General features: G+C 53.2%; 38 protein-coding genes (1 of these 38 running past the window's edge). 15 read left to right on the top strand and 23 right to left on the bottom strand.

Annotated features, from left to right (window positions below):
• Positions 1-504, bottom strand: the 5' portion of a protein-coding gene (locus JS530_RS09200; protein WP_214376870.1) for a metallophosphoesterase family protein. The gene continues 765 nt to the left of window position 1, outside the view; only the first 504 of its 1,269 coding nucleotides appear in the window; its start codon is at positions 502-504; its stop codon lies off the left edge, out of view.
• Between the two features lie 1,074 nt (positions 505-1,578).
• Here JS530_RS09200 and JS530_RS09195 point away from each other — a divergent pair.
• From JS530_RS09195 to JS530_RS09185, 3 genes are all read left to right on the top strand, one after another.
• Positions 1,579-3,816 (top strand): RNA degradosome polyphosphate kinase, encoded by a 2,238-nt coding sequence (locus JS530_RS09195; protein ID WP_214376869.1) that lies wholly within the window; start codon positions 1,579-1,581, stop codon positions 3,814-3,816.
• A 296-nt stretch (positions 3,817-4,112) separates the two neighbouring features.
• On the top strand, positions 4,113-5,264 hold the full coding sequence (locus JS530_RS09190; RefSeq protein ID WP_214376868.1) for an NUDIX hydrolase: 1,152 nt from the start codon (positions 4,113-4,115) through the stop codon (positions 5,262-5,264).
• The gene (locus JS530_RS09185; RefSeq protein ID WP_214376867.1) at positions 5,254-6,111 is read left to right on the top strand and encodes a hypothetical protein; all 858 of its coding nucleotides are present in this window, start codon (positions 5,254-5,256) and stop codon (positions 6,109-6,111) included. The genes JS530_RS09190 and JS530_RS09185 overlap by 11 nt, the downstream gene beginning before the upstream one ends.
• A 335-nt stretch (positions 6,112-6,446) precedes the next feature.
• On the opposite strand, the gene JS530_RS09180 is transcribed toward JS530_RS09185, so the two are convergent.
• Positions 6,447-7,760: an ATP-binding protein gene (locus JS530_RS09180; RefSeq protein WP_214376866.1), complete on the bottom strand. Its 1,314-nt coding sequence runs from the start codon at positions 7,758-7,760 to the stop codon at positions 6,447-6,449.
• Positions 7,761-8,192: 432 nt separating this feature from the next.
• On the opposite strand from JS530_RS09180, the gene JS530_RS09175 reads away from it, so the two are divergent.
• The 5 genes from JS530_RS09175 (at position 8,193) to rlmH (ending at position 12,923) form a co-directional block, all read left to right on the top strand.
• On the top strand, positions 8,193-8,717 hold the full coding sequence (locus JS530_RS09175; RefSeq protein WP_214376865.1) for an FMN-binding protein: 525 nt from the start codon (positions 8,193-8,195) through the stop codon (positions 8,715-8,717).
• Positions 8,718-8,804: 87 nt separating this feature from the next.
• Complete coding sequence (locus JS530_RS09170; protein WP_214376864.1) at positions 8,805-9,797, top strand: FAD:protein FMN transferase; 993 nt, start codon at positions 8,805-8,807, stop codon at positions 9,795-9,797.
• Positions 9,798-9,933: 136 nt separating this feature from the next.
• Entirely contained in the window at positions 9,934-11,511 is a 1,578-nt protein-coding gene (locus tag JS530_RS09165) for a ferric reductase-like transmembrane domain-containing protein (RefSeq protein ID WP_214376863.1), read from the top strand.
• A 68-nt stretch (positions 11,512-11,579) separates the two neighbouring features.
• Entirely contained in the window at positions 11,580-12,221 is a 642-nt protein-coding gene (upp, locus tag JS530_RS09160) for a uracil phosphoribosyltransferase (RefSeq protein WP_214376862.1), read from the top strand.
• 222 nt (positions 12,222-12,443) lie between these two features.
• A complete protein-coding gene (gene rlmH / locus JS530_RS09155; protein WP_214376861.1) occupies positions 12,444-12,923 on the top strand; it encodes a 23S rRNA (pseudouridine(1915)-N(3))-methyltransferase RlmH in 480 nt (159 codons plus the stop codon).
• A 144-nt stretch (positions 12,924-13,067) separates the two neighbouring features.
• Here rlmH and JS530_RS09150 read toward each other — a convergent pair whose 3' ends face one another.
• The 3 genes from JS530_RS09150 to clpB all read right to left on the bottom strand — a co-directional run bounded on the left by JS530_RS09150 (position 13,068) and on the right by clpB (position 18,509).
• Positions 13,068-14,177 carry a glycerophosphodiester phosphodiesterase family protein gene (locus JS530_RS09150; protein WP_214376860.1) on the bottom strand — a complete coding sequence of 370 codons (1,110 nt, stop codon included), beginning with the start codon at positions 14,175-14,177 and terminating at the stop codon, positions 13,068-13,070.
• Between the two features lie 149 nt (positions 14,178-14,326).
• The gene (locus JS530_RS09145; protein ID WP_214376859.1) at positions 14,327-15,403 is read right to left on the bottom strand and encodes a glutamyl-Q tRNA(Asp) synthetase; all 1,077 of its coding nucleotides are present in this window, start codon (positions 15,401-15,403) and stop codon (positions 14,327-14,329) included.
• Between the two features lie 436 nt (positions 15,404-15,839).
• Positions 15,840-18,509, bottom strand: coding sequence for an ATP-dependent chaperone ClpB (gene clpB, locus JS530_RS09140; protein WP_214376858.1), 2,670 nt, complete (start codon positions 18,507-18,509; stop codon positions 15,840-15,842).
• A 608-nt stretch (positions 18,510-19,117) separates the two neighbouring features.
• Between clpB and JS530_RS09135 the strand changes: the two genes are divergently transcribed.
• Positions 19,118-20,440: a DUF2142 domain-containing protein gene (locus JS530_RS09135; protein ID WP_214376857.1), complete on the top strand. Its 1,323-nt coding sequence runs from the start codon at positions 19,118-19,120 to the stop codon at positions 20,438-20,440.
• A gap of 156 nt (positions 20,441-20,596) precedes the next feature.
• Here the strand turns inward: JS530_RS09135 and JS530_RS09130 are convergent, their stop codons facing one another.
• Complete coding sequence (locus JS530_RS09130) at positions 20,597-21,418, bottom strand: fumarylacetoacetate hydrolase family protein (protein WP_214376856.1); 822 nt, start codon at positions 21,416-21,418, stop codon at positions 20,597-20,599.
• A gap of 177 nt (positions 21,419-21,595) precedes the next feature.
• On the opposite strand from JS530_RS09130, the gene JS530_RS09125 reads away from it, so the two are divergent.
• Positions 21,596-22,960: an RNA-binding domain-containing protein gene (locus JS530_RS09125; protein WP_214376855.1), complete on the top strand. Its 1,365-nt coding sequence runs from the start codon at positions 21,596-21,598 to the stop codon at positions 22,958-22,960.
• Positions 22,961-23,169: 209 nt separating this feature from the next.
• Here the strand turns inward: JS530_RS09125 and glf are convergent, their stop codons facing one another.
• Positions 23,170-24,345, bottom strand: coding sequence for a UDP-galactopyranose mutase (gene glf, locus JS530_RS09120; protein ID WP_425350867.1), 1,176 nt, complete (start codon positions 24,343-24,345; stop codon positions 23,170-23,172).
• Between the two features lie 460 nt (positions 24,346-24,805).
• Here glf and JS530_RS09115 point away from each other — a divergent pair, with 460 nt between their 5' ends.
• Both JS530_RS09115 and JS530_RS09110 read left to right on the top strand, forming a co-directional pair.
• Positions 24,806-26,509 (top strand): RNA-binding domain-containing protein, encoded by a 1,704-nt coding sequence (locus tag JS530_RS09115; RefSeq protein WP_214376853.1) that lies wholly within the window; start codon positions 24,806-24,808, stop codon positions 26,507-26,509.
• Positions 26,510-27,046: 537 nt separating this feature from the next.
• A complete protein-coding gene (locus JS530_RS09110; RefSeq protein ID WP_214376852.1) occupies positions 27,047-28,129 on the top strand; it encodes a glycosyltransferase family 2 protein in 1,083 nt (360 codons plus the stop codon).
• A gap of 93 nt (positions 28,130-28,222) precedes the next feature.
• Here the strand turns inward: JS530_RS09110 and JS530_RS09105 are convergent, their stop codons facing one another.
• Entirely contained in the window at positions 28,223-29,230 is a 1,008-nt protein-coding gene (locus JS530_RS09105; RefSeq protein WP_214376851.1) for a hypothetical protein, read from the bottom strand.
• Between the two features lie 216 nt (positions 29,231-29,446).
• Here JS530_RS09105 and JS530_RS09100 point away from each other — a divergent pair, with 216 nt between their 5' ends.
• Positions 29,447-30,706, top strand: coding sequence for a nucleotide sugar dehydrogenase (locus JS530_RS09100; RefSeq protein WP_214376850.1), 1,260 nt, complete (start codon positions 29,447-29,449; stop codon positions 30,704-30,706).
• 82 nt (positions 30,707-30,788) lie between these two features.
• Here JS530_RS09100 and JS530_RS09095 read toward each other — a convergent pair whose 3' ends face one another.
• The 8 genes from JS530_RS09095 to JS530_RS09060 form a co-directional block, all read right to left on the bottom strand.
• Positions 30,789-32,771 (bottom strand): rhamnan synthesis F family protein, encoded by a 1,983-nt coding sequence (locus tag JS530_RS09095; RefSeq protein WP_214376849.1) that lies wholly within the window; start codon positions 32,769-32,771, stop codon positions 30,789-30,791.
• Positions 32,772-32,825: 54 nt separating this feature from the next.
• Positions 32,826-34,118, bottom strand: coding sequence for a glycosyltransferase family 2 protein (locus JS530_RS09090; protein ID WP_214376848.1), 1,293 nt, complete (start codon positions 34,116-34,118; stop codon positions 32,826-32,828).
• A 21-nt stretch (positions 34,119-34,139) separates the two neighbouring features.
• Positions 34,140-35,036, bottom strand: a complete 897-nt coding sequence (gene rfbA / locus JS530_RS09085; protein WP_214376847.1) for a glucose-1-phosphate thymidylyltransferase RfbA — start codon at positions 35,034-35,036, stop codon at positions 34,140-34,142.
• A gap of 117 nt (positions 35,037-35,153) precedes the next feature.
• Entirely contained in the window at positions 35,154-36,608 is a 1,455-nt protein-coding gene (locus tag JS530_RS09080; protein WP_214376846.1) for a sugar nucleotide-binding protein, read from the bottom strand.
• A 9-nt stretch (positions 36,609-36,617) separates the two neighbouring features.
• Positions 36,618-37,640: a dTDP-glucose 4,6-dehydratase gene (gene rfbB / locus JS530_RS09075; protein WP_214376905.1), complete on the bottom strand. Its 1,023-nt coding sequence runs from the start codon at positions 37,638-37,640 to the stop codon at positions 36,618-36,620.
• A 60-nt stretch (positions 37,641-37,700) separates the two neighbouring features.
• Positions 37,701-39,353: a hypothetical protein gene (locus JS530_RS09070; RefSeq protein ID WP_214376845.1), complete on the bottom strand. Its 1,653-nt coding sequence runs from the start codon at positions 39,351-39,353 to the stop codon at positions 37,701-37,703.
• Between the two features lie 190 nt (positions 39,354-39,543).
• Positions 39,544-41,703 carry a DUF7657 domain-containing protein gene (locus tag JS530_RS09065; protein ID WP_240541177.1) on the bottom strand — a complete coding sequence of 720 codons (2,160 nt, stop codon included), beginning with the start codon at positions 41,701-41,703 and terminating at the stop codon, positions 39,544-39,546.
• A gap of 269 nt (positions 41,704-41,972) precedes the next feature.
• Positions 41,973-43,322 carry a DUF6056 family protein gene (locus tag JS530_RS09060; protein WP_214376844.1) on the bottom strand — a complete coding sequence of 450 codons (1,350 nt, stop codon included), beginning with the start codon at positions 43,320-43,322 and terminating at the stop codon, positions 41,973-41,975.
• 121 nt (positions 43,323-43,443) lie between these two features.
• On the opposite strand from JS530_RS09060, the gene JS530_RS09055 reads away from it, so the two are divergent.
• Complete coding sequence (locus tag JS530_RS09055) at positions 43,444-45,054, top strand: glycosyltransferase family protein (RefSeq protein ID WP_214376843.1); 1,611 nt, start codon at positions 43,444-43,446, stop codon at positions 45,052-45,054.
• Here JS530_RS09055 and JS530_RS09050 read toward each other — a convergent pair.
• Together JS530_RS09050 and JS530_RS09045 are read right to left on the bottom strand one after the other, a co-directional pair.
• A complete protein-coding gene (locus JS530_RS09050; protein ID WP_214376842.1) occupies positions 44,996-47,164 on the bottom strand; it encodes a hypothetical protein in 2,169 nt (722 codons plus the stop codon). The genes JS530_RS09055 and JS530_RS09050 overlap by 59 nt on opposite strands.
• A gap of 44 nt (positions 47,165-47,208) precedes the next feature.
• Positions 47,209-49,941, bottom strand: a complete 2,733-nt coding sequence (locus JS530_RS09045; protein ID WP_214376841.1) for a YfhO family protein — start codon at positions 49,939-49,941, stop codon at positions 47,209-47,211.
• Between the two features lie 89 nt (positions 49,942-50,030).
• Here JS530_RS09045 and JS530_RS09040 point away from each other — a divergent pair, with 89 nt between their 5' ends.
• Positions 50,031-51,014 carry a glycosyltransferase family 2 protein gene (locus tag JS530_RS09040; protein ID WP_425350866.1) on the top strand — a complete coding sequence of 328 codons (984 nt, stop codon included), beginning with the start codon at positions 50,031-50,033 and terminating at the stop codon, positions 51,012-51,014.
• Positions 51,015-51,035: 21 nt separating this feature from the next.
• On the opposite strand, the gene JS530_RS09035 is transcribed toward JS530_RS09040, so the two are convergent.
• The 5 genes from JS530_RS09035 to JS530_RS09015 all read right to left on the bottom strand — a co-directional run bounded on the left by JS530_RS09035 (position 51,036) and on the right by JS530_RS09015 (position 57,405).
• Positions 51,036-52,736: a DUF6020 family protein gene (locus tag JS530_RS09035; protein WP_214376839.1), complete on the bottom strand. Its 1,701-nt coding sequence runs from the start codon at positions 52,734-52,736 to the stop codon at positions 51,036-51,038.
• Positions 52,726-53,694 carry a glycosyltransferase family 2 protein gene (locus tag JS530_RS09030; RefSeq protein WP_214376838.1) on the bottom strand — a complete coding sequence of 323 codons (969 nt, stop codon included), beginning with the start codon at positions 53,692-53,694 and terminating at the stop codon, positions 52,726-52,728. The genes JS530_RS09035 and JS530_RS09030 overlap by 11 nt, the downstream gene beginning before the upstream one ends.
• Before the next feature lie 583 nt (positions 53,695-54,277).
• A complete protein-coding gene (locus tag JS530_RS09025) occupies positions 54,278-55,549 on the bottom strand; it encodes an ABC transporter ATP-binding protein (RefSeq protein ID WP_214376837.1) in 1,272 nt (423 codons plus the stop codon).
• Positions 55,549-56,379, bottom strand: a complete 831-nt coding sequence (locus tag JS530_RS09020) for an ABC transporter permease (protein WP_214376836.1) — start codon at positions 56,377-56,379, stop codon at positions 55,549-55,551. The genes JS530_RS09025 and JS530_RS09020 overlap by 1 nt, the downstream gene beginning before the upstream one ends.
• 138 nt (positions 56,380-56,517) lie before the next feature.
• The gene (locus JS530_RS09015) at positions 56,518-57,405 is read right to left on the bottom strand and encodes a glycosyltransferase family A protein (protein ID WP_221339827.1); all 888 of its coding nucleotides are present in this window, start codon (positions 57,403-57,405) and stop codon (positions 56,518-56,520) included.
• Positions 57,406-57,671: the final 266 nt, after the last annotated feature.

Genomic DNA, 57,671 nt, shown 5'->3' with positions numbered 1-57,671 from the left:
CGCGGCGTTGATGCAGCCGGGAAATTCGCGGTAGATGGAGTCAAGCTCAGCATTGCTCAGGCCGCACTGGAAATCGTGATTGCCGTAAGTCACCGCCCACGGCACTTTGCGCGCCTCAAGTGGCGCCACAAACTGGCCGATCGCCTTGCGCACCAATTCCCGGGTCTTCTCAAGCGCGCTGGCACTAGCCGCCGTATCCTCACTCCACCGGCGTTTGCGGAAGGTATCAGCGAAAGCCGAATCAAACCCGGCGATCTGATTGCCGGAGAACACCACCAGATCCGGGCGCGTGGCATCAATGCTGGCCGCGATCAGCCGCACGGTGTCTTTGGAGACTTTCGGTCCGTCCTGAATATCGGCCACTTGCAGCACGCGGAATTTGCCGGACGCGTGGAATTGCAGCCGACCGAGTCGCGCGGAAATAGAAACCGGGCGGTCATCCCCGGCTTCCACCGGCTTGATACGGGGTCTGAAACCCTCAGGAGCTCGCTGTGTTTCCGTCATGCTTCCACTGTACACATGCAATCTTGGGACAGGCGGCAGGCGCGGGCAGGTTAGACTCGCAAAACAGGCGCGCAACATGGACGAAACCGGCGAGAACGGCGAAAACCGACAAAACCGGCTCGAACCCTCACTATGTATGCGTCCCAACGAACCCGCCGCATACATAGTGAGGAAAACACGGCCCAAAACCTCACTAAGTATGCGGGATCACGGTCGAGCCGCATACATAGTGAGGAAAACAGGTTCTGAACCCTCACTATGTATGCGCAGCCTTCGTTGCGCCGCGTACATAATGCCGATCGCACCCCAATACAGGCAATAACTGCGCGAGCCAACCATGACCAAGCGCAGCTACTACCTATTTACAGCCTGATACGGGCAGTAACTGCGCGTCGAAGCGCGTGCAAACGTGGACGCCGTGATGTAAAGGCCGGGTCATAAGGGGTTCATAAGGGTCTAGGAACCATAAGAGGGTTAAGTAAAGAAAAGTGTGTCTAAAATCGGTCGCGAGGCTTACTGGCGTCTTGCATGTCGGGGTGTGATTAACGGTTCGGGTGTTAATCCGGCCGGGTGCTTGACTTTTCGGGTTGGCTTGTTCCATGAGCAGGAACAGGCCACAGCGCCCCATCGCGCGCCTAGGCAAAAAGAAAAGGCCCACCGGAGTGGGCCTTTTCTACAAGTTCAACCTCACGAGCAGAATCTCTGCACAACATCATCGTTGCAACGGTAAGTCTTTCCAATGCCCGTCCAACGTAACAGTCCTCGTGACCATACACTATTTGTGGGCTCTGCTCTGTTCAGTTGTTCTTGTAGTTCATAATCTATTCATCTCCCTCCAATACCGCAAGCCGCACACCACGGTTGTTCGATTTTTATCGCAACTGTTCAATCGAACTCAATCAAACCAAGCAAACGTGGATTTGCGTGCAAATCGAACCCGTACGATGTTCTTTTCTGTTCACTTCCGCACTTTCCTCGGCGTGTTGCACACAACTTCAACACCAACATGAACGGAAGCTGAACTCTGGCGCGTAACCCCGGAATCCGGCCACACCAAAGCCTACGATGTAAGCTATGGCACAGATATTTGACGCACCCTCAAAGGCAATCCTGCGCAGCCAAATCGCAGAGCACATTGCCGAAACCGATAAGAACGACCGCCGCGTCGATAAGGAAGGCGAAGCCCCGCTTCCCAAGGATCGCTTCTTCGACCGCGAACTGAGCTGGCTCAAGTTCAACCAGCGCGTACTCGAGCTAGCAGAAGATGAAGATGTGCCGCTGCTTGAGCGCGCCAACTTCTCCGCAATCTTCGCCTCGAACCTTGATGAGTTCTTCATGGTCCGCGTAGCAGGCCTGAAGCGCCGCATCGATTCCGGCATCGCCGTGCCCTCCGCCGCAGGCCTGAGCCCGCGCCAGCTGCTGCGCGCCATCAGCGAAACCGCGCACCGACTGCAGGACGAGCACGCACACTACACCATCAACACCATTCTTCCCGAGCTGGAGAAGGAACATATCGTTCTGCTCACCTGGGATAAGCTCACCCCGGCCGAGCAGGAGCGCCTCTCCCGCTACTACCGCCAGCAGGTCTTCCCCGTGCTGACCCCGCTCGCCGTGGACCCGGCCCACCCGTTCCCCTACATTTCCGGCGGCTCCATCAACCTCGCCGTGATTGTGGAGAACCCGGCTTCCGGCAAGTCCCACTTCGCCCGCGTCAAGATCCCGGGCAACCTGCCGCGCCTCGTGCCGGTGGACGACATGACCGACGAAGAGTCCAAGGATGAGCGTTACGGCTTCATCACCATGGAGAAGCTCATCGCCGCGCACCTGGAATCCCTGTTCCCGGGCATGATCATCAAGGAAGCCCGCTCCTTCCGCGTGACTCGTAACGAAGACATCGACGTGGAAGAGGATGACGCTGAGAACCTGCTCAACGCCATGGAGAAGGAACTGCTGCGTCGCCGCTTCGGACCGCCGATTCGCCTTGAGATCACCGACACCACGAGCCCATTCCTCTCCCAGCTGCTCGCCGACCAGCTCGGCGTGAGCCAGGACGAGGTGTACCGTCTGCCCAGCCCGCTGGACTTGACCGTGCTCTTCGAGCTCGGCAGCGTGGACCGTCCGGACCTGAAGAACCGCCCGTTCGTGCCGACCACGAACCGTCAGATCGCAGAAGTCGAATCCTCCCGTGCACAGGACATCTTCGCCGCCATCCGCGAGCGCGATATCCTGCTGCATCACCCCTACGATTCCTTCTCCACTTCGGTGCAGGCTTTTCTGGCACAGGCTGCAGCGGATCCTAAGGTCCTGGCTATCAAGCAGACGCTCTACCGAACCAGCTCCAACTCCCCGATCATCGACGCACTGATTGATGCCGCCCATGCCGGCAAGCAGGTGCTCGCACTGGTGGAGATCAAGGCTCGCTTCGACGAGGACGCCAACATCGCTTGGGCTCGTAAGCTTGAACGTGCCGGCGTGCACGTGGTGTACGGCATCGTTGGCCTGAAGACCCACTGCAAGCTCATCGAAGTCGTGCGTCAGGAAGCCGATGGCCTGCGCCGCTACTGCCATGTGGGTACCGGTAACTACAACCCGAAGACCGCACGTCTGTACACCGATCTGGGTCTGCTGACTTGCGACCCGGTGGTCGGCCAAGATCTGACCCGCCTGTTCAACCAGCTGTCCGGCTACGCTCCGAAGTCCAGCTTCCACCGCCTGCTGGTCGCTCCGCGTACCGTGCGCACCGGTCTCATCCAGCGCATCCGCCGCGAGGAGGATGCTGCCCGCGCTGGTAAGGAAGCATGGATCAAGATCAAGGTCAACTCCATTGTGGACGAGAAGACCATCGATGCTCTGTACCGCGCCTCTCAGGCCGGCGTGAAGATCGACATTGTCGAGCGCGGCATCTGCGCCCTGAAGCCGGGCGTTCCGGGCCTCTCCGAGAACATCCGCGTGCGCTCGATCCTCGGCCGCTTCCTGGAGCACTCCCGCATCTACGCCTTCTGCAACGCCGACGGCCCGCAGATCGGCGAAGGCCCGGCCTCCGGCCCGGAAGTGTACATCGGTTCCGCTGATCTGATGCACCGCAACCTCGACCGTCGCGTTGAGGCTCTGGTGCGCATCACTGCTCCGGAGCAGATCGACGAGCTCATCAAGTACGTGGATCTGCAGATGGCTGACTCCACTGTGAGCTGGCATATGCAGCCCGACGGCACGTATGTGCTGCACACCAAGGATGACGAAGGCCGTCCGCTGGTGGACAGCCAGGAGTACCTGATTCGCAAGCACTCCCGCCGCCGCAGCTCTCACAACTAAGCCGCGCACGTAAGTTGCGCACGTAAGTTGCGCGCAACTCCGGCTCCCCTCCCCCGAGGGGAGCCGCGTGCTATATGGCCATCATTCCCCGGTCTTCTCTCCCCCCCCCCAAGCGAATCCACCCACACCCACACCCCACATCACGCGTGAACGCTAACACAAAAACGCTGCTACACTGGTTCTCGGACAGATAGCAATTGATGCCCGGTTTCCTGCCCCCGCAGGAGGCCGGGCATCGTCGTTTTCTACGCACAAACTACGTAGCGGCATCCCGTTTTGCCCTACAATAATGAGTGATGGGTAGCAATAATATGAGGCATGTCACCGAGGCCGCCGGCGGAATCATCTACCGGTGGAAGACCGCCGAGAGCCCTGTTGCACAAAAGCACAGCAGCCACAATCAATCATCATCAACAACCGAGCACCAAGACCCGGGCACCATAGATCCGCAGTCACTATCGGACTCATCGCACAACGTACTGAGTCAAATCGAACTGTGCGTGGTGCACCGGCCAAAGTACGACGATTGGAGCTGGCCCAAAGGCAAGCTTGACCCGAACGAATCGCACCGGCATGCGGCCGTGCGCGAGATGGGCGAGGAAAGCGGCCTGCCCGTAGCGCTCGGCGCATACTTAGGCGAAGTCACCTACCCCATCGCTGAGGAAGGTGCCAAGCATCGGCATACGAAAAACATTTCCGAAGACGGCAAGCATGTGCTGTTCTGGATGGCGCATCCGATTAGCGCCGTCGACAATCTGCGCCGCACGCACGCGTTTGGTCCGGTACATCGTGCGGACGAAGGTGAAATCGACCAAGTCGTGTGGCTTACTCCACTCGAGGCGCGCAAAAAACTCACCCATTCCACGGATAAAGACATCCTCGCGCTGTTCGTTGACCGCGTGCAGGAGGGTGCGCTGAAGGCTCAGCCGGTGATTATCGTGCGGCATGGCAAGGCCGAGGCCCGCAAACTGTGGAAAGGCACGGATGCGAACCGTCCTATTACGCCGCGCGGCGCCGCAGCAGCCTATGCGTTGAACGCTGAGCTTGCCTGCTTTAATCCGATTCGACTGGCGACTTCGCCGTGGATTCGCTGCCAGCAAACGTTGGAAACGTTCGCGTGGGAAACCAACAGTGAGATGGTGAAGTTGGACGAGCTCACCGAAGACGCGTTCGCCAGCGATCCCGCAGCCGCTTGGGAATGCCTGTTGAGCGAAATCGATTTCGCTCTGGAACGCGAGCAAGGCACGGCGATCTGCATGCACCGGCCGGTAATCGGCGGCATGTTCGAGCATTTGCGCGGCATGTGCCGGCCTGCGGCGCTCGGCAAGCGACTTATCGCGAAAACACCCTTCATGCCCACCGGCACGGCGGTAGCATTGTTCGTTGTCAGTACTCCGGATGGCCCGGAAATCATCGATATTCAGAAGGTTCAACCGCTTGTCTACTAGACCCGCTTACCCCGATTCCTCCAACTCCTCGGCCGCTGCAGCCGCCGCGCATGCCTCCGCTCATGGTTCCGGATTAGGCCCGGGCTTTGGCTCGCTGCGCGCAGCCGGTGCCGCGTTCGGCCCTGCTCGCATGGGCTCGCTCAGGCCGTCGCGCCCGGCGCAGCTCGACCCTGCTGTGGCTGACGGCTTGGCTGGCGGCATGGATCCGCAGGCCATCAGCGAAATGAGTCACCTGTCTGCTGCGGCATTGCTCGATCGCGTGCGGCACAGCGAGGATCCGGAAGTCGTGCAGCGCGTGCTCACGTTGGTGGAAACGGTTGGCGTGGATGAGATAGCGGAACTGTGGAGTGACGCTGAACCGGATTCATTGCCGGGGGTGCTGTGGCGGCTCTATATGCTGCGCACTTGGATGCGCAACAATCGTGATTCGATTGCACAGCTTTGGCGGCTGGGAGAGCCGGTGGCCACTACGGCTTCGGCAATCGCCGGCGTGGATCAGGCACCTACTGAGGATGATATTGTGCGGCTTGCCGATTCGATTCTTTCCGGTGCATTTGTGGGCGATTTCGCCGTGGCATTGGAGCGCGCTGCCGCGTTTACCGATGTGGTGGCGCTTGGGTTGCGCGTGGCAGCCAAACGAAGTGCGACTGCGGCCGCCGGTTCTATTGCCGGTTCTGCTGGTGATGAACTGACAGCGAAACATACCGGCAACGGCGCAGCAGCGCCGAACGCAACGCATCCTGCCACGCGTACGGCTCGCCTGCTGCACACGTCGGCGAATCTGATGGCCACCGCGCGCACGTTCGAGCAGGGCGCGCACCTGTGGCGTCGCGGACGACTGGAGTAGTGCAACGTGATCTCGGCTCCCTCTGACGAGGGAGCTGTCTGCTGAAGGCAGACGAGGGGAGCAGCTACGGCAAAGCCGCCGATAAACAGTATCCTATTCCGGCGCGCCCGACGTACCCTCTCGCTATACTAGGGATTCGCGTCGGGCCGTGCTTAAGCCCCGGGCTCCATTTTTTGCCGCCGCGAGCGGCCCTTGCGCCGACAGGCGCTTTCGCGGTCCGACGCTTCACACTCTCTTTAATGCACTGCGCAAGGGCCGCGAACCCCTCCGGTCCAGCAATTAAGGACTCGCCTACGGCGAGACCCAACATCACCCTCGCTCGGCTACCGCCTCACTCAGGCCCCCAAGGTCGCAATTGGTACCACTAGAATACCGTCGTTGCGGCGATAAGCTTTACTGCCGCGACCGGTGAGGAACATCATGAATTCTGGTTCACGGATCTGCGCCATGGGATTACCGCATATTTTCCGGCGAAACGCCATAAGCTTATCCGCATTCTCCTCAGTCACTTTGAGATCGCTGAGTTTGATTTCAATAGCCCCCCAACGCCCATCGGACAATTCAATGATGACATCAACTTCCAAGCCTTTATCATCGCGGTAATACGCAATACGGTTACCTGCACCCGGCATAGCCGACACGTATACGTTGAGGTCACGAATACAAAGTGTTTCAAATAAATCACCAAGTGTTTGCGTATCTCGGATCAGAGTTTTCGGGGAACCGCCCAATACCGCAGCCGGCAACGACGGATCCACAAAATACCTCTTAGGCTTGGTACGCACACGGCTTTTGGCCCGTAACGGTGGTTCCCAACCTTCCAAATCCGTCAAAAGATACAGGTCCTTCAGCATTTCCAAATAGTTTTTCACGGTCTGGGTATCCGGTTCACGACGCTCATCACCATATGCCATGTCTGCGGCCAGCGTTGTATATTTTGGCGCTTGCGAAATATTGACAGCAAGTGCACGCATCAGAGTCCGTGCAGTTGCCGAGCTTTTGTTCATCTTCGGCACACTGATGTCCAACACGCTCTTGATATATTCTCCCGGTATCTCCAAGGCGAACTCATCATCCAGTCCAAGGTTCGCAGGCCATCCGCCTCTGCAGCACCATCTGGAGATATCTTCGATACTTGTTTCACGCTCCGCGGGCTGAAACGAACCGTCAAATAGACCTGACAGACTAATTGCTCCTGTCGAGTCACCGGACTCCGACAGACTCATGGGCCACATACGCAAACGAGCGATTCGTCCAGTACCACTGTGGTGAATAGCTGTGCTGTCTTTGGGAATAGCCGAACCTGTGAGAATCAATTGCCCTTTATGGTTAGCATTGTCATCAATATGACGACGTGCAGCATCCCAAATCTGCGGGACGTCCTGCCATTCGTCCACCAAATGAGGTTCTTCACCCATCAACACCAGCATGGGATCTGTCTGCGCCGCCGCAAAAGTAGCACTATCATCCAATCGGTCGACGCTTCGCGCTTGCGAAAGAGCCGTCCATGTTTTCCCGCACCATTTCGGACCAACAATTTCCACTCCGCCGAAGGCTTTCAACAATGTGGTCAGTCTGCCATCAACCACGCGAGGACGATAACCAGACCTAGACAAAGTGCCACTGAACTCATTATCTGACGCATTCATCGTCTGGCCTCCTTACTCAACGGGCAATCTCCATTTCAACGCCTCATAATATGCTTTCCCGGTTTTACACCCATCCGATTCCCGATTTTACACCCAATTCATTCCATGTTTTACGCCATTTCCATTCCATGTTTTACGCCATTTCCATTCCATGTTTTACGCCATGTTGATTCCATGTTTTACGCCTCAACCAATCAGTCAGCGCACTCTTCTGCACCCACCGCTGGATGCGCAATGAGAAGTACATCACAAACTCCACGGTTTTCAGCAGGCTTTCAGAAATCGTTTACTTTGCCGCCAGCATTAGCCGGATATCGTCGTTAGCAACGGGGAATTCCGCGCGGTTTCGATGAGCAGTACCTATTCGACGCGCAACAGACCACTACGAACACGAATACCACGAACACTTTTCAGAACATTTCAGGAGCGACTATGAAAACAGTGACGCGCGGCATCATCGCCGCAGTAGCCGGACTCGCCATCATCGGCGACGCCTTCCTGCTCTTCGTCAAACCTCATCTTGCACAACAGTCAGCCGCCAGCGGCACTGCCCTCGCATCCGGGAGCACTGGTTCCACCAGCTCCGAATCCAACAGCAACAATGCTGATTCCAATTCGGATTCCAGCTCCAGCGATACCGATAACTCCAGTTCCAACAACGACTCCGGTCTCGCCGACGGCACCTACACCGGCGTCGCCACTCAAAATCAGTACGGCGAAGTGCAGCTGCAGATCACTGTGGAAAGCGGCAAAATCACCACCATCTCCACCATCAAAGCACCGTCCACCGGTCGCTCGCAGCAGGTGAACGCACAGGCCATTCCGGCACTCACCGAACGCGCCATCGCCGCGCAAAGTTCCGAAATCCAGTTCGTCTCCGGTGCCACCGAAACCTCCACAGCCTTCGTCAACTCATTGCAGGACGCCATCAACCAGTCGCTGAACGCCGGCAAATAAGCCGCTTCGCGCGCAGCACAACGCCCACAGCGCGCCCGCCGCACACGCCAGCAGCACAGCATCACATCCAACATCGAAAGGACCATCGTGACCGTCATCCAAGCGCGCGTCATCCATGCGATGACCGTACCGTTCACCGTGCAGATAGTCGGCAATGCCGAACAGTCCGCACAGCTGACCACGGTGATTGACGAAGTCACGCCCCACATTGCCGACTATCTTCGTCACATCGAAGCCATGTTCTCGCCGTTCCGCAACGACTCTTCAGTCGCCGCCGCGCGCCGAGGCGACTGGAACGCGCTGCTTACTCAGCGGTTCGCGCACAAGCAAACCGCGCGACAGGAAGCCACGCACAAGCAAACCGCACGCCAGGAATCATCAGTCCTGTCCAATCAGGTTTCTCCCAATCCCCAACACAATGTTTCACACAGTGTTTCACAGCATCACACACAGCCAAGCAAGCCAAGCATGCCGAACTCCCACCGACTGCAGCACACCGATTTCGCGGAAATCTACGCCCTCACTCAGCAGGCCAAAGAGCTGACGCACGGACACTTCGATCCGATGCACGCTGGGCAATACGATCCAACCGGCATCGTCAAAGGATGGGCCATCGAGCAGGCCCATCAACGATTCCTGATGCCGCTCATCCAAGCCGGCGTATGCGAGGCAGCGGCCTTGGGCGGTGGCGGCGACATCCAAACCGCAGTCGCCCCTAACAGTGATTTCACTTGGCGCATCGGCGTGCAGGATCCCACCAACCCCAATGCCACGTTGCGCACCATCACCCTACGCAACGGCGCTGTCGCCACCTCAGGCACCAGCAAACGCGGCGAACACATCACCCGCAGCGCGCATGATCTCGCACAAGCCACCGTGGTGGACGACCATCTCACGTTTGCCGACATGTGGGCCACCGCGGCAATCAGCGCCGGAGAGCAGACCTTCCGCAGTATCGTGGGCGCAAACCCGACCGCACGCGCCAGTCTGATGGCGGTATTCGTGCGCCCGGACGGCAGCGTCACCCAATTCGCACCCGGCACCGGTGCGCCCAGCACTGGCGAACCCGGCACTCACTAATATGCACTAGCGCACGCGCACAGGCCCACGTATCAGCGCGCCATCGCGCGCATCACCACGAGCCAACACGAGTCACCACACACGAGCCAACACACGCCAACACACACGTCACCACACACGAGTCAAAGGACCACTCATGAAACGCATCTCCTCACACATCGCCCTAGCTTGGGCGGTTGTGCTGTTCATTATCCCGCTGCCCTTCCTGGCTACCCTCGTCGCCGGATTCCCGGCCCTCTACAGCAGTTCGATGTTCGGCGCGGAGCTCGGCGTCATCGCCTATACCTGGATGCTCGCCGCCGTATACCTCGCCTGCCGCCCGCGCTGGGTGGACCGCACGGTCGGACTGCCGCATATGTACATGATTCATGGTGTGCTCGCAATCCTGGCCATCGTGCTCGCTTTCGTACATCAGGCGCTGCTGCCGGGCGCCGGCGAGCTCATCGGACTCACCGGTCACCTTGGCTTATACCTGTTCATGGCGGTGGCGGTATGGTCGTTGGTGTTCATGGCCGGCTGGCTGACCGCCCGCGTGCCGGTTCTGGCGCGAATCAAGCGCGCGCTGGAGCAGGTATTCCACCATGAGATGAGCGTGTGGCTGCATCGGCTCAACATTGTGGCCATTGCGCTGATTGTGATTCATGTGCATGTGATTGATTACATCGCATCCATCAAGCCATTCATCTTCCTGTTCGACGCGGCCACGATCATCGTGTTCGCATACTACGTTTGGAGCTCCATCAACCGCCGCGCCTTTGCCTTGCGCGGCCATGTAGTGTCTGTACGACCGCTGGGCGGGCGCGTCAGTGAGCTGACCGTGGCTTTGGACAGCAATGCCGGCAAGGTTGGTAGTCGCACAATCGCCGGCAATGCGGATGTCCGCAGCCATTCCAGTACCGGCGGTGCGAGCATCCGCTGGAATCCTGGCGATTTCGCGTTCATCGCCTTCCCCGGCAAGCGCGGCATGCGCGAATATCATCCGTTCTCGCTCACCAATTCCTACCCTGCGACTGCGAGCGCCTCGTTCGCCGCAGCAGCAGCTCATGCTGCAGTCGCCAACGCTGCAATTGCTCATACCGCGGCACCCAACGCGACTGTGCACACTGCTGCAGCAACCAATACCACCGCGGCAGCAGGCAGCACTATTACCTTGCCACACCCTGACTTCCCCACGATGGCATTCGCCATCCGCGCCGACGGTGACTTCACCGCGCGCATCGCTTCGCTCAAGCCGGGCGACACTGTGCACATTGTGCCGCCGTACGGCCGCTACGCCGAGTTCATCAAGGAACACGACAGTCACGCAACCACCAAGGCTGACCAAGTCGCCGTGCAGCAGGGGCGCGCATCGACTGTGACTCCTCAGCGCACGCCGCTGGTATTGATTGGCGGTGGCATCGGCATCACGCCACTGCTCGGCGTGCTCACCGCCTACGCCGACGGCAACCGGCCAGTCGACTTCCTCTACACCGCACGCTCCGAACGCGAACTCATCTACCGCAATGAACTGGAGCAGTTCGGCCGCACCACGCCGGCCACGCGCGTGCGACTGCAGACCGGCCGCGCGGATGAATCAGCCATAGCTCCGATGCTTCGCCCCGGTGCCGCCTATCTCATCGCCGGACCGCAACCGATGATGGAGGCCGTGCGCGCAGTGCTGTTCAAGCATGGCGTGCGCGCGGACGACATCTACTATGAGCCGTTCGCCATGTGATGTTGTGATGTGATTGCCGGCCAATGCTGATTCGGCGGGTCGGCAATCATGGACTAGGCTTAGGCATTATGGAACTTCACGTACTGAATCATCCGCTGGTTGAGCACAAGCTCACCGTGCTGCGCGACAAGAACACCCCCTCGTCCACCTTCCGCGAGCTCGTCTCCGAACTCGTGATGCTTGAGGCTTACGAAGCCACTCGCGACCTTTCCGTAGTCTCCACTCCGATTGAGACCCCGGTCGCCCCCATGACCGGCAAGAAGCTTGCATCTCCGCGTCCGATCATCGTGCCGGTGCTACGTGCCGGCCTGGGCATGCTCGACGGCATGACCCGCCTGATTCCGACCGCCGAAGTCGGCTTCCTCGGCATGAAGCGCGACGAAGAGCATCCCACTCAGCAGATCACCTACGCCAACCGTCTGCCCGACGACCTTTCCGGCCGCCAGTGCTTCCTGATCGACCCGATGCTCGCCACCGGTGGCACCCTGGTCGCAGCCACCCATTACCTCGCTGAGCGCGGCGCCAAAGACGTGACCGCCATCAACATCATCGCCGCTCCTGAAGGCATCAAGTACGTCGAGGAGCACATCGACCCGTCTATCGACTTCAAGGTCGTGGTGTGCGCGGTTGACGAGAAGCTCAACGACAAGTGCTACATCGTGCCGGGATTGGGCGACGCCGGCGATCGCCTCTACGGAGTAATTGATTAACGGAGTGTCCTCAGCGTTGCTCCTCAGTCGCGGTACCTTTGTACCGCTTCCCTCGGTGCGCCTTGAGGACACACACGTTCATCAATTCCTCAATCTCATCGATTGATGGAGTTGTATACCGACTTTCTAAGCGCTCCCCTCAGCCATACACTTGGCTCCCCTCTTTACGGGGAGCTGTCGAATGAAGTGAGACTGAGGGGAGCTTCATGTTATAAGGACTTTATGCAAATCGACATTATTGCGCCGGGCCGCGTGAAGGAGCGCTACCTCCGCGACGCCATCGACGAGTATTCCAAGCGGCTCTCCCGCTATTGCAAGCTCAACATCATCGAAGTCGCAGACGAAAAGACCCCTGAGCACGCGTCTGAAGGCATCGAACGGCAAATCAAAGCCAAGGAAGGCGAACGTATCGCCAAACATCTGCGCGACAACGCCTACGTCATCGCCCTCGCCATCGATGGCAAACAACTTTCCAGCGAAGAACTGGCCGCCAAAATCAACGATCTGGGATTGCGCGGCACCAGTCATATTCAGCTGGTGATTGGAGGTTCCATCGGCCTCGATGATGCGATCCTGCGCCGCGCCGACTACAAACTCAGTTTCTCAAAGATGACATTCCCGCATCAGCTGATGCGCGTCATCCTCCTGGAGCAGATCTACCGCGCCTACAAAATCAACGCCGGCGAACCCTACCACAAGTAATCCGGTGAGGGAATTCCTCCACCGTGTGGTTTTGCGGAGCAGCAGCATAACGTCATTTTGGCGGAATAAAGCCATTCTGCATTACCACACGGTGAGGGAATTACCACACGGTGGAAGTGTGTTTACGGCAGCAGGAACCGCAGCTCACTGCGCGTCAGGCACAAACGCTTCAAAGATATGGCGGTCAAAGTACCGGTCGCACTGGGCCAGCTCATCACTGCTACGCACGGTCCAGGAGACCGGCATAGCGCCCATTGCGCGAGCCAAACGCACCTGCGGAGATGAACCACCGGTCCAGTCATACGCCACGAAGTCCGGGCGGGACATCCAGTCGAAGGCCAGCAGACCCGCAGCCCATTCCACCGGACCATCCTTGGCCAGCTTGGCCGGCCAGCTAAGCTGTCCGCGGCACACCTCCGGATGATGTTCCTTGTACCAGTTCACGGCACCTGGGTGGAAGGACTCGATCACATACGGACCCTCATACGCCTGCAGCAGCGCGTGCCCCTTCTCCATCAGTTCCTCAGTGCGAGCATCCCAGGCGCTGTTGTTGCTGAACTTGTATTCCACAATCAACGGCGCGCGACCAGCCACCACTTTGAGCACGTCGGAGAACAGCGGCACATGCTGGTAATAGCCATCCGGCGCGGCAGACGGCGTGACCACCAGCGGCGGATTCGCATCGGAACCGGGCAGCGGCTTGGCCTTCAAATCGCCCGGCTTGGAACCCGGGAACAGCGGGATGCGAGTCAGTTCGTCGTAGGTCAGATCCTCGATGCGACGCGGGTCGCCGGCCACGCGCAGCAAATCAGCGTCGTGCACCACAACCACTTTGCCGTCAAGCGTCAACTGCAAATCAAGTTCGATGCCATAGCCGGCCTCGCAGGCGGCGGCGAACGCAGCCAAGGAATTCTCCGGCGCGATCGGACCGGCCACACCCGGGCTGCCATAACCGGCTTTCATTGCCATACGACGAGCGAGTGCCACATATTCCGCATTCTCAGCGATGGCGAGACTCGTCGTGTCAGCTTCAGCGCTGACCGGATTGTCGCCGGAATAATCATCCACATCGCTGGGATTCACAAGGCCGGAGCCGGCATCATGCAAACCGCGATGCGCATACCAGACGTCCGGAATGGACGGCACGAAGTTGCGACGCTTATCGTTGAAGCTTCGCGGCGCCAACGCCCACGCTGCGGCACCCGCGGCAGCAGCGCCGGCCAGTACAACATTTCTCAACAGTTTTGAAGACATAGGAATCCTTCCCGTTAGTGGTATCAGATTACCGCCGTCCAGGCACTGATGTGTGCTGGCGTCCCATGAACTTCTTGTGAATTTGGCTGCACGCTGGGCTTCGGGCTTGGCCGCACGCTGGGCTGCTGTAGTCAACGTCAACTAGTCGACTACAGCGCGTCCGCCAGCCACTGCGGCGTATTGGGATCCGCAGGGTCCAGCGCACGGTCGGGATGATCGGCGCGCAGTGGCTGCCAGCTGAAATCATCCAGCAGACCAGCGGCAGCGATTGGCTCGGAGGTTGAGCGCAGTCGCAACAGCCATGCGCAGAATCCGATGATCTGCTCCGGAGCGACGCCGCGAGCGCGCAATGCTCCCATGTCCAGCGACCGTTCGCGCTTGGCGAGGCGACGGCCGGCAGCATTGTCGATTAATGGTAGATGCGCGTACGCTGGCGCGGCGGTTGAGGCAGACGCTACGACTGCCGAAGCAACTGTTGGCGCGACAGTTCTGGCCTCAGCCGCAGCCTCCGCACTGTGCTCCGGTTTGAATCCGCCGGCGAGCAGGCAGCGCCGAATCCACATCTGCAATGCCGTGGATCGCAGCAGATCGCGCCCACGCACAATGTCGTCAACGCCCATGTCTAAATCATCGACGACTACGACCAGCTGATAACCGAACAGTCCATCGGCTCTGCGGATTACCGAATCGCCGACTTCGCGCGGAAGGTCATATGTCTGACGCCCGTACACGCCATCGTCGAAATACGCCTCCCGCTCTGGTAAGGACTGCGGCATCGCGATGCGCATGGAGTGCTGGTCGCCACGAGCAAGACGCGCCTGTACTTCCTCGGGATGTTCGTGCAGCAGTCGGCGGCAGGTTCCGGGGTAGAGCATGAATCCGTCGCCCTCGTTGGGCGCGGAGGCGGCGCGGATGTCCGCGCGCGAGCAGAAGCAGGGATACAGCACGTCTTGCGAGCGTAGGCATTCGAGCGCATATTCGTAGCGCTCGGTGCGGCGGGACTGATACATCGGCGCAGCGGCATTGTCCCAGTCGAAGCCGAGCCAGCGCAGGTCATCCATCATGAGCTGGTCCGCGCCTTCGATCACGCGCGGCTTGTCCACGTCTTCGATGCGCAGCAGCATGCGTTCACCGCGGGAGCGGGCGGACAGCCATGCCGCGAGCATGGCGTACACGTTGCCGATGTGCATACGGCCCGAAGGCGTAGGCGCAAATCGTCCGGTCATGGCTTTCCTCTCTTCAGGCTTCAGGCGGACAGGCGGAGCTTTTCGGATCTTTGACCACAGTATTCATAGGCTCGTACTGGCTGAAGCACCAAGTAAGCCGCGCAAACCATGCTATCTCGCTTACAAGGGGTTGATTTCTGGTTTACGGAAGGTCTATCTCGCTTACAAGGGGTTCCTTAACCGTTAGACCCTGTCTATCAGCGGCATGGCACCACCGTTATTCCGCCATTTTGATTGCCGATATACTCGGACACCAACCCCTTGTAACGCAGATAGACCTCCGACAAGGACCAAATCAACCCCTTGTAACGCAGATAGCACGCAAAACAGCCTCAGAAAAAGCAAAATGGTGGCTGCGGATTGCCACAGCCACCATTATTAGGACTCATACGCGTCTCTATGCGGGTCTATGCCCGTCACGACGCCAACGCCAGCGTCACTTGTCTTCAGAGACGTTGTCGACCTTCACGTCCGGGTCATCGCCGATGATCTGGTCACTGGCCCATGCGGAGAGCTCCAAGTGTTCGCCACCGGTCTGGTCGACCAGCACGGTGTCGCCGTCGTGAACCTTGCCGGCCAGCAGCATACGAGCCAGCTGGTCGCCGACCTCGGTCTGCACCAGGCGACGCAGCGGACGAGCGCCATACGCCGGATCGTAACCCGTGTTGGCGAGCCATTCGCGAGCCGAGTCGGTCACGTCGAGCGTGATGCGGCGATCGGTCAGGCGCTGGGCCACGCTGTTGACCTGGATGTCCACAATACCGCCCAATTCCTCACGGGTGAGCGGGTGGAACATCACGATGTCGTCCAGACGGTTCAGGAACTCCGGCTTGAAGTTCATGTGCACGGAGTCCATCACGGCCTTCTTCTTGGCGTCCTCGTCCAGATCCTCGTTCACGAGGAACTGCGAACCCAAGTTGGAGGTCATGATGAGGATCGTGTTCTTGAAGTCCACGGTCCTGCCTTGGCCATCGGTCAGGCGGCCATCATCGAGCACCTGCAGCAGCACGTCGAAGATCTCCGGGTTGGCCTTTTCGACCTCGTCGAACAGCACGACGGAGTATGGACGACGGCGTACGGCCTCGGTCAGCTGACCACCCTGCTCGTAGCCCACGTAACCAGGAGCGGCACCGATCAAACGAGACACGGATGCCTTCTCCATGTACTCGGACATGTCGATACGCACCATGGCCTTCTCGTCGTCGAACAGGAAGTCCGCGAGCGCCTTGGCCAGCTCGGTCTTGCCCACACCGGTGGGGCCGAGGAACAGGAACGAACCGGTCGGGCGGTTCGGGTCGGAGATGCCAGCACGCGAACGGCGCACAGCGTCGGATACGGCGGCAATGGCTTCCTTCTGGCCAATCACGCGCTTGCCGAGGTAGTCCTCCATGTGCAGGAGCTTCTCGTTTTCGCCCTGCATCAGGCGACCCACGGGGATGCCTGTCCAGTCGGACACGATCTCAGCCACGGAGTCGGCGTCCACACGGTCCGGGACCATCGGCTCCTGAGCGGGGTCGGTGGAACCGGTGCCCTTGGACTCGGCGTCCGCGTTCTCGGCGGCGGCGAGTTCCTTCTGGATGGAAGGAATCTCACCGTACAAGATCTTGGAGGCTTCGGCCAGGTTGCCCTCACGGGTGAACTTATCCGCCTGCACCCTGAGGTCATCGAGCTTGGCACGCAGGTCGCCCACCTTGTTATGGCCAGCCTGTTCCGCATCCCAGCGCGCCTTGAGACCGCTGAGCTTCTCACGGGTGTCCGCGAGTTCAGCCTGCAGCTTGCCCAAGCGCTCCTTGGATGCCGGGTCCTCAGCCTTCTTGAGCTGCATCTCCTCCATCTCGAGACGGGTCACCTTGCGCTGGAGCTCATCGATCTCCTCCGGGGAGGAGTCGAGTTCCATACGCAGGTGGGCAGCCGCCTCATCGACCAAATCGATGGCCTTATCAGGCAGCTGACGGCCGGAAATGTACCGGTTGGAGAGCGTCGCGGCGGCGACCAGCGCGTCATCACCGATCGTGACCTTGTGGTGCGCCTCGTAACGCTGCTTCAGACCACGCAGAATGGCGATGGTATCTTCCACGGACGGCTCGCCCACGAACACCTGCTGGAAACGACGCTCCAGAGCCGGGTCCTTCTCGATGTTCTCGCGGTATTCGTCCAGCGTGGTCGCGCCAATGAGGCGCAGCTCGCCACGGGCCAGCATAGGCTTCAGCATGTTGCCGGCGTCCATCGAACCCTCGGCAGCGCCCGCGCCCACGATGGTATGAATCTCATCGATGAACGTGATGATCTGTCCGTTGGCGTTCTTGATTTCGTTCAGAACGGCCTTTAGGCGCTCCTCGAATTCGCCACGGTACTTGGAACCGGCCACCATCGAGCCCAAGTCAAGGCTGATGAGCTTTTTGCCTTGCAGGGTAGTCGGCACATCGCCGGCCACGATACGCTGGGCCAAGCCCTCCACGACTGCGGTCTTACCCACGCCAGGCTCACCAATCAGCACCGGATTGTTCTTGGTACGACGGCTCAGGATCTGAATCACGCGACGAATCTCCTGATCGCGGCCAATCACCGGGTCGAGCTTGCCCTCCTTGGCTGCGGCGGTCAGGTCGGTGGAGTACTTCTCCAGTGCCTTGTACGAACCTTCCGCATCCGGACTGGTGACTTTCGCGCCACCGCGCACGCTCGGCACGGCCTTACGCAGTGCCGCGGCAGTCACGCCGTTCTTCTCCAGGATTTCAGCCGACTGGTTCGGCTTGCTGGCTGCGATGCCGATGAGCAGGTGCTCGGTGGAGACGTATTCGTCGCCCATCTGCTGCATTTCCTTCTCAGCCTGGGCGATGGCGGCGGTCAGCTGACGGCTGGCCTGCGGCTGCGAAGTGGTGGAGCCGGATGCGCTCGGCAGCGCGACCAACGCGTTACGCACGGCGGCGCCGATGGCCTGTGCATTGCCACCTGCGGCCTCAATCAACGAGCGCACCACGCCGTTTTCCTGGCGCAGCAGCGCATCCATCACATGCAGGGTCTCGACCTGCGCGTTTCCAGCGGCGGACGCACTCTGAATCGCGTCGCCGACGGCCTCTTGGGCCATGGTGGTGAACTTCTGTTCCATGATGTGTTCCTCCAAAGTCTTCTTGTATGCCCGCCGGCAGACGGCTGCGCGGTGGCTGCGTGGCGGCAGCACGGTAGCTGCAAAAATGCGGCACACGGCTCGAAACGCTGTGTAATCCGACTACCGCACGGTTCGTGGATTGCACAGTCCGCGAACCGCACAATCCATGGATTGCACGGCAGAAGCCGCATCCCGCATGTCACGCCGCACGCCCGCAGGCAGGCATTCGTGTCATGTTCTGACTCGTTCAACCGACCTAGAGACCATTCTATTCCCAAAACTTGAGCGAGGGTGACTCAAGTTTTACTTTTCAGCGTGCAGCACTACCACATACCTCACCGTTCGCCCCTCATCATCCTCACTATGTACGCGGCTGAACGCACCACCCGCATACTTAGTGAGGATTTTGAGGCCCGAATCCTCACTATGTTTGCGACACGTTCGTCGAGCCGCATACTTAGTGAGGATTTCGCCCGTAAAACCCTCACTATGTACGCGCCATGCACACGCCGCACCCGTCAGGACGCGCAGTTACTACCCGGATACACCAGCCCTATACTGAGACACATAGATTTGGCGAACCCTGCAGGTAAAGGAAAGCCCAAACCATGCCAATACAGCGACGATCCATCTCGGCATTCATCAACAGCCGTTTCTTTGTAGCATTGTTTGCCACGCTCACCATCGCATTTGGCGGTCTGTGGATGGCACACACCCAGATGAATAGAATCCCGGACCTTTGGGAACATGTATATCGCGTATCCGGCATAGTCAATGGCGACATCGTGGCAAGACCAGTAGATTCGATCTCCGGCTATCACCGCGACGCCCAATACAATTATGGCGGCAAAGTCGATTGGCAATGGATTGAACTGTCCACTCAGCACAATGATCCATCCTTTGATGCGGGCGTCGTCAATCTTGACAGCATCACCGCAAACGACAGCACCGGCGCAGACGTACCATACAACAACACCGCTGTATATTCCCCGGTTTCATATGTGCCGCAAATCATCGGATTCGGCGTCGGCAAAGCACTAAATCTCAACGCAGCGACAACATACTATCTCACCGAGGGCATTATGCTACTCGTGTACGCGGCACTCACCGCCTGCGGCATCGCCGCGCTGCAACGTTGGCGATTACCGACAGCTTTGCTGCTGCTCTCACCACCGGTTATCTATCATTTTTCGTTTGCGATTTCCGCAGACAGCCTTACGCAAGGTCTGATTATTCTGTTCTCCTGCCTACTGATGCGAGCCGCCAGCTGCCCTCCCCAATGGCTTGATTACGCCATTATCGGCAGTATCGGCATTCTGATTGCGTTAACCAAGTTCGCATTCATGCCTCTGATTTTCATTCCGGCTGCGTTGCTCATTGTGCATAAATCGACGAGCCGGCAAGAGCGACTCACCGTTGCGGCATCAATCGCATTATCGTTCGCCGCGGTGTTCGCTTGGCTCAAGATGACTGCAGCGTTCGTTTCCAATCCCGCATCGGTATCTCCTGCAGAAGTGCATGCACGCACTTCCGGATTGCTGCATGACCCACGACCGGCCATCAATGCTCTTTGGTACAGCTTCAGCCATCTGCAGGGGCATTTCCGCTCACCACTGATGCTGCTCGCCATCTGGCTGTTCTTCGGCCTTGTGTTGCTCGCAATATTGGGCAATGCCATTGTCAAGCCGCGCCACTGGCGAGAGAGCCTGTTTTGGTTGATTGTCTTCATCATGGCAATGGGTACAATTCTGGCTACGTATTTGGCAATAATGTGGTTGCAGGGCACGCCGTCTTCGATGAGCGGCGTCTACACGCCTCAGCTTCGCTATTTTGTGCCGCTCTTCCCCATGATGTTGCTGGCTGGATTGGAAAATGGTGCGCGCTTGCTTGGCAAGCGGCGCAGCGCCCGCGCAGTTACTGCCTGCTCGTGACACATAAGCGGCAGTAGGTGCGCGGATTGACGCACTCCTCGCGCACGTACTGCCTGTTCAGCACGCAAAAGAGGCAGTAGCTGCGCGCCGCATTCTTCTGGACGCGCAGTTACTGCCTCTATGCCGCTAAGTCACCGGTAGCTTAGCGCTTAGGTGTCAGGCGCGCACGATTACGTTGCGCAGAGAGCCGATGCCTTCCACGTGCACGATGGCTTCGTCGCCTGGATCAAGGTGACCGGACGCGTTCGGGGTGCCGGTCATGATGACGTCGCCCGGCAGCAGCGTGGAGAACGAGGAGATTGCGGCGATCTGTTCCGGAATACCGTGGATGAGGTTCGCGGTGGTGCCGGATGCCATCGGGACGTCCTCACCGTTCAGAGTGAAGGAAATCTTCGCGTCCTTCCAGTCAAGGTCGTCGCGCATCACGATCCACGGACCGAGCGGGCAGGACGTGTCGAAGCCCTTGGCGCGCGTCCAGGTCGGATCGAGACCCTGCAGGTCGCGCAGCGTCACGTCGTTCACGCAGGTGAAGCCAAGCACATAGTCCATGGCCTTTTCGACCGGCACGTTCTTAGCGATGCGACCCATCACCACAGCCACTTCCGGCTCGAAGTTCATATCCTTGGAGCAGGCCGGATACACAATCGGGTCGTCCGGGCCGATCACCGAGGTGGACGGCTTGGTGAATATGACCATGTTCTCCGGCGCGTGCGCGATTTCGGAGTGACCGGCTTCGTGCATGAACTGTGCGTGGGCCTCGTAATTCTTGGCCAGACCGTACACCTTGGACGGCAGAACCGGGGCAAGCAGGCGTACGCCGTCCGCGTCCACCGCGTAACGATTGCCCGTGGGTTTGACCTGGTCGCCGGCCAGCGGATGGCCGTCCAGTTCGATGAGGTAGTCTTTGCCGTCAACCGGGTCCTTCTGCACGAAGGCATAGCGCGGCGCATCATTCATAGAAAATCGTGCAAGTCTCATAGTCACTAAGCCTACTACCGATATGTATTGTCTCGCGCACCTTTTCGCCGCAAGCAGCGGCGCAGGCACGTCCTCGACGCCGAATCTTATCGTATCTAACACCTTATCGCGATAAGATAGAAGATAAGATACGATAAGATAGAAGATAGCGATAAGATACCAGCAAGAAGCATTCTGATGACAGAATCAGCATTAATAGAAGGTCCGCATCTGGAATTCAAGCGCAAGTGGGTCGATGGAGCCAAACGATCAGCCGTCGCATTTGCTAACACCGACGGAGGAACCATCTATATCGGCGTTGAAGACAACGGAGATGTAACCGGCGTCGACAACATCGACGAAACCATGCGCCGAGCTACACAAGCAATTTCCGATGGTATCCGACCTGACGTGATGAACTTTGTTTCCGCCGAGAACGAAAACATCCATAACGTACCGGTCGTAGCCGTCCACATACAACGTGGCGCCCACCGCCCTTACTATTTAGCCGATAAAGGAATCAGACCTGCCGGTGTATATATCCGCTCAGGAGCGGCATCTATCCCGGCCTCCGAGTCAGCCATTATCGACATGATCAAGCAAACAGCAGGTGATTCCTTCGAAGACGCGGTTTCCCTCAACCAAGAGCTCACTTTCACTGCGGCACAGACAGCATTCGCCGATGCGGGATTGCCTTTTACACCGCAATCACAACGTACACTCGGGCTCACCAACGCCGATGACGTCTATACCAATCTGGCTTGGCTGCTCTCCGACCAATGCACTGCTTCAATCAAAGCAGCCGTATTCGCCGACGAAGTCAAAGAAGTTTTTCTGAACAGACAGGAATTCACAGGTTCGCTGCTCACCCAATTCGGCCAAGTCAGCGAATTCATATCACGTCATAATGCAGTGCATTCATATACGGATGCAACCATGCGACGCGTAGATAACTATGAGTATTCTCCACTGGTATTACGCGAAGCAATGCTCAATCTCATTGTTCACCGTGATTATGGCCTCTCAGGACCAGCGCTCATTAGCATCTTCAGCAACCACATGGAGTTTATGAACCTTGGCGGATTGCTCGGAAACTTTACTCGTGCGGATATGATGAATGGCATTTCCTCGCAGCGCAACCCTAAATTAGCCAACGTGTTTTATCGTCTCAAGCTCGTTGAAGCATACGGCACCGGCATTCGCAGAATTATGGGAGACTACCAGGACGAGGCCGTTCAACCTACGTTCGATATCAGCGATCACGCTTTCCGACTCATTCTTCCTAAGCACCAGCGCGAAAATGTCGGCTTAGCGCAAACTTCATCTACGCAAGAACTCCCGCAGGGGATTGCTTCAACGCAAACTGCTGATCTACCAACCAGACAGCAACAGATTCTTGATTATGCCAAAGAGCATGGCAGCATTACTCGTAAACAGGCGCAATCGGTGACTGGAGCATCTCAATCGACTGCGATAAAGACCATCAATGACCTAGTCAGTAAGAAACTGCTGACACGTACAGGGAGTGGTCCGCATACGAGTTACCGCCCCTGCCGCCAATAACGAGCAATAGCTCGAGCAATAGCTCTTTTGAGTTTGCGACAGATTCCGAGGAATCTGTCGCAATCCGGCGCCTCACTCGCTACATTCCGGGGAATCCGTCGCAAAAGGACTGTTTCACGATACGTTCCACGACGCATTCCGGGGAATCCGTCGCAAAACCTTATGGCTGGCGACGCAATCCCCGGAATCCGGCCATCAAATATGCAGCACTACTTCGCCAGCAGCGGCGCGACTTGGCTCTCGTACGCGGTCAGGGCGGTGTCGATCACCTGATGCATGTCGTAGTACTTGTACGTGCCGAGACGTCCGCCGAACACGGTCTTCGGCTCGGCCGCGGCCTTCGCCTCGTACTGCGCATACAGCGTCTTGTCCGCGTCCGTGTTGATCGGGTAGTACGGTTCGTCGCCGCGCTCGGCGAAACGGCTGTACTCCTCCCACACCACGGTTTTGTTCGGGTTCTGTGAGGCCGCGCGCTCCGGGTTGAAATTCTTGAATTCGATGGCGCGCGTGTACGGCACGTCGGCGTCGGAGAAGTTCATGACCGGGCAGCCGAAGTGGTCGCCTTCGTCGTAGCGGACTTCCTTGAAGTCCACGGTACGCCACTTCAGGTCACCGAGCTCGTAGTCGAAGTAGCGGTCGATCGGCCCCGTGTACACTACCGGCACGCCGGCGGCCTGCAGGGCCGTCTTGTTGTACGGCTGGGATTCGTCGAAGAAGTCCACGCCGAGTTCCACAGTGATGCGCGGATCGTCGATCATGCGCTCGAACCACTTGGTGTAGCCGTCCGCGGGCAGGCCCTCCCACGTGTCCTTGAAGTAGCGGTTGTCGTAGTTGAAGCGGACCGGCAGACGCTTGATGATGGATGCCGGCAGTTCGGCCGGGTCGGTCTGCCACTGCTTGCCCGTGTAGTTCTTAATGAACGCCTCGTACAGCGGGCGCCCAATCAGCTGGATGCCCTTGTCGTTCAGGTTCTCCGGGTCGGTTCCGGCCAGTTCGCCGGCCTGCTCGGCGATAAGCTGCTGCGCTTCGGCGGGCGTGTAGTGCGCATGGAAGAACTGGTTGATGGTGCCAAGGTTGATGGGCAGCGGATAGACTTCGCCATCATGCGTGGCGTACACGCGATGCACGTAGTTGGTGAACGAGGTGAACCGGTTCACGTAATCCCATACGCGCTTGTTGGAGGTATGGAACAGGTGCGCGCCATAACGGTGGATTTCCGCGCCGGTTTCCGGATCGAAGTAGGAGTACGCGTTGCCGCCGATGTGGTCGCGCACGTCGATGATGTGCACGCGAGCGCCCGCATGCTCCACCGCCTGCTGCGCCACAGTCAAGCCAAACAGTCCCGCGCCAACAATCACCAGGTCCGGGTATTCGAAGTCGGTCATATTCATTATCCTTGCGTCCACCATTCCGCTGCAATGCACTTATCCCAGCATCGCAACGTATTAGTCACATCAATGTTACTCGTATATATACCAAACGGTATTCTCACCTAGGCAACCACGCACAAATCCGGAAACTATGGACTGCGACACCAACAATTTCAGCAGCACCATCCAAGACACAGAAATAATGTGCATATAACACGTTCTATGACACAATTGCGCCATTCGCTGTTTGCAGTAGGTATGGGTTAGCAGTGGTGACGGCTTTGAGACCGAGCATGCCACAGGTCAGATAAATCTTGGCAGCAAAGCAGTTCATATTCTCCGGAGTCGCGCCAACGCAAGTCAACCTATCGACCGTCAACATATCCCCGATATGCCGACGGCTCGATCTAACAGTGGTCGGTGAAACTGCATACGATAATAATAATTGGGATAATCTGTTGGAAGGCAACACTCAATGGGCCAACGTAATGACGAAGAGCTAACGAACCTGCTGAACCATCTGATGCGCGACTGGGAGAACGAAGTCGTTGAATTCAAGGAAGGCGGCAAGGGATACTCAACCGGAGAAATCGGCCAGTATGTTTCGGCGCTGTCCAATGAGGCGAATCTGCGTGACGCGGATTCGGCATGGCTTATTTTTGGGGTGAAAGACCGGTCTCGCAGGATCATTGGTACCGAGTATCGACAGAACGCAGAAAAACTACAACGTCTCAAGCATGAGATCTCCGATGGCACTGAACCGGGAATTACGTTTCGCAATATCTATGAGTTAAAACATCCTGAAGGACGGATTCTGCTATTCGAGATTCCTCCAGCTCCTCGCGGGATGCCGATTGCATGGAACGGTCACTTCTATGGTCGCGCAGGCGAAAGTTTGGTCGCTTTGAGCTTGGACAAGCTTGATCTGATTCGCGTGCAGGAGTCTGCGTTCGATTGGAGTGCGCAAACGGTTCCGGATGCCACGATTGATGATATTGATCCAGAAGCGATGCGCTTCGCCCGTCAAGCGTTCACTGAACGGCATGCACCGCGTATCAGTGCGGAAGAGGTTGAATCGTGGAGCGACGAAGATTTCCTCCGTCATCTGGGATTGTTAAATGCCCGTGGTCTGACTCGCACCGCATTGCTGCTGCTAGGCAAGCCTCAGGTGTTTGCTTTGTTGAGTCCTCTGATGGCCGAAATGACATGGAAACTTGTTGGGCAGGAAGAAGCATATGAGCATTTCCAGCCTCCATTCATTTTGAATACCACCCGTTTATACCAACGTATACGCAATATCAAGATACGTTTGATGCCGCCAGGAGAGCTTATCCAACGTGAAATCGAAAAATATGATCAGCAGACTGTGCTAGAGGCGCTGCACAACTGCATCGCTCATCAAGACTATCGTCAGCATGCGCGCATTGTCGTGACCGAATACCCTGACCGGCTGGAATTCATCAGCCAAGGAGGTTTCGTAGAGGGCAGCCCGGATGAGTTTGCACTCAAGGGACACCTTCCGAAGAGGTACCGCAACCCGCTTATGGTGCAAGCAATGACCGAGCTAAACATGATTGATCATCTTGGCTACGGTATTGAGCGTATGAACCGTTCACAGGCCAGCCGTTATCTGCCGTTGCCGGATTATGATCTGAGCGACCCCAACGAAGTGCGACTCACCATCTATGGCAGTGTGGTTGATGAATCATACACCCGCATGCTTATGTTGAAGAGCAACCTCCCATTCGAGGACATACTCGCTTTGGATCGTGTGCAAAAACACCAGCCGATACCAGCCACCACAGCTCGCAGGCTCCGCAGACAAGGGCTTATTGAAGGTAGAAAACCGAATCTGTATGTATCCGAAGCCATTGCTAATGCTACCGGTACGCAAGCTGAATACGTTCGTGCCCGGAGCCATTCCAACGAGTACTACATCAGTCTGGTTCTTGACTATCTGCGTCAGTATGGCAACGCCACCCGTGAGCAACTCAACGACCTGCTATATCCAGCATTCGTCAATAACCTGACAGAAGAGCAGAAATCAAACAAAGTCAAGAACATACTGTCGAGCATGCGCACTCGTGGGTTGGCCCGTAATGAATTTGCCGGAAGAAGTTCCATCTGGTATCCAAACGAGGAAGGTTCATCTACAAACGTGTCAAAAGTATCCGATTAAAACCCGAAAAAATCCGATTAAGCCTCAGGTCTTTGGCGCGAATCCTTGATTTTTCAACGATCTGCACCGGATAAATCATGGTTCAAACTATCCGATTAACTTGGATGCTATCCGATTTGGACTGCGCGTACATTTTCTGAAGCTGTTAATCGAGGCACTGTAGTAATAAACCGGTAATTGCGGCTGAAATCTTCGGGTGGCGCCTGTGAGCAGCTGACGCGTTGGCGCCTCCGCCATTCGGGCGCCAGTACAGTTCATTCCTTGGAAGCGTGGCCTCCAAGGAGTGAACTGTGCCCCCTGTGAAATTCGAACCCACAACCCACAGCTTAAAGGATGCTGTTCTAACCGTTGAGCTAAAAGGACAACAGCATTGAGATATACACCTGCAATAGCCGATAGTTTGTATGCTGGGCTCTACATACCGCATGCTCGTTCATCCCGCGACATTACATCCTCATTGCCAAACACATCACGATGCATAATCATGGGATACTGAGAATGACCACATCAACAGAGAATTGCCAGAGGAACGAACTCATGCCACACTCCCAGCCGCTCGTTTCCATCATTGTGCCGGTGTATAACGCCGAGGACTATCTGCATTACTGCGTGGACTCGATTCTGGGGCAGTCGTACACGAATCTGGAAGTGATTCTGGTGGACGACGGCGCCAAGGACTCCAGCCCCGTCATCTGCGACGCGTACGCCGCGAAGGACCCGCGCGTGATAGTAATCCACCAGACGAATGGCGGTATTTCCAAGGCGCAGAACACTGGTTTGGACGCGGCGCATGGCGAATACATCGCGTTCTCGGACAACGATGACATTCTCGACAGCCGCAACATCGAATACCTACTGCACGCGCTGGTAAGCACCGGCGCGGATATGAGCAAGGGACGCTGGCGCCAGTTCGGTGTCTCGCAGCTGGAGACTGTGTCCGCCGAGGCCGCAAACGGTGCCGAAGCACCCGGCAAGATCACCGTGTTCGAGCATCCGCTCACCGCCTATCAGTCCGTATTCTGCAAGAGTTTCAGATTGATTGGCGAGAAGCTCGGCCGTAATACCGAGGCACGCTACTTCAATGAGGCCAACTGGTGCAGACTGTACAAGCGCGAACTGTGGGATGGTCTGAGGTTCCCGGTGGGTCATTATGCGCAGGACATTCGTATGGCTGGACCACTGTATTCGCGTATGCGCAAGGTGGCCGACGTTGATGCGACGCTCTACTACTGGCTGCAGGAGCCCGGCTCGGTGACGCACTCCAAGCGCACCGCTGCTTTCTGGCATGACAATGCGCTGTCCGCAGCCGAGAATTTCCGCTTCACGCTCGCTCAGGGCGTGGTGCCCTGCCGCAACTACTTCGGATTGGTGGCCAGCGTGCGCGACGAAGGCCACGGCTTGAAGCGACTCAGCAAAGACGTGCACTTCGAAAACGAAGTAGATCGCAAGAAATTCACCGTGACCGCGGCCGACCGCAAGAATCACGAGCAGGATGTGGCGGCTATGCATGAGCTAGTAAGCCAGCTCACGCCGCTGCAACGTCTGCACTGCCATCTGTTGTATTGCATTCGTTCTGCCGAAAACATGGTCTATGATCGTAAGATTCATGCAATGAAGTAGATGACATGACTTATTTTGTTCGGCACCGACTGTAAGCCAAGACAAAAACAGACCGTATTATCTTTAAATAAGTCAGCTGGCACGAGCCTCTAATTAATGAATCTCCTCGCTTAGAAGTCGTTCAATGTCGTCTAACTGTGGTAATTGATTCGAATCCGGCAACCTTGGCACTCCCTGCGGAGTAAAGGGCCCAGAAGGCAAGTAGCAAGGAGACCATCGAGGATTTGACCAAGTTCCATCGCACCAATCGGCAATTGCATAACTATAGTTCTCACTTGAAGCGACTGACCAACCATTTACCGGCTCCAGTTTTCTCTCACCTGTCAGATACGTACCAGGTACAGGTCTATCAACTTGACGAACCCATAAGGGACTGCCACAGACTTCTTTCTTACCTTTTGTCCCTTCTATACAGTCAATCCTCAACATCAATTCAACGACTTTGCGCTCATGCAATAAAGGTCCCCGCCAAACACCATCATCAAAGCAAGACGCACGCAAACCTGCAACGGAACAATTACACAGACTGTCAGGAGCTAAACCTACCCAATCATCAGATAAAGCGCCTTCGCTCATCGCCTTTATTAGTTTTATGTAGGCATCAGCACGCGAAGGCCACCAACTAGCTTTATCCTTATCCATCGCCTTTTGCCATTCATCCCCCATATAATTAGCGATATCTCCATAGGCGAGAAGCCATGAATCAGAAGTCTGTCCAACCCACCAAACAACATGCTTAAATGGAGAATCCTCGGCGGTACCCGCCCATGGCCACATAGTTCCGCATTTCGCGATAGCCCTCACTAAAGCAAAATTGCCTTGCTTCAATGCGGGTTCATAACAGAGTGGCTCTGAAGCTGATCCGGATAATTTCCTACCAACTTCAGTCAGTATTTTCCGACATTCTTTATCCTCGATAATAGATGAACAGGCTGCTGATACCTGTGGACCGGCCAAAGATAAACTCCCAGAGACCCCGGGAAGCAAAACCCTCTTCCATTCTTTGATAGCAAATCTCTGACAGAGCTTTTCAAGCTTTCCCTTTGAATAGTAAAGTAAGTCATCATCATCAGTGACGATGTATTTCAACGGTGCAAACATACCTTTATTATATGTGAATATTTATTCCCCATTTGTCATGATGCCAGCACCGTTTGAAATCGGATAACAAAATTAGTGCAGCGAATGAAGACCTATTTCTTTGCACGTATTACTGCTGCATCATCAGAGAAGCCATCTGATCAACAACAGCTACTCCGAATATCGGCTAAGCTGATTCACAGACAGTGTGGAACTACACAAGGAAGGCACGCGAATATGAAAATCGCCGTTGCAGGTACCGGATACGTGGGGCTATCGGTAGCGCTGCTGCTAGCCCAGCACAATGAAGTGCATGCGCTGGATATCGTACCGGAGAAGGTTGAACTGCTTAACAATGGCAAAAGCCCGATTGTCGATAAGGAGATAACGGCATTCCTCGATAACAACAAGTCAGGCGAGCGTCCGCTGGACTTCCAAGCCACACTTGATCCAAAGCAAGCATACACAGGCGCAGATTATGCCATTATCGCAACGCCTACGAATTATGATTCAGAGAAGAACTACTTCGATACTTCTAGCGTGGAAGCTGCCATCACCGCTATTCGCACATACAACGCCACCGCTTGGATTGTGATTAAATCCACTATTCCGGTAGGGTACACGCAGCAGCTGCGCGAACAGTTGAATGATAACCGCATTCTGTTCTCCCCTGAGTTCTTGCGCGAGGGGCATGCGCTGTATGACAACCTTCATCCAAGCCGTATTGTGGCAGGTGCGCCACAAAACGATGAAGCAGCAGTAGCGGCAGCGAAAGAGTTCGTCGCGCTTCTTGCTGCAGGAGCGGACGAAAATGAAAAGAATCGCGTCAACTCCGATGGCACAACTGGCATCCCCGAATTGGTAGTCGGTCCGACTGAGGCCGAGGCTATCAAACTATTCGCGAACACCTATCTTGCGCTGCGCGTGGCCTATTTCAATGAGCTCGACACTTATGCGGAGAGCCGCAGCCTCGATACTCGCGCCATTATCAGGGGCGTCTGCCTCGACCCGAGAATCCGCGACGACTACAACAATCCAAGCTTTGGCTACGGTGGCTACTGCTTGCCTAAGGACACCAAGCAGCTGCTTGCCAATTACGATAAGGTGCCGCAGAACCTTATCGAGGCCATCGTGCAGTCGAACCGCACGCGCAAAGACTTCATTGCCACTGAAATCGAGGAGCTTATCGAGAAGGCCAAAGCACGCGGTACCGCGAAACCTGTGGTCGGCGTATACCGGCTGACTATGAAATCCGGATCAGACAACTTCCGTCAATCCGCCATTCAAGGTGTAATGAAGCGCATCAAGTCCCGCGGCATTGAAGTCATCGTCTACGAGCCCACCCTTGACGCTCCTGATTTCTTCGGCAGCAAGGTTATGCATGATCTCGCAGCGTTCAAAAAGGAAGCCGATGTAATCATCTCCAACCGTTGGAACAGCGAATTGGACGATGTGCGCAAAAAAGTCTATACGCGCGACCTGTTCAGAAGAGACTGAATCAATGCGGGTGCCCGGTGCTCTTACTCCACTTGCGAAGTAAGAACACCGGGCACCCGCATATTGCCTCGATGGCATGGAATTAGTGTCTCACTAATGTACGCATGCCTGCACGCACCTTACCCAACACGTATCGAACGGCCGTGATAGGCGTCCATGCTGCCGTATAAATCACATCCTGCGCAGGTTCAGGAAGCTTTCGTACAGTGTGAGCGGCAACCACCTGCAATCCAAGATGCACCCTGTGCATTGCAGCTTTCAAAGCCCACCAATGTGTTGTCGCTTTATGCAAACCATACAAATTGCTCAGCAACGACTCACCACGCCGCGCCCCAGCTGAGGATCCCATCAACATTGCGTTCGTGTAAAACAGCGAATCGATTTCAATGCGAGCATATCGATCGGAAAGCACCCATGCTGGGTAGTATCCACGCGATTGGCACACATATCCATTGGCACGCTCGATGGCGTGAGAAATCGTGCCGTCTTCGCCCATAACGCCCTCGGGAAGGAAGTCCTCATACTTCCACCCGTATTCGAACAGCGGCTTCAAAGCTTCCACACGGAACCAATAGCAGGAGCCCATTGCCGATGCCGTAGGCTTATTCGGCGACAACGGCACATGAATGTTGAGCTTGTTCTCCAGCAGGTCCTTGGTGATGGCAAAATTCGCACCCCAATCATGTGGAATGGTGTGCGCGAAATACAGCGCATGGTAGGGCGGCGGCGGAGCGACCTGCCCCAAACGTGGATTGTCAGCAAAGAGCGTCAGTATATTCTCAACGTAATCCTTGCTGCCCAACGTGTTTTCCATGAGCTTATAGGCAAAGCCCTGGCTTTCGGTGCCGTGATGACCGTTCTCCTGATTCTGGCTCGACTTCTTGTCATGCGCGAATCCGATAACGTCATACCTACCGCTCAGTACCACCGGGCACGCGGCGACCAACAACGCAGAAACATCACGACCACGATTAATTACTGGGATAAAGTTCACAGAGTGATTGACGCCATGCTGCTGCATGTATTCACGAATCTGCGGAATCTTGTCTTCCGTGGATGTAATGTACAGATCAGTCTCTTCAGGCAGTGCAGCAATATAGCGGCATGTGTCTTCAAGAAGATCCATGAAGTAGATATGGTAGATGAATGCCGAGCGAGGTTTCTCATTATGCCGGTGATTCAGAGTCTTCGCGGGAAGCACATAATCCAGATGCATGGCTTTACGAATATCGTCGATATTGTATGAAGGCAGAATGGCATCCCAAATTAAGTCAGTGTCGTAATCGGTGTGCTCACGTACATAGTCATAGAGATCCAGAGCCGGCTGGCCGGCAGTCTGATCGAAGTACGCGCTGTAATCCACGAAGAACGACCTGCGCTTAAAAATCGGGCATCGATCGTCGCGCAGTAATTGTGCCGGCATATACAGCAACGGATACGAAGAGTAGCCCTGATACTTCTTCCAATCGACGTATGAGGCCCAGGCGAATCCAAGATCCTCGAAATGCTTGGTGAACGTCATCTCATGCTTGCGAGTGACTTCCGCGTAGTTCTTATACAGCGGCATGTTCTCCCAATAGTCATGGAAGGCCGGGACGGACACCAGTGAACGACGATACACATGCCAATATGCCTGCAAGTGCGTAGGAATGGACTCATTATTGACGGTCTCCCCCGCGTATGCGGTAATGCCCCAGAAGTCCACCGGCTTGGCGTCCATAACGTCGAACATTTCCTTGAACGGGTATACCGGTCCCATCACGGTATCGTTCAGGCAAATGATTTCGTCATACGATTCAAGCTTCTCCCAACCGAGAGTCAGAATTGCTTGCTTATATGCAGCAACATCAAGGCCCTTGTTCTCACGGACGATGATGGTATCGGTATACTGCAAAAACAGCTGACGAGCCTGATCGTTCAGCTTGCCATTCACTACGACGACCAGATCATCGAGATTCTTCATCAAGTCATCAAGAAAGACTTTGATGAAACGAGCCGCTCGCCCCTGCTTATCGTAGAAGCAGAAGATTCCTAATCGCTTCACATGATTTGTTTCTGCGCTCACAACATCCCTTTCCACAACATTGAACCTCAACCAATACCAACAGCCGAAATGTAATCACTTGCCACGCCGACTATGTGCACGTACAACGCGTATCATATCGCGGCACAACGAACCGTCTGGCGCTACTTTATTAAGTGCCCGATGTATAAAACCGCGTTCTTGTTCGCGCTTAATAGCCTCCAACTGACGCTTACGCGCTTCTTCTTCGCGTCGCCGCACAATATTGGCCACATGCTGTTCAACATCGTGTTTCAGCTGGTAATAAGCATCATAGGAAGATGACTGTTCCTCAGAAAGCTTGGGAACAACGGACTGTTCAAACACCGCGCCCCAACGATAGAATTCATCATTCTTCGCTGGAATCATATCCTGCTCAAGCAGCCATCGACCTCGGGCCATGAGAGGATCAGACATGATATCGCTGACTTCTTTGGCTCGCCAAGATAGCAGAAGATGCTCTATGGCAGTAGCTTGATCGTCAGGAGATAAACGGGTCACCCATTCATTACCAATGATTCGGAGATATTCCCGCCCTAGCCACGTGGCGCACTCGCTTATGGCTGCTTCGTCGCATAGACGCGCGAAAGCATTTACATGCTCATAGTCTTTTCTTGCTGATTCTTGCAAGTAGTCGAACTTGTTCAGGGTTTCTCGAGATCTACCGGAAATACCAGCGCCAAGATAGTAACGAAGACCACGCACATCAGGTAGCATGCGCATAGTTCGTGCCTTTGAACACAGTACAAACATCTCATACGAGTCTTGCATACGCCCCAATGGGTAATCCGTCATTTCAGCGAAAACGTCGCGCACAAAATCACCGTTGAACGCGCAATCAATGATGCTCCAAGTATTGCGATGCGTTCGTTCGGAATAAATGCTTTCGAGAATCTCATGCCCCGATAAGACGGCATCGCCTTGGTTGAACATTTCTTCATTCTCGTAGGCAAACGCAACATCGGATTCAGTTGACGATGCCGGCATTACGTCACGGCCGAAGCGGAGAATATCGTAGTCGCTATTTTCCAGCACCGGCTGAAGAAGTTCCAAGCAATTACGCGTAATGGAATCATCGCCGTCAACGAAGATAACGTATTTGCCCTGAGAGGCTGCCGCCCCCGTACGCCGCGCTAAATGAGCGCCCGCATTGCTTGCTTTGTTGATAAACCGAAAACGCTCATCGCCATCTATCTCTTGCTGAATGGCTTTGACCGTACCGTCAGTACTTGCATCATTGACTACAACAACTTCAAAGTCTTGCACCGTCTGCGCTTTGAGGCTTTGCAAGCAGCGGCCAATATAGCGCTCAACGTTATAGGCAATAACAACAAAAGTACATACAGGCATAGCACCGCACCCCGTATCTCATCAGTGGTTTTCACGAGGCTTCATAATGATTTTGTTATCCGCCACATCCTTCAAGTGCTTGCCATAGGGGCTCTTGCCGTAACGCTCAGCGGATTCGAGAAGCTCTTCCTTGCTGATCCATCCGTTCTCGTAGGCGATTTCCTCCGCCACGGCAATTGGCAGACCCTGTGCGCGCTGCACGGTACGAACGAATTCGCCGGCTTCATACAGGGAGTCCATGGTGCCGGTGTCCAACCATGCGTAACCACGGCCGAGTGTCTGCACGTTGAGGGTTCCGTCTTCGAGGTACATCTTGTTGAGGTCGGTGATTTCCAGCTCGCCACGGGCGGATGGCTTGACCTGCTTCGCAAATTCGGTCACGCGCTCGTCATAGAAGTAGAGACCCGTTACCGCATAGTTGCTAGCCGGATGCTGCGGCTTCTCCACGATGGAGATGGCTTTCTTGTTCTCGTCGAATTCCACCACACCATAGCGCTCCGGATCATCCACATAGTAGCCGAACACGGTAGCACCGTGCTCCACTGCTACAGCCTTGCGCAGCGTGCGACCAAGGCCATTGCCATAGAAGATGTTGTCACCGAGCACGAGTGCACACGGTTCACCATCAATGAATTCCTCACCAAGGATAAATGCCTGAGCCAGACCATCGGGCGAAGGCTGCACCTTGTAGCTGAAGTTCACGCCGTACTGGGAGCCGTCGCCGAGGAGCCGCTCAAAGTTCGGCAAATCCTTCGGCGTGGAAATGATGAGAATATCGCGGATCCCAGCCATCATCAGCACGCTCAACGGATAGTAGATCATTGGCTTGTCGTACACCGGCAGCAGTTGCTTCGACGTCACTGTCGTGAGCGGGTAGAGTCGAGTACCCGAACCGCCGGCGAGAATAATGCCCTTCATGAGACCTACTTTCTCCATATTCATATAAGCGTATCCAAGCTTAGCCAATACCAACGCAAAACAGAAAACCGCACAGAGTCTTCTGCGCGGTTTTCACACGGGTCTCAACGACCAGGCCTATTTTTCAAGCTCCTTGGCCACATATGCCTTAAGACTTTCCTCCCAATCAGCTGGCGTATAACCAGCTTCGCTGATCTTAGCGAGGTCCAAGGCACTGTGAGTCGGGCGCGGGCTAACCGGGTTCTTGGCGTTCGCAAAGTACTCGGCGGTCGAAATCGGCTTGACCTTATCGCCGTTACCGTTGGTCAGATCGAACACCTCAGAGGCGATATCCGCCCAGCTCTTCACCGCACCGGAACCGGTCAGATTGTAAGTTCCGTACGGTGCATGGGAGTCAAGCAGGTGGAAGATGGCTTCGGCCATGTCCTTGGTGAAGGTGAGTCGGCCAAACTGATCATCCACCACGGTCACCTGGTTCAAGCCGTCTTCAGGATCGGCTACGCGGTTGGACAGCATCATCATGGTCTTCACGAAGTTATGACCTTCGCCAATCACCCAGCTGGAGCGCAGGATGTAATGCTCGGGAGCGTTCGCCACGGCGATATCGCCGGCAGCCTTGGTCTGGCCATAGACACCAAGCGGAGCGAAGTTCTCGGTTTCCGTATGCGGTTCGGCAGTGCCGTCGAACACGTAATCGGAGCTGACATGCACCAGCGTAATGTGATGGTCCTTAGCTACCTTGGCGAGCAGTGCCGGGCCCTGCGCATTGGCCTTCCATGCAATCGGACGACCTTCCGCGGTTTCGGCCTTGTCCACCGCCGTGTATGCACCGGCGTTGATGATGGTGCCGTACAGGGACCAATCGTACTGGTCGTATGCGGCGGGATCGGAGAAGTCGAACTCGTCGATATCCGTGTACTCAAAGCCCTGCAAATCATGGGCTTCAGCATAGGCACGAATCGCATGGCCCAGCTGACCGTTGCAACCGGTTACCAACGTGCGCTTCGGAGCCATGGGCTTGGCGTCCTTCAACATCGGGTGATGCAGGTCGGCTTCGGAACGTTCGGTTTCCTCAAGCGGAATCGGCCACTGGATGTTGAGCTCCGGGTCGGCAAGATTCACGAACGTGTAGGTCTTCTTCTGTTCCAGGCTCCAGTGGGCGTTCACCAGATAGGTGTACACAGTACCGTCCTGCAGCGCCTGGAAGCTGTTGCCCACGCCGCGCGGCACGTAGATCGCCTTCGACGGGTCCAGACGCGTGGTGAACACTTGGCCGAAGCTCTTGCCCGGGCGTAGATCAACCCATGCGCCGAAAATCTCACCGGCCGCGATGGAGATGTACTTGTCCCACGGTTCGGCATGGATGCCACGCGTCACGCCCTTGGTGGCGTTGAAGCTGATGTTGTTCTGCACCGGGCCGAAATCCGGCAGGCCGAGCTTCAGCATCTTGGCGCGCTGCCAGTTCTCCTTGAACCAGCCGCGGTTATCACCGTGCACCGGCAGGTCGAACACCAGCAGACCGGGGATATTGGTCTCGGTGACTTTCAGTTCCTTCTCGAATTCAAATGCCATGGTTGTCGCTCACTGTCCCTGCTGCTTGTACTTGGCTTCGGTGGCGGCCTTGGCCGGCTCCCACCACGCGCGGTTCTCCGTATACCATTCGATGGTCTGCTTCAGGCCAGATTCGAAGTCGGTGTGCTTGGGCTTCCAGCCGAGTTCAGTCTGCAGCTTGGTGGAGTCGATGGCATAGCGGCGATCGTGGCCCGGGCGGTCTTTGACCCAGTCGAATGCGTCCTCCGGCTGACCCATCATCTTCAGAATCATGCGCAGCACGGTGATGTTGTTCTTCTCACCGTTGGCGCCAATCAGGTAGGTTTCGCCGATGCGACCCTTGGTCAGAATGGTCCATACGCCGGTGGAGTGATCGTCCGTGTGAATCCAGTCACGCACGTTCTCGCCCTTGCCATACAGCTTCGGGCGTTCGCCTTCCAGAATGTTCGTTATCTGGCGTGGGATGAACTTCTCCACATGCTGGTAGGGGCCGTAATTGTTGGAGCAGTTGCTGATGGTGGCGCGGATACCGAACGTGCGATGCCAGGCGCGCACCAGCAGGTCGGAGCTGGCCTTGGTGGAGCTGTACGGGCTGGACGGATGATACGGAGTTTCCTCAGTGAACTTGGCCGGATCATCCAATGCCAGATCGCCGTACACTTCGTCGGTGCTCACGTGGTGGTAGCGCACGTTGTACTTGCGTGCCGCTTCCAGGAGACGGAACGTGCCTTCCACGTTGGTCTTCAGGAACGGCTCCGGGTTGGCGATGGAGTTGTCGTTATGGGATTCGGCTGCATAATGCACGATGGCGTCATGGCCCGGCACCAGCTTATCCAGCAGCTCGGCATCGCAAATGTTGCCGTGCACGAACTCCACTCGGTCGCCCAGAATCGGCTTGATGTTCTCCAGGTTGCCAGCGTAGGTGAGTGCATCCAACACGGTGACGTGCACATCGGGATGGTTGTTGTACACGTAGTGCACGAAGTTCGATCCGATGAAGCCACAGCCACCGGTCACAATGATGTTATGGGGAGTAAACAGTTCTTCAGCCATACGCCCCAGCATACCGTCAGGCATACCGTGGACAGATCTTTAATCTTCATTTGAACCCTGTCACTGACTAATGATTAATCCTTCCCTCACATTTCCTTTCGAATAAGAGGTCGCATTTACCCATCGAATACTCAATAACCCCACAAACAACATGAGGGGAACCGCAATCAAAGGAATGGCGACTCCACCGGAGTAAAAAAACGTTACAAACCGATCATGCAGATATTCCGTATACCAATTTACGCTGAAGCAATACACCCATGCATAGGCCAGTAAACCCAGTGCCCCGATGTAAATCAATAATCCCTGCATACGTATTTTACGAATTAATCCAGCAATCAGTCGAATAGTTTCTACAATGGCAGCAATAATCATCAGCACATTGAGCACAGAATAAATAACACGATCTACGCTCGATACTCGCCTCGAAGCTTCAAATGAGAACCAAGGGAATGGTTCTGGATTGGGATCCCCAGGATCAACACGCATGCGCTTCAAACCTCGAATATTATTGTCATCCTTGTCGCTACTATTACCTTTCCCCGATAATCTATAATAATATATCACCGCGGAGTCAGACCACGAATAGTTTGCCGACCCAATAAGACTCATAATTTCATTGATATTCCTTGGCACAAGCATTGAGCTGAGAGATATTTTCGTTGTCTTTTTCAGCCTGCCATCATCAAAGGCTGCATCAATCTCTTTATTGACCTGCTTGAAAAAATCCTGCACAGAGCGCTCATTGTCCCATCCAAAAGTATTATCATACGCAAATCGAATCTGCCAGGTAAGAAAATCTCCCGTCAACGGATTCTTTTTAATATCTGGATATGTGAACATAATGTGTTTCACAGACCAAAGTAATTTTGGATTCTTACTTAAGGTTGGAGATACGTTAAATACCGCATCAATGGATGATTCCGGAGTCCAAATAGTCATGTTTTGGTCTTTATTGTCTACTTGATACACTTTAGCGACAAAATCACCCACCTCGCCTTCCATGCGAGTATTAATCATAGATACACCGAAATACCGTTGATTAATTGCTTCGCAGGCTTTTACACCTATAACAACTGGAATCAAAGGACATAGAGCAAGAACGGCACACAATATTTTCTTGATGATTGCAGTGCGACTCAGCACTACCATCGCAATTTTCACGGCCACAATAGCAACTAAAAGCGGAACGCACCAGACCGAATCTTCTTTCAATAAATAAATTAAACATAACGGCGCACCAAGCAACAGTCCCAGTATTGCATAGCCTACAAGTGCTTTCCCGCTCGATGGCCATCCCTCCCCATTCACGCTTTTCACCCGAAGAAGGGGAATCCCATAATTAAGCCATATCAGCATCAAGCCCAATAACAAGAACATCAGAGGCGGAAATAACGAATTTCGGTATAAACGAGTCCCCAACCAACCATCAAAAGCAATCGGATGCCACAGCACATAGGCATAGGAAAAACAAGCTAGCCATCTATTATAGAAAAGTACCCAAAATGCAACTCCTACAGCAACTGCGGCGGCTACCCACACTAAAAAATATGCCATGTCGGCACTTAGACCCAATGCCCATGTGATTAATAGCCAGTATCCGTACCCCTGAGCCTTCGCTAAAGATAGCGTGTTATCTTCATGGAAGTGAGATCCCCATGAATAACTCATCAACAATTGGTCGTCAAAGCTTCCTTTATAGGAATAGTTCATATGCATTGTCAATGACATACCCAATCGCATTGCCGTTAATATCAGCAGCACTCCGACAAGAACCCATGTTGATGCTTTCACATGCGAGAATATGTGAAAACCTTTTCGAACGAAATGATTAGCACGACTGCACAAGAGTGAAATGGATGATTGGTTGTTCATTTATCTCCAGCTTTTTATAGCACCGTCATCAGTAATTTACCAAGCGATATGGAGTTCGACCATCGATTGTTTTGCCAATAGCCACAAACTTATATCCAGTGAAGGTCATTTGATCAAGTTTCTGGGTGGATAGCACATTTTTAACACCGAGCTTATCCAATTGCGCTGGTGTAATCTGCAAAGTGAATTCGTCTCCGTATTGGAGCACGAACGGTTTCTTGGCTTCATGTTCCAGTATTTTCACCGAAATGTAGGCATAACGGTTATATATTTTTTCACTTTTCCTATTTGAATCTAGTTTCCGCCATGTAGTCAAATCTGGAGTGACTTTCAAAGCATTTAATGTTTGCACACCATTGGCCACCAGTAGATTAGCTATTCGTGTACTTTCATCACCATCGGTTATCCACATGCCGGGGTTTTGGCGCTGCAATGTCTGGACCTGTTGGACCAAGGGCTGCTGCGTCATAGGTGCCGTACCATATTGGATTGGATTCACAGACATTCCGGATATAACTAAACCTGCGACCGTCAGAGAAGCAGCGATATTACCAACGATATGTCGCCCAACGGTCAAGAAGGAAAACATCAGCATAATGGTGATGGCGCAGCTAACGACAGTGAGCAAACGTCCCACATACAAAGGGTACGTGTAGTGATTTGCTGCACCAATCAATATCGCAAATATCACTGCAGCAACAGCCACTAGTCGTTTATTCCATTCCCAATTCCTCAATGAAACCGATCGTACTAGTAATATGATGTTGGCAACACCAAGCACAACCGTGGTTCTGGATGAAGTGACCGGTGTTAGCATGAGCACTTTAGAGAGCCACAATGGGAATCCCACGCATGCGAATGTCATAAAGAACACAATAAGGGTTATAAGGCCTGTGTTCAGCACATCAATTTTTTTTGATTTAACCATATTCGCAATGGCTAAGACGATACCAACCGGGAACAAATCGATGAAAGCCGATACTTCAGTGGAATTCGAAATACTAGCTCCAGAAACGGGAATCCACTCTTTATAGGGGAGGAAAAGCGTGCAAACCGACGCAATGATTTCCAACAGGCTCTTTCCGCCACCATGGGAGCGTCTTGCACCAGGATATGCCGTATGCATCATTACCTGGATAGTATCCCAGGATGTTATAAGAACCGATGCCATGAGAGCAATGAAAACAATAACTTCTATTGCAAGAATAAGAACATCTTTACGGCTGATATGAATGTTTCCCCATTGTCTCACGATACTGTAAGCAATTAATACAATTAGAAGATATGCAAGCGGGATCTGCCATGCCGGATATAACGTCAACGCGAACATTCCTGCGCACAATAGAATCACACCAGCGTATACAGTCCGATGCAACGTACCAGTATCAGTAAGATATTTATTGAAGCACACAATGGAAACGAATACCGCCACCAGCATTTCCGGCAGTGAATTCACTGCATACCACCACTGTATCAACGGAGCGAAAGCAATAAGCGATGCCCCGAGCACGGCAACACCTTGATGCTCCTGCTTGCCATTCTCATTCGTAACACAAAGGAAGAACTCATACGACGCAAGGAAAAGCGCCACCAACCTACCCGACCAATAGAATGCAAGACCTCGGGAACTACCAAGAATAAGGTACCCCCAGTGAAAAGGTCTGAAAATCTCCGCAAACGTCCATACAGGCGCATCCTTGACTATGAACATATCAGCCGGTTTATTCCCGAACAGATTATTGAAATAGCTATAACCCGTGTAGCTTTGAGCGAAAGCGAAGGGAGTAGTGACCACATATTCATCAGTTCTCAATGCCCGTGGCGTACCCCAAACCACATCTGATGCCATATCATGCCCGAGCCAGAAGTTCCACATGCCAAGCGAAGAACCGCTAATATTCAACGCCACCGCAGCAAATACTACAGCAGCACCAGCAGCAAAACGGTACCGGTGCAGCAGCCGTCCCACCTTGCTTGGACCGAACACGCAACAGAACAATACGAGCGCGAACACTGTGGACGCAATCAAAGCGCGAATCACTACGATACGTTTCCTTTGCACAGCGTCAGTAATCAGCCCGAACACAGACTCCTGCAGTGCCGGAACAACCGAAATAGCGAACACTGTACCGCAAACCGCAGCAATAGCAATAATTATTGCTGTAATTACTATTCGGCGCTTATTCATAGTTACCGATTCCAGCCATGCTTGTGTTATATTTGTCAATTCTCGTTCTGCCTTAAGATCATGCGTCACTTACAAAGATCCTCTAATTTGAAAATCATATCCAACGGCAATGGATAATATATCACAATTCTAAGGAGCCGAAATGTCTCAACATAGCGCACAAACGATGGAAACCGAAGTGGCTGGTTTGTGTTCCATCTCCGCCGTGAGACTGAACACAAACCAACCACTTCAAACTTATTCCCAGATTAATATGCCGCAACAGCCCATCACAGGCTGGCTCCCCACAACCCGAGTACAAAATGGACAAAGTTGAGCGCAGCTGGCAGGCCGATAATCCAATACCAGAACCGATGCGGATGCTCAAGGCGAGCAATATGAATCAGCATGATGAGCATGAGGCTTGACGCAAACATCGATCGAACGCCGGATGCATAGATAGTGGGAGAGAAATACATCACTGCCGTCGCTGCGATACATGCCAGCAGCATCAACGCAGTAAATTTCGGGGAATGTGAATACAGCACCACTATGAGAGCCCAAGCCGTGAATAATACGCCCCAGAATAGGTAGGCGATAATGATTCGAGGTCCGCCACCGTAAAAATGCATGAGCATTTTTCGTGTACCTGTGGCATCTAGACACATGATCATTACCAGCATTGCAGTGAGCACGCACATGCAGTTAACTACCACTGCACTGGTTCTGGCGCTCATCCCCTCTAACTCAATAGACTCCGACCGCTTGAGGTCTCGTGCCATAGCAACCAGTAGCCCAATCGCCATCACCGCAATAATTGGCAGCAAATATTTAGTTGTGGAATAAGTCTGCCATATCACACCGCGGACAACCTTGCGAGATACTGAAAGTGTGGGGAATTCCTTATACCAATAGTTGGCTTCGCTAATCGTCCTGAGATGCGATCCAGGGGAAACCAGCTCAATAACAACACCGATAGCTGCAACAACCGTAAAGACCAATGCTGGAACCGATACAGTTTTCTGTCTGAGCCATACAACCAACACAGTAACTGCACCAAAAGCACACAAGCACAAGCCGGTTTGTTCCACGCCTAAAGATGCCAAGAACACCAGAGGAATGCGCCAGCCCCAATAGCGAGTAGGTTTCCCTTTGTAAATGTCCATAAGCAATATGGCGGAGAAAAGAGCCAATGCCGACGGCCACAAATAGGCAAACGATCCGGCAACCCAATACACGGCGTTTTTCATCATTTGCGGTGGCAGTAGCCAGATTCCCGCATAGCCCATCAGCACAGCAGAAACAGTCATAGTGTCGGACACAAGGCGAATGATTGAATACACCAGCAACGCGACCATCAAAGCATCCGCTATACGCCACCACATTTGATCAAGTGGAATAAACACTGCTGCAGCAGACTCGGAAAAGACACGTCCAGACCAGTTCAAATAGCGTTCCCACACCCAATGGGCGGGGCTCGACGACTGACTAATCCAAATAGCGAAGTTGGTGTCATCGCCCTTTTCTCGCCCAATGGGCAAAAGAGTAATAAAGGTGACGACAATACTGCACACCCATGTAGCCGCAATCCAATACTTTGATTCGTTCACTTTTCTCAAACGCTCTACGTCATGCAGCACAGCAACACTCTTTCTTATACACCGTCTTCTCGGCTCCAACAGAATCGCCGCCACCAACTATAATGCACGATATCTCTAAGCCGCCATCCGCAAGGTCATGTTCTACGTTAATATGACAGTTATGCGTGACCTCACAACTACCAATTCTGCAGGATGGCTTCATCGAACAACACGATATGGAACATCGTTCATCGCCTACCTCAGCTTGGTGATTGTAAGTCTTCTGTGCATTGCCGCACTATGTTTCACCTTCGTTTTCCCGAAGACATATGCGGAAACGCCCTTGCCTTCTCACGTCTGCGCAATTGTCTCTTCAATCTGCAGCATTCTCCTGCTGCTCTTATGGATTCACTACCAGAAATGGACAATTCCTGAAATAAAGACCCACTCGGTCATCCGAGTGGTAGCGGCCTATTCTATGATAGTAGGCACACTTTGGTCGGCAATCGTCAACCTGCCGCCCGTCTCAGATCAATTATTTGTAGCTTGGTACGGCGAACAACTGGCAAAGCATAACTACCAGCCTTTTTTGGCAACGTATATGCAACAATTCCCCCATCAGAATGGTTACGTGCTGTTCTACGCTGGATTCGGCTCGCTATTTGGATTCTCCAATTGGACTGCGGTTCGGCTTTTCAACGCGGCAATGGTTGCCATTGCGCTTGGCTCGCTGCTCAAACTTACTGAAATGATGTTTGCTTCTCAGCGCATCGTCGTGATCTGCGCAGTACTATGCATGGCTTTCCTGCCGTTTATCTTCTTCTCGAATTTCGTATACGGCAATATCCCATCAGTAGCATTCTGTTTGCTTGCCTGTCTCATGCAGCAATATGCATCCCAGACTAAAAAAACTTCCCGATTAGCGCTTTATGGCATAGCATGCGCCCTGTTCCTTTTCATCGCTATTTGGTTCAAGCCTAATGGGATGATTTATCTTATTGGCATTGAAATCACTTGGATTGCACTCACCTTGACCACTAAGAAGCTCATGCATAGTATTGCCGCATTAGCATGCGCAATACTCTATGTAGCAGCTTCCACACTGCCAACGGCGATTGTCTCCTCACAAACCGGCATTTCTTTTGATAAAGCTGAGCCAAAGATCGCATGGATTGCCATTGGCATGCAGGACTCCCCCCTTGCTCCGGGATGGTACAACCCATACTTCACCGAACAATACGCTCAGCATAACAACGATCCAGAAATCGTGGACCAACTTGCCAGAGAGGTTATTCGTCAGCGTGCCGAATTCTTCGCGCAACACCCAGCCACTGCCCTCAGGTTCTATGCACACAAGGAAATCACCCAATGGGCTGAACCGACCTTTGAATCATTGTGGACGGTGTTTGGCGGGCAAGACAGTAAGGCACTCGACAAAGACTCCATATTGCAGAGCAGTTTCCACCAAGGAGTCTTACGTGCAGCCTACACACTATGGTGCGATATTATACAATCCTTGATTTATATCGGAGCCGCATTCGCATTATGGATGCATCGCAAGCACTGGAAGCCTGAACAGCTTGCCCTTATCTTGATAGTCCTTGGCGGCTTTGCTTTCCATACTATTTGGGAAGCAAAATCGGATTATGTGTTGCCGTATTTCATCCTGCTGCTGCCCTATGCAGCAGCAGGATTGCTTGACCTGCGCACACATGGATTGCCATGCTTGCAACTCAAACACCTAACGCAAAGTCAAAGAAATAAGACAATGCAACATACAAATCTGGATTAGCGTTACTCACCATAGAGACCAGTTCCGGATGATCGCTGAATACCAGCAGCAGACCGATGATAACCGTTGCTACGCACACAATGATTGCTGGAACATACAAGCTGAATGAGGTTTCCTGCGACTCATTGTTTGGGTGGACCGTGCGAAGCATGGCCATAACCGCTATAAGCAGCAGAATGAACAGGAAGTCACAGTAGTAGCGGAAGATGCTGCCGGCAATTGCGTAATTGATGTAGGTAAGCACCAGGCAGCCCACCAGCCCTGAATGCACCATGGCTTTCTCATTGCATACCCGTCCTACTTTGCGAAATGCTGCAAACACAAACCATACCAATGGAATCATGCCAATGCCGAACATGTAATGGAGATACGCGTAGTTTCCATAGCCGGAACCAATGCTGGTCTGATAGGAAATATAGGGGAAATCCGGACTGACTTTGAACGGCAAAAGGAAGAAATCCAGAATCATATCCTTCAGTTTCATCGGATCGAAAGTCAGCGCGTTATCGCGTAGATCATCAATAGTAACCTGTAACTTATTGCCAAAATTGAACAAGGAACCGAATCGCAGCTTGTTATACCACAGTTGGGCCGCAAATCCGAGAAGGGTGGGAATCAAGAATGAACCGGCATCAATGAGCTTGCCTCGCATCTTACGCTGTTTGTCCAGCAATACTCCGATAAACAATGGTGCCATAAAGCACACCGTTCCAATAAGTGAGTTCGGTCGGGATCCCAGCTGGAGAGCCAAAGCAATTCCGGAGCAAACAAATAAAACACTTCGTATGATTTGCCGATTGGCTCGGCATGCACGCAAGCCGAAAAATATAAACATGCTTGCGCACATAATCGCGCAAAGCAACGGAATGTAATACACTGCAGAGCATGACTGAATAAAGTAAATCAAGCTACCTGCGCAAAGAGCCGGCAGAGAGCATAGCAGAAGCAAATAATTCGGACGAATTTTCCAATTGGCAAGTAGCTCGCGAACTGCAAGGCATAAGAACAACGCTGCACCGCATGCAAATATGGTGGTAACCGTAAGATCCGCCGGCAACCTGTTGGGGAATAATGCGTTAAACGGAAGATACACGAGCAACAATGGCGTTACGCCGAAATAGGTCCAGTATTTTCCGTTAAACAACACCACATCGTAAAGTCCTGAATCAGGCAACATGACTCGAGATGCAAGACTGTATGGATTATCAAGCTGGAGCAAATCCTTCGGAGGTTGCTGCACCAACGATAGCGATCCTTGCTTCCAAGCCTCAAGCTGCAAAGCATATTGATCCCCCGTGTTGGAGGGGAACTGCACCAACATGCCGCTTGAGCGATATACAACGAACCGAATGACCAAAGGGATAAGCATGCACACCGCGGTCATGACCGCGAAACCGATATTATGAGAACGGTTATCCCAGTCATACACAACGGCATACGCACGAGATTTCACAATGCAATATATGCCAACAAGCAACACATATGTGAGCAGCCACTTTGCAATGCTTACGGTAAAATGCGTGGCCGGATTCGCCGTAATAGAGGTAATAGTGTATGGAGCAGTGGTTTCGTTGAAATGCAACAGCATGCCCTGTACATTGCCAGTGCTGTTGAAGCGGACTACTGCACTATTGTGCTTGCCGTGCGGCGATAGACGGAAACTATCAGCAAACGCATAATTATTTAACCTGGCACGATCGCATGGATTGCCTCGCCCTGCAGTATTGGAAGCATCGCAGATAGATACGCTACCAGACGCATAAACGGAATCGTGAGCTTGCGATTCAAGATGCAATGTCTTGGTCTTGTAGCCCAAATCATGCAACTGCACATCTCCACCCTGCGCAGGCACATGTATGCCTTGCTTATCGACAGTGATCCCCGACTTCTCGCCAGAGGAGCTCGGAATAGCCGAAAACTGTTCAATGGCAATATTGTGTGAAGGATATTCTTTTGCCGAATAGAGCACCGCCATATTGCTAAAAAGCAGCACAGCAATCACGCCAGACACTGCGAACAGTGTTATCAGCATCTTCCAAGATGATTGCAGTGAGCGGCCAACCACACCAATCCACCGCAATGAATCACGCCTATCGCTGCTAGACATCATGATTAATAACCACCTTCTTGCAATACTCTCTCACTGCGTTCGTCTCAATTATTCCGTTCTGTCGAAACCAGTGTACGCGCCCAATTGATGTTCCTCCGATTGTGCGCACGACGGCGAACTACCAGCAATAAACATGCTGTAATAATGCTGAGCAGGGTAATAACCGCCCCCGGAACAGCACCTCGAATGTGGTATTGCATAGTAATATCATTGCGGCCATCTTCAAGAGGGATGCCAACGAATGCGCCGGCAACAACATGCGGCTGAACCTGCTTACCATTCACTGTAATGATCCATTCGGCATCATAGGGAATCGTGGTAATAACCTCATTCCTTGAGCCTTCGCCTTCGGCAGTAAGACGTACATACCCATCGTTAAAAGAATTAATTGTCGGAGTCTTACTGGTAAGACGACTGGAAAATCGGTGAAGCTCCTGAAGATCAAGCGCATAGAATAACGCGCCATCCTGTTGTGGAACTTCGCCACCACCATCCATGGATAACGTCAGTGTTGTAGTGTTTCCATGGTGGGGAATAAACACCACTCCAGGAGCCAGCCACTGCGAATATTTTCGAACCGTGCCATCTGCCATAGTGATTGTTGAGGCCGCAGGCACATTATGCACCACACCATACAAAGGCGAACTCGCATCATACCCAGACAACGCGTATATCGTTTTCCCGTTTTCTTGAGATCGGGCTGAAGCGACAGGAACATACAGCTCCGTCTTCTCACCCATCAGTTGAGAGAACAGAGCATTCTGGTATTCGAATTCGTTCTCAGCGCTCATCTCCTCAGTCGGAGCATCATTGCCGTAGAATGCCAGCGGAAGAGCATATGGATTGCGATATACCGCTTTGCCGTCCGCCTTGGGAATATCTAATTGTTCCAGACCTTCAATCGGATATTGAGACAGCACATACTTCACGCCCAACAGCGAATCTGCACCAAGAATGGAATCATTGACGACGTTGAAATTGTCTCCGTTTTTCCGGTATCCTACCTTGTCTAGAAAATTCCTCTGGCCCTCATCGGGATCGGAAGTGTATACGGAAATTGGGTTGTAATTATAAGCAAGGCCTTCATTCATATTCGCCGTAAGATTGCCTTCAGCCATTTCACGGTTTGAAGTTTGGTTAATGCGATAATAACCGCCGTCAGCATATTGGATGGCCTCAATTTGTTGCTGGGTCTGCTCCACATAAGAGTGAAAATGCGCCGTTTGCAAGGTCTCCATCCGAAAATCTGCATGCGCACTATATGCCAGGTCGCCTGCGCAAGCGCATACCAGAACAACAGCACACACACTACGAACTGCTGGTCGATTGGAATTCACCACAGTCAGAGACAACAGTGATCCCACAATAACCATGGCAAGAACAAACATCATCATGTTCTTTGTGTCCGAATCACTGTTCAATGTCACGATGAAAAGAATCAGCGAGCTAACAGCAATGGAACGGAATATCACTGCACGGTTTTCCCCTTCACCAACATGCAGACAAAACATGGCCATGGCGAAAACTGCGACAGCTACAGCCAGATACGAGTATCGATACCAATAGCTGGAGGCATCCTTCAATAGCGAGAACAAAAAATACAATGGCTGCCAATGGAACGACAGTTCCAACACCCCGAATACCAACGCAATAAGCAGCTTCTCTCGCAAAACAATGGTTTTCGACAAGAAAAATGCCACAAAGCCAATTACAACAAATACGCCTGCATACAGTGAGGATTGCCCTAAATATGATTGATGATGGTAATACAGCAAACCGCGAGCATCATTCAGAGGGTTGCCAAAAAATGCATTGGTCAGGAATGAGCGATCAATCGTTCCTCTGCCACCACGCATCTTCAAAAACGCCGGAACCAACAGGAACGAACTGCATCCAATGCCGATGAGTCCGCTCACACAAAAACGTAAAATGTCCTTGCCGATATTGAGCCACGTACCCTTGCTTGCGAAATCTTGATAATAGAATCCCACTTCGGCAATACCCCACAGGCAAAGAAAAAGACCGTCTATTGCCGCGGTATACCAATTACAAACAATGGTCAGGAAAACCATTACCGCCAACAAACGCCCGTCCTGTTTACGAACAACGCGATATACGCCAAGCATCAAGAGCGGTAGCATATACATGCCATCCAGCCACATCACATTGCGTGCCTGCAGCATGTTGTATTGCATGAATGCATAGCTGACTGACAATATCAAAATATACAATCTGCTTAATTTGCGTTCGAAGCGCAAATCAAGGAATATCGACATGAATATAGCCGCAAGGCATAGCTTGATGATGACCAATACATCATAGAAAACCGCTAACTGTGATTTCTGGAAGAAAACAACCAGCACATTCAGCGGAGAACACAGGTAATAGGCGAAAACGGCAATCATTCCGCCGCCAAGACCCTTGGAAAAATCATATCCAAGGCTTGCTTTTCCGGCCAACAAATCCTTGTAATAAGCAAAGAAATCAAGATATTGAAAATCAGCATCCTGTACTGCGAGGGAATACGTTCCGTCATGGAACGGCGCAATGTGATTAACATAGCAAACCACGCACAGCATGAGGAAAGTCAACATTCCGGATAACGCGTATAGCCAGCCTCGATACCGGAACCACTTGCACTGGCGCACCTTAGCCAGCCATGCAACGAACTGCTTCGCATCAGCTTTCTTCAAGGTGTGAATCATCCCTCGCTCATTGCTCCCTGTTGACATAGTGAGATATCGGATACCAGTAGTGTAAGAGGCAAAATCAATCATCAATACTATCTTGTTAGGGGACAGTCAGCTGGCATACTGTGTGTATAGCTAGAAGTAACGAACGCGATTGTTAAGAAGGAATGATGAGTGTGGCAAATGCCGTGAATACCGATAAGAGAGCAGCATCGTCTCCCATCATTTATTTCGTGCTCCCCTGCTACAACGAAACAGAAGGGTTGGCACATACCGCGGACGTGCTTTGCACCAAAGTCGACACTCTTATCAACAACAGTACGATAAGCAGCAAAAGCCGTATTCTATTCGTAGATGACGGATCGAAAGATGGCACATGGAAGATTATTCAGCGTCTGCATAACTCCAACGAACAGTTGTTCGGCGGAGTGAAACTGGCTCACAATCGAGGCCATCAGAACGCTTTATTCGCAGGTCTCATGACAGCTCGTGCTCAAGGCTGCGATGCCGCGATTTCCATGGACGCTGACTTGCAGGATGACGTAAACGCCGTAGACGAGTTCATTGCGAATTTCCGTAATGGAGATGAGATTGTCTACGGTGTCCGTTCGGCGCGCAAGAAGGATACGTGGTTCAAGCGCAATACCGCGGAAGCTTTTTATAAGATCTTCGAATGGATGGGCGCAGAAACCATTCCTGACCACGCAGACTATCGTCTGATGAGTCATGAAGCGCTGGATGCGCTCAGCGAATATCACGAAGTCAACCTGTTCCTACGCGGCATCGTGCCAACACTTGGATACAACACCAGCAAGGTGTACTACGAACGAGGCGAGCGCGAAGCAGGAGAATCGAAATATCCGCTCAAGAAGATGATTTCCTTCGCGCTGCAAGGTATTACGTCATTCTCTACAAAACCCCTCAGTTTCGTCACCGGAGCTGGTTTGCTCTCCATCCTCGTTGCAATTGCGATGTTCATCTATGTGCTGGCTTCACTTGGTCAAAGTCATACAGTCGCCGGCTGGGGATCGCTGATGTGCTCGCTGTGGCTCATTGGAGGGCTCATCATGGTCTCGCTCGGCATAGTTGGCGAATACGTAGGCAAAATATATATGGAATCAAAGCATCGCCCACGCTATCGCATTGAAACCACGCTATAGCCTGCGCAAATCAGCTCTTCCTCAGCTTATATCGTCTCCGGGGTCTATCGATTTGATGGAAATAGCCAGCCATAGTGGCATGGCGCATAAAATCGGAAACACATACCGAGTTCCCTCTTGATAGAGCGAGGTCGGTCCCACATATAGCGTAGCCACAGTCAGCAGCAAAGGCATAAGGCAGCAGACAGCATTGCTCCGCTTATCGGAACGTTTGCGTAATACCAGGAAAAGGCAAAGGAACGGCAGTATAGAACCCCACAAAGCCTTGCTGCTGAGCACATTGATGATTGGGATTTGAGTGACGATGGTCTCCAAATGAGGAATGGTTTTTTCGCCAAGCGTATGTGAAGACCATCGAGGGAGCGGTTCAATGCCCTCATAATGGTGTTCGGAATTGTATGGGATATTGATATATGCGTTGATATCATATATCGATTGGGCAGGGATAGGGAATGAGAACCATCCGGCGGCCAATCCGGCAAATGCGCTCATATACTCCTGCTGATTAGTGAAGAAATGTGTAGCCCAAATGGAAACAAACTCCTGTTGTCCGTTCATTGTCACCGGACCCTTTACGGGATCAGCTGCCACAAATGAGTAGTTCTTCTCTAAAGTTGGAATATCCTGCGCATAATACTGTTGAATTATCTCCTTTTCATGATCGCTGAAAGAATCCGGATTCTGTACAACAGCATTTGCCAATTGCTGAATTGGCAAGGACCATGCATCTTGCTTGAGGCCTGGGAGAATATGCAACGTAGGGTACGCCACTGCAGGAATCGCTACCGAACAAAGCAGGAACACGGCAACGCCGAATGCCACACACCACGCCTTGATTTTCGCTGCGAATTTCGAAAACACGAGAAGTATCATGCTTCCGAGCACGATATACACACCGGTTTTTCTAGTGACGCACATTCCTATGCAAACCAACAGAAATGGCAACGAAAACCGCCATTGCCGTATTTTTTCCCCTTGTGATTTCATCAACGAGCAGAACATGATGACAAAAATCACCAAAATTGGTGAGAACACCGTGTCTTTGGCTACCGTGGTGAACATTCTTGGATAGGCCGGCCATATGGCAAAGAATAGAAGACAGGTTATTCTCCAAAACCAGCTCACAGAATAATCCGATAAAGCAATAGCAACCATGGCTAGAGCAATCGCTGCAGCAACGCATTGCAAGATAATGAACATATACAACCCGGCAAACGCATTGCCCCAACAGCGAATGCCGATCTTAGCGAAAAAGCCGAACACGATTGAATCCATAAATGGATGCTGGTCCCAAAGTACACGAGGCACGGAGAAGAACTCAGCGATTTGAAGTGTTGTATCCCACCAATAGATACCGGGGTAAGCTAAAACAATATATGGGAGCCAGAAAACAAGAATTATTCCAGAGCTCAAAGCCACATTTTTTATTGACCACTTCAGTGGGAGCACGCGGCGCAGGAATAATCCAACCGCATTATGGCAAGGCCATGGTTCATCGAAGCGTCTGGAGTGGTAGACATTTCCATCTTCGCTAAGATAGCGCTCAAACAGTATGAAAACCGTGCAAAATAGTACAGCGAATAGCACCATCAGAAAATAAAGTGACGGAGCCAGAAATGAAACTTGACCATTATTATAGCTAGCAAATGTGCAAATGCCGAACAGCATCCCCAACAGAACAGGCACAACAAATTGCCATGATGACTTCTTGCTAATTATCATTTAGTTTCGACTCTTCCACCAAGTAATTCGGGCGATGCTTGGTCTGCATGAAAATACGCCCCAAGTATTCACCGATGACACCAAGGCTCAGCAGTTGAATCCCGCCCAGAATCAGTACCACGACCATCGTGGAAGCATAACCAGGCACATCCACGCCAAAGGCCAAGGTTTTAATCAGAATCACCATGGCATAAATGACGGCTATAACCGAAACCACCATGCCGGACCATGTAGCTATCTTCAATGGCAAGGTAGTAAAACTGGTAATGCCGTCCATGGCCAGATGGAACAGTTTGAAATAATTCCACTTCGTCTTGCCCGCCACACGCCTGTCACGGTCATATAGGAATTCAATCTTCTTAAAGCCAATCCAACTGAACAGAGCCTTGGAATTACGCTCCGACTCATCCAAACGCTTCAACGCATCCACGCACTTGCGATCAAGCAAGCGGAAGTCGCCTGTATCCTTCTGAATGGTCACTCCGGAGACCCGCTGCAGCAAATCGTAGTACCAGCAGCTCGTGGCTTTCTTCAGCCAGCTCTCACCTTCGCGCGAACGCCTACGCGCGTATACATCCTCATAACCCTGACGCCACAACTCCGCCATTTGAGGAATCAATTCTGGCGGATCCTGCAAATCAGCGTCAATAATCACCAAGCCATCCGTATGTACGTTCTCAATACCTGCAAACATGGCCTTTTCCTTACCGAAATTACGGGAAAGGAAAATATACTCCACATAGGGGTGCTGCTTCGCATATTCCTTGATGAGTTTGCGGGTATCGTCTTTCGACCCATCGTCAACGAACAGTAGCGTATAGTCAAGGTCATGCTGCGAGCCTTGCGCCACCAGAGCATCCATACGCTCAAACAAAATCGGCAAGGATTCCTGCTCGTTATAGCAAGGAATCATCACCGTAAGCGTCCGCTTCGCTGAATCGACCTGCTTCTCTGGCATCAGCTCAAACTCCCATTCTTATATGTGCACGCATTCGTAGGATATATTCTTTCTGAGACAGTCCCCTTCAATCCTAACGTGTCCCCATTTGAACCCGTTTAAGGTTTTCGCTTGTTTGAAGCAATCCACAGTGTTGCCCCATTAAATGTGTAACTGGTGGTTTTCTTTTTCAGCGCCTATCGTCTGCCAAGCGATTGCAAAAGTGATGACGAACGTGTTCAACGCGGGTTCCCACCGTGCGGCTCATCGTACCTGTCCTTGCCGCAACAGGACCTTTCAGCCGATCGACGAGCTGGAAGTACGCGACAATGCGATGAGTCTCGTGATATAACTCGAAGTGTCCTATATGCCTCTCTTAACTACAGGACATTGGGCAGGCTGAGAGCAAGTATTACAAACACAGATGGCAAAACCGTCTCGCCGCAGAGACGGAACAATAATCAGGACGCTTCAACATTATCCCCATACCACGGAGGGAATGGACATATTGAGTAACATAGTCAGACAAGAATATGGCCTGGTTGTTCCACCCCTATGTAGAACAACCAGGCCATTCTCCCTTGGGCAATTGGACCGACTGTGCTTAGACCAGCTGCTTTACCTGCATCGTGTTCTTGTTGAGCAATGCGTAACCGTTATTGCCAGAGATGCGCAACGCGAAATCACAGGAGCGAGTTTCATCCGTGTATGCCAGCTGCTGGTTGGACTGCACATCATCTGGATCCGGCAGAATGCGCAACTGAGCAGTGATGCGATAATCGCCGTTGCAAATGGCGTCAAGAGGCAGCTCAAACGTGGCAGTCTGGCGTCCACGTTTCGTCTGTCGCAAGTCGGCAGCCGAGTCACAAATAATGCCGCCACGAGTCATATCGAATAGCGTAACCGTAAGATAGAATTCTTCGTCCTCATTGAACTCATAGTCAACACAGAACCGGAATGGCTCCCGGGTCTTGATCAGCGGAGTACTTTCAGGGCGAACTTCCAACCGCGGCACACGCTCGCTAAGACCGGCCGGATACTGACCGTTGACAGGCTGCTCAGTCTCAGATCGTTTTGCGGTTTTCAGGTTCTCTAGTGTGTACTGGTCGGCGACGTCATTCTTGTTGCCGGACACAATGATTTCGCCGTCTTTAATAAGGATGGCCTTATTGCAGTATTTCTTTACAGCATCCATAGCATGGGTCACCAGAATGACTGTTTTGGTAGGATCCTGCTTGATGTGCGCAAAGAAGTTATCGCACTTGCGCTGGAATGCTTCATCGCCCACAGCCAAGACCTCATCCAGAACCAGAATATCGCCCTGTGCTTTGATGGCCACGGAGAATGCAAGACGCACCTGCATACCAGAGGAATAGTTCTTGAGCTTCTGATCCATGAACTCGCCAAGCTCAGCAAAATCCACGATGTCATCGTACATCGCATCGATTTCCTCGCGAGTGAAGCCTAACAGGGCACCGTTCAGGTACACGTTCTCACGACCGGTCAACTCAGGGTTAAAGCCCACGCCAAGTTCGATGAATGGCACGAGCTTGCCGTTAACCGTAACCTTGCCTTTTTCGGGCTTGTAAATCTGGGAGATAATCTTCAGCAGAGTCGACTTGCCGGAACCATTGCGGCCCACAATGCCAAAGAAATCACCCTGATGCACCTCGAAATTGATATCGCGCAACACATGCTGCTCGGTGTAGCCCTTGATACCACGCGTCCAATTCAAGAAAGCCATCTTCAAGCCGGTAGCCTGTTCCGTAGGCAGACGGAAATACTTGGCCACATGCTCGACCTTAAGCACTACAGGACGATTGTCTTCAGTGGACTGAGGTGCAGTTACTGCCACATTCTTCTCAGAATCAGTCATCAGAGTACCTCCGCGAACTTAGCGCTATATTTGCGGAACACATGAATGCCCAGCCAAAGAATAAATACAGAAGCCACATAAGGCAGCAGGCACAGCCACTTGTTGTTTACCATCTGCCAGACGGTAGGCACATATTCAGGGGAAATCAGATTATGGCGAATATCCATAATCGTTTGCGTAGCCGGCATAAGCATCATAACCTTGGCTGCCCAACCATAGCCACGATCAATCACCATGGAAATCGGGTAGATAATAGGAGTGGCATAGAACAGTGCTTGCAGCAGCACTTCCCAGATATGCCCAATATCGCGGAAATACACATACAACGAGCCAAGCAGCAGCGCTACGCCAAGAGAGAGGGCGTACAGCTGGATAATGCTCGGGATCACCAGCAGCACACGCCAGGTGTAATGCGCGTGGGCAAAGGTGCCGAACAGAATCACCACTGCCAGATTAATGGCCAGAGAAATCATTGATCCCATGGTGGTGGAAGCCACGATGATGTAATTCGGGAAGTGGATTTTGCGGAGCAAATCGCCACGATCAACAATGGAACGCATGCCCATGCCCGTGGATTCCGCAAAGAACTGCCACAGGCAGGTACCGCATAACAAGGAGATGGGGAACGTCGGTGTACCGTCGGAGAACTTCAGGAACTTGACGAACACCACATACATCACCGCGAACAGCATCAGTGGCTGGAGCACCGACCACAACACACCAAGGAACGATCCCTGATAGCGTAGCTTAAAGTTGGTCTTCACCAACTCTTTAAACACCACCAATGCGTAGTGGTAACGGTTTTGAAGTCTATTGACGAATTGCTTCACGAGCGTCCTATCCTACACACGTTTTTTGGGTGCAGCCTTCCAGCAGCACAGCATTCACTAATCACGCCAATTTTATGGGGTGGGGTAAACGACACAATCCCTTTTGACGAAAGTAGACATTCCGTCGAGGGACAATAATCAATGCAGGAAGTTATCAAGATCATCATCACGAACAAGCTGTTCAAAATCACCATTTAACGCAGCTTTGACAGAAGGATATGAGAGCACCTTGGCAATGACTTCATCATTACCACCTTCGCTATTCGAGCTCCACAACGCTTCCTCCTGAGAACCAGGCACAAAACCAATACGATTCTCGGCTCGCGCCTGATCAGCCGAAGTCAAAGAAATCACTTGGTTCGAAGTCGCGGCGACAACAGGGACTCTGCCTACAACCTGCATTACCTTTATCCAAATGTCATCAGCTCTGAGCGCTGTCCTACGAATTGCCTCCATATCAAAAGTTGCTGCGGGCATAATTCGAGGGGGGAACAAAGTACCAGCGCCATTTGTCCCAAACAACCGCATTGAAGGCCTATTCAACAGTGACGAACAATGTGCTGGCGCCTCAAAGATCCAGTCATTATATGGCTTTAGCGAGCCATCTGCATTAAAAGTAATCAGATGGGTGCGAATTGATACCACTGCACTAGGATGGGCGCAATGCGTTTCCATCAATTCGGAAATATACGTATTCGGGTAAATCATGTCATCATCGAAGGTGATGACCAAATCATGAGTAAACTCTTGAAGCGCCCAGTAGTATTTCTTATGAGGCTTCAAATCTTCCTTGACCCAACGAATTTGCACATCATGGGCAAGCAAATGAGTAAGTGTTCCAGGTAAATCCTTCTCGCGGTTAGGGAAATCGCCTTCGTAAAGCCACAAGATTATTTTGTCAGGCAAGGTCTTCTGAGCCAGAATCGACCTGATTGACTCATGGATAGTAGCCATACGAGGCGGATAAGAAGTTAGAGAAACAATGATGCGTTGCTTGCCAGTAAGACGTCGGAAGAGATGTGTCATCGTTCGACGCAGTTTATTCTTTGATTCCCAAATCCACGTGCGGATTATCGTTCGCATACCCATAAGCTACAAGCATAGCGTGAAAGATAATTGTTGCTGGCGGCTTGCTTATAACAAGCCGCCAGCAAACCTCTGTCATTATTTGACGGTGAGGTTGAGTTTGTCGGCGATGGCGTCGGCGGTGGCGGGGGCGACCACGCCGGTGCCACCGGCGATCCACGCGTGGTCCACGCCGTCCGCGTGCTCGCCCGCGAGCGAGACTGCCG

The organism is Bifidobacterium colobi (genome assembly GCF_018555455.1).
GTDB lineage: Bacteria > Actinomycetota > Actinomycetes > Actinomycetales > Bifidobacteriaceae > Bifidobacterium > Bifidobacterium colobi.
This window is presented reverse-complemented; position numbering and strand designations above follow the sequence as displayed.

Excerpts from the sequence above, each read along its gene's own strand:
- JS530_RS09195 (WP_214376869.1), top strand. The coding sequence starts at position 1,579 with ATGGCACAGATATTTGACGCACCCTCAAAGGCAATCCTGCGCAGCCAA.
- JS530_RS09145 (WP_214376859.1), bottom strand. The coding sequence starts at position 15,403 with ATGACCGGACGATTTGCGCCTACGCCTTCGGGCCGTATGCACATCGGC.
- JS530_RS09050 (WP_214376842.1), bottom strand. The coding sequence starts at position 47,164 with ATGATGTCTAGCAGCGATAGGCGTGATTCATTGCGGTGGATTGGTGTG.
- JS530_RS09065 (WP_240541177.1), bottom strand. The coding sequence starts at position 41,703 with ATGAATAAGCGCCGAATAGTAATTACAGCAATAATTATTGCTATTGCT.
- JS530_RS09055 (WP_214376843.1), top strand. The coding sequence starts at position 43,444 with ATGCGTGACCTCACAACTACCAATTCTGCAGGATGGCTTCATCGAACA.
- JS530_RS09015 (WP_221339827.1), bottom strand. The coding sequence starts at position 57,405 with ATGACACATCTCTTCCGACGTCTTACTGGCAAGCAACGCATCATTGTT.
- rfbA (WP_214376847.1), bottom strand. The coding sequence starts at position 35,036 with ATGAAGGGCATTATTCTCGCCGGCGGTTCGGGTACTCGACTCTACCCG.
- JS530_RS09110 (WP_214376852.1), top strand. The coding sequence starts at position 27,047 with ATGCCACACTCCCAGCCGCTCGTTTCCATCATTGTGCCGGTGTATAAC.
- upp (WP_214376862.1), top strand. The coding sequence starts at position 11,580 with ATGGAACTTCACGTACTGAATCATCCGCTGGTTGAGCACAAGCTCACC.
- clpB (WP_214376858.1), bottom strand. The coding sequence starts at position 18,509 with ATGGAACAGAAGTTCACCACCATGGCCCAAGAGGCCGTCGGCGACGCG.
- JS530_RS09130 (WP_214376856.1), bottom strand. The coding sequence starts at position 21,418 with ATGAGACTTGCACGATTTTCTATGAATGATGCGCCGCGCTATGCCTTC.
- JS530_RS09030 (WP_214376838.1), bottom strand. The coding sequence starts at position 53,694 with ATGCCAGAGAAGCAGGTCGATTCAGCGAAGCGGACGCTTACGGTGATG.
- JS530_RS09115 (WP_214376853.1), top strand. The coding sequence starts at position 24,806 with ATGGGCCAACGTAATGACGAAGAGCTAACGAACCTGCTGAACCATCTG.
- glf (WP_425350867.1), bottom strand. The coding sequence starts at position 24,345 with ATGACCGACTTCGAATACCCGGACCTGGTGATTGTTGGCGCGGGACTG.
- JS530_RS09190 (WP_214376868.1), top strand. The coding sequence starts at position 4,113 with ATGGGTAGCAATAATATGAGGCATGTCACCGAGGCCGCCGGCGGAATC.
- JS530_RS09150 (WP_214376860.1), bottom strand. The coding sequence starts at position 14,177 with ATGTCTTCAAAACTGTTGAGAAATGTTGTACTGGCCGGCGCTGCTGCC.
- rfbB (WP_214376905.1), bottom strand. The coding sequence starts at position 37,640 with ATGGCTGAAGAACTGTTTACTCCCCATAACATCATTGTGACCGGTGGC.
- JS530_RS09035 (WP_214376839.1), bottom strand. The coding sequence starts at position 52,736 with ATGATAATTAGCAAGAAGTCATCATGGCAATTTGTTGTGCCTGTTCTG.
- JS530_RS09180 (WP_214376866.1), bottom strand. The coding sequence starts at position 7,760 with ATGAATGCGTCAGATAATGAGTTCAGTGGCACTTTGTCTAGGTCTGGT.
- JS530_RS09175 (WP_214376865.1), top strand. The coding sequence starts at position 8,193 with ATGAAAACAGTGACGCGCGGCATCATCGCCGCAGTAGCCGGACTCGCC.
- JS530_RS09070 (WP_214376845.1), bottom strand. The coding sequence starts at position 39,353 with ATGAACTATTCCTATAAAGGAAGCTTTGACGACCAATTGTTGATGAGT.
- JS530_RS09090 (WP_214376848.1), bottom strand. The coding sequence starts at position 34,118 with ATGCCTGTATGTACTTTTGTTGTTATTGCCTATAACGTTGAGCGCTAT.
- JS530_RS09125 (WP_214376855.1), top strand. The coding sequence starts at position 21,596 with ATGACAGAATCAGCATTAATAGAAGGTCCGCATCTGGAATTCAAGCGC.
- JS530_RS09165 (WP_214376863.1), top strand. The coding sequence starts at position 9,934 with ATGAAACGCATCTCCTCACACATCGCCCTAGCTTGGGCGGTTGTGCTG.
- rlmH (WP_214376861.1), top strand. The coding sequence starts at position 12,444 with ATGCAAATCGACATTATTGCGCCGGGCCGCGTGAAGGAGCGCTACCTC.
- JS530_RS09045 (WP_214376841.1), bottom strand. The coding sequence starts at position 49,941 with ATGATTGATTTTGCCTCTTACACTACTGGTATCCGATATCTCACTATG.
- JS530_RS09080 (WP_214376846.1), bottom strand. The coding sequence starts at position 36,608 with ATGGCATTTGAATTCGAGAAGGAACTGAAAGTCACCGAGACCAATATC.
- JS530_RS09135 (WP_214376857.1), top strand. The coding sequence starts at position 19,118 with ATGCCAATACAGCGACGATCCATCTCGGCATTCATCAACAGCCGTTTC.
- JS530_RS09025 (WP_214376837.1), bottom strand. The coding sequence starts at position 55,549 with ATGACTGATTCTGAGAAGAATGTGGCAGTAACTGCACCTCAGTCCACT.
- JS530_RS09105 (WP_214376851.1), bottom strand. The coding sequence starts at position 29,230 with ATGTTTGCACCGTTGAAATACATCGTCACTGATGATGATGACTTACTT.
- JS530_RS09100 (WP_214376850.1), top strand. The coding sequence starts at position 29,447 with ATGAAAATCGCCGTTGCAGGTACCGGATACGTGGGGCTATCGGTAGCG.